This is a genomic window from Ureibacillus sp. FSL W8-0352 (assembly GCF_038004345.1).
Taxonomy (GTDB): domain Bacteria; phylum Bacillota; class Bacilli; order Bacillales_A; family Planococcaceae; genus Ureibacillus; species Ureibacillus thermosphaericus.
The window spans coordinates 2,376,712-2,434,382 of sequence record NZ_JBBOQT010000001.1 but is presented as its reverse complement, the minus strand read 5'-3'; the positions used below and the strand labels follow the sequence as shown (position 1 = coordinate 2,434,382).

Annotated in this window: 47 protein-coding genes, 9 tRNA genes, 6 rRNA genes and 2 pseudogenes (2 of these 64 only partly in view); 54 read left to right on the top strand and 10 right to left on the bottom strand. The window is 39.5% G+C overall.

The window, feature by feature from the left end; genetic code table 11:
* The 19 genes from mazG to dusB all read left to right on the top strand — a co-directional run.
* Nucleotides 1-872: the 3' portion of a nucleoside triphosphate pyrophosphohydrolase gene (gene mazG / locus NST98_RS12310; protein WP_340715235.1), read on the top strand. Its footprint begins 586 nt before the window's first position; the window shows 872 of its 1,458 coding nt (coding positions 587-1,458); its start codon lies beyond the left edge, outside the window; its stop codon occupies nt 870-872.
* A 3-nt stretch (nt 873-875) separates the two neighbouring features.
* Nucleotides 876-1,166, top strand: coding sequence for an RNA-binding S4 domain-containing protein (locus tag NST98_RS12305; protein WP_016838840.1), 291 nt, complete (start codon nt 876-878; stop codon nt 1,164-1,166).
* 112 nt (nt 1,167-1,278) lie between these two features.
* Nucleotides 1,279-1,578: a sporulation protein YabP gene (gene yabP, locus NST98_RS12300; RefSeq protein WP_016838839.1), complete on the top strand. Its 300-nt coding sequence runs from the start codon at nt 1,279-1,281 to the stop codon at nt 1,576-1,578.
* Nucleotides 1,575-2,069, top strand: coding sequence for a spore cortex biosynthesis protein YabQ (gene yabQ, locus NST98_RS12295; protein WP_340715234.1), 495 nt, complete (start codon nt 1,575-1,577; stop codon nt 2,067-2,069). Before yabP ends, yabQ begins: the two co-directional genes overlap by 4 nt.
* 47 nt (nt 2,070-2,116) lie before the next feature.
* Nucleotides 2,117-2,539: an FtsB family cell division protein gene (locus NST98_RS12290; RefSeq protein WP_340715233.1), complete on the top strand. Its 423-nt coding sequence runs from the start codon at nt 2,117-2,119 to the stop codon at nt 2,537-2,539.
* 227 nt (nt 2,540-2,766) lie between these two features.
* A complete protein-coding gene (locus tag NST98_RS12285; protein ID WP_016838836.1) occupies nt 2,767-3,192 on the top strand; it encodes a S1 domain-containing RNA-binding protein in 426 nt (141 codons plus the stop codon).
* Between the two features lie 527 nt (nt 3,193-3,719).
* Nucleotides 3,720-6,101 carry a SpoIIE family protein phosphatase gene (locus tag NST98_RS12280; protein ID WP_340715232.1) on the top strand — a complete coding sequence of 794 codons (2,382 nt, stop codon included), beginning with the start codon at nt 3,720-3,722 and terminating at the stop codon, nt 6,099-6,101.
* Nucleotides 6,102-6,123: 22 nt separating this feature from the next.
* The gene (gene tilS / locus NST98_RS12275) at nt 6,124-7,533 is read left to right on the top strand and encodes a tRNA lysidine(34) synthetase TilS (protein ID WP_340715231.1); all 1,410 of its coding nucleotides are present in this window, start codon (nt 6,124-6,126) and stop codon (nt 7,531-7,533) included.
* Nucleotides 7,534-7,654: 121 nt separating this feature from the next.
* The gene (gene hpt, locus NST98_RS12270) at nt 7,655-8,197 is read left to right on the top strand and encodes a hypoxanthine phosphoribosyltransferase (protein ID WP_016838833.1); all 543 of its coding nucleotides are present in this window, start codon (nt 7,655-7,657) and stop codon (nt 8,195-8,197) included.
* A gap of 134 nt (nt 8,198-8,331) precedes the next feature.
* Nucleotides 8,332-10,383, top strand: a complete 2,052-nt coding sequence (gene ftsH / locus NST98_RS12265; RefSeq protein ID WP_340715230.1) for an ATP-dependent zinc metalloprotease FtsH — start codon at nt 8,332-8,334, stop codon at nt 10,381-10,383.
* Between the two features lie 472 nt (nt 10,384-10,855).
* Entirely contained in the window at nt 10,856-11,005 is a 150-nt protein-coding gene (locus NST98_RS12260) for a hypothetical protein (protein ID WP_340714173.1), read from the top strand.
* 146 nt (nt 11,006-11,151) lie between these two features.
* Nucleotides 11,152-11,919, top strand: a complete 768-nt coding sequence (locus tag NST98_RS12255; RefSeq protein ID WP_016838831.1) for a type III pantothenate kinase — start codon at nt 11,152-11,154, stop codon at nt 11,917-11,919.
* A 16-nt stretch (nt 11,920-11,935) separates the two neighbouring features.
* Nucleotides 11,936-12,823: an Hsp33 family molecular chaperone HslO gene (gene hslO / locus NST98_RS12250; protein WP_339289480.1), complete on the top strand. Its 888-nt coding sequence runs from the start codon at nt 11,936-11,938 to the stop codon at nt 12,821-12,823.
* A complete protein-coding gene (locus tag NST98_RS12245) occupies nt 12,801-13,748 on the top strand; it encodes a peptidyl-prolyl cis-trans isomerase (RefSeq protein ID WP_340715229.1) in 948 nt (315 codons plus the stop codon). The genes hslO and NST98_RS12245 overlap by 23 nt, the downstream gene beginning before the upstream one ends.
* Before the next feature lie 119 nt (nt 13,749-13,867).
* On the top strand, nt 13,868-14,797 hold the full coding sequence (gene cysK, locus NST98_RS12240) for a cysteine synthase A (protein WP_340715228.1): 930 nt from the start codon (nt 13,868-13,870) through the stop codon (nt 14,795-14,797).
* Nucleotides 14,798-14,978: 181 nt separating this feature from the next.
* Nucleotides 14,979-15,842, top strand: a complete 864-nt coding sequence (gene folP, locus NST98_RS12235) for a dihydropteroate synthase (protein WP_340715227.1) — start codon at nt 14,979-14,981, stop codon at nt 15,840-15,842.
* Between the two features lie 19 nt (nt 15,843-15,861).
* On the top strand, nt 15,862-16,233 hold the full coding sequence (folB, locus tag NST98_RS12230) for a dihydroneopterin aldolase (RefSeq protein WP_016838826.1): 372 nt from the start codon (nt 15,862-15,864) through the stop codon (nt 16,231-16,233).
* Nucleotides 16,223-16,726 carry a 2-amino-4-hydroxy-6-hydroxymethyldihydropteridine diphosphokinase gene (gene folK / locus NST98_RS12225; protein WP_340715226.1) on the top strand — a complete coding sequence of 168 codons (504 nt, stop codon included), beginning with the start codon at nt 16,223-16,225 and terminating at the stop codon, nt 16,724-16,726. Before folB ends, folK begins: the two co-directional genes overlap by 11 nt.
* A 78-nt stretch (nt 16,727-16,804) precedes the next feature.
* Nucleotides 16,805-17,821: a tRNA dihydrouridine synthase DusB gene (dusB, locus tag NST98_RS12220; protein ID WP_340715225.1), complete on the top strand. Its 1,017-nt coding sequence runs from the start codon at nt 16,805-16,807 to the stop codon at nt 17,819-17,821.
* 91 nt (nt 17,822-17,912) lie between these two features.
* Here the strand turns inward: dusB and NST98_RS12215 are convergent, their stop codons facing one another.
* Nucleotides 17,913-18,389 carry a DinB family protein gene (locus NST98_RS12215; protein ID WP_340704767.1) on the bottom strand — a complete coding sequence of 159 codons (477 nt, stop codon included), beginning with the start codon at nt 18,387-18,389 and terminating at the stop codon, nt 17,913-17,915.
* Between the two features lie 192 nt (nt 18,390-18,581).
* On the opposite strand from NST98_RS12215, the gene lysS reads away from it, so the two are divergent.
* The 19 genes from lysS to tnpC all read left to right on the top strand — a co-directional run bounded on the left by lysS (nt 18,582) and on the right by tnpC (nt 33,892).
* Complete coding sequence (gene lysS, locus NST98_RS12210; RefSeq protein ID WP_340715224.1) at nt 18,582-20,081, top strand: lysine--tRNA ligase; 1,500 nt, start codon at nt 18,582-18,584, stop codon at nt 20,079-20,081.
* A gap of 607 nt (nt 20,082-20,688) precedes the next feature.
* Nucleotides 20,689-22,241 (top strand): 16S ribosomal RNA (locus tag NST98_RS12205).
* Between the two features lie 303 nt (nt 22,242-22,544).
* Nucleotides 22,545-25,471: ribosomal RNA gene (locus tag NST98_RS12200) — 23S ribosomal RNA — on the top strand.
* A 108-nt stretch (nt 25,472-25,579) separates the two neighbouring features.
* Nucleotides 25,580-25,695: ribosomal RNA gene (gene rrf / locus NST98_RS12195) — 5S ribosomal RNA — on the top strand.
* Nucleotides 25,696-25,703: 8 nt separating this feature from the next.
* Nucleotides 25,704-25,779 (top strand) — tRNA-Val (locus NST98_RS12190).
* Between the two features lie 6 nt (nt 25,780-25,785).
* A tRNA-Thr gene (locus tag NST98_RS12185) sits at nt 25,786-25,861 on the top strand.
* Nucleotides 25,862-25,865: 4 nt separating this feature from the next.
* Nucleotides 25,866-25,940, top strand: a tRNA-Lys gene (locus NST98_RS12180).
* Nucleotides 25,941-25,944: 4 nt separating this feature from the next.
* A tRNA-Leu gene (locus tag NST98_RS12175) sits at nt 25,945-26,029 on the top strand.
* Nucleotides 26,030-26,046: 17 nt separating this feature from the next.
* Nucleotides 26,047-26,121: transfer RNA gene (locus NST98_RS12170), tRNA-Gly, on the top strand.
* Between the two features lie 5 nt (nt 26,122-26,126).
* Nucleotides 26,127-26,215: transfer RNA gene (locus tag NST98_RS12165), tRNA-Leu, on the top strand.
* A gap of 16 nt (nt 26,216-26,231) precedes the next feature.
* A tRNA-Arg gene (locus NST98_RS12160) sits at nt 26,232-26,308 on the top strand.
* Nucleotides 26,309-26,314: 6 nt separating this feature from the next.
* A tRNA-Pro gene (locus NST98_RS12155) sits at nt 26,315-26,391 on the top strand.
* An 11-nt stretch (nt 26,392-26,402) separates the two neighbouring features.
* Nucleotides 26,403-26,478: transfer RNA gene (locus tag NST98_RS12150), tRNA-Ala, on the top strand.
* A gap of 111 nt (nt 26,479-26,589) precedes the next feature.
* Nucleotides 26,590-28,142 (top strand): 16S ribosomal RNA (locus NST98_RS12145).
* A gap of 303 nt (nt 28,143-28,445) precedes the next feature.
* Nucleotides 28,446-31,372: ribosomal RNA gene (locus NST98_RS12140) — 23S ribosomal RNA — on the top strand.
* Between the two features lie 49 nt (nt 31,373-31,421).
* Nucleotides 31,422-31,537, top strand: a 5S ribosomal RNA gene (gene rrf, locus NST98_RS12135).
* Together the 16S, 23S and 5S rRNA genes with 9 tRNA genes alongside form the textbook arrangement of a ribosomal RNA operon.
* A 191-nt stretch (nt 31,538-31,728) precedes the next feature.
* Nucleotides 31,729-31,926 carry a hypothetical protein gene (locus NST98_RS12130; protein ID WP_096550383.1) on the top strand — a complete coding sequence of 66 codons (198 nt, stop codon included), beginning with the start codon at nt 31,729-31,731 and terminating at the stop codon, nt 31,924-31,926.
* Nucleotides 31,916-32,269 (top strand): IS66 family insertion sequence element accessory protein TnpB, encoded by a 354-nt coding sequence (gene tnpB / locus NST98_RS12125; protein ID WP_222837117.1) that lies wholly within the window; start codon nt 31,916-31,918, stop codon nt 32,267-32,269. The genes NST98_RS12130 and tnpB overlap by 11 nt, the downstream gene beginning before the upstream one ends.
* A 48-nt stretch (nt 32,270-32,317) precedes the next feature.
* On the top strand, nt 32,318-33,892 hold the full coding sequence (gene tnpC, locus NST98_RS12120; protein WP_445684030.1) for an IS66 family transposase: 1,575 nt from the start codon (nt 32,318-32,320) through the stop codon (nt 33,890-33,892).
* 443 nt (nt 33,893-34,335) lie between these two features.
* Here the strand turns inward: tnpC and NST98_RS12115 are convergent, their stop codons facing one another.
* Together NST98_RS12115 and NST98_RS12110 are read right to left on the bottom strand one after the other, a co-directional pair.
* Nucleotides 34,336-34,716 carry a hypothetical protein gene (locus NST98_RS12115; protein ID WP_340715223.1) on the bottom strand — a complete coding sequence of 127 codons (381 nt, stop codon included), beginning with the start codon at nt 34,714-34,716 and terminating at the stop codon, nt 34,336-34,338.
* A gap of 87 nt (nt 34,717-34,803) precedes the next feature.
* Nucleotides 34,804-35,841: pseudogene (locus tag NST98_RS12110) on the bottom strand (IS1595 family transposase).
* 128 nt (nt 35,842-35,969) lie between these two features.
* On the opposite strand from NST98_RS12110, the pseudogene NST98_RS12105 reads away from it, so the two are divergent.
* A pseudogene (locus tag NST98_RS12105) lies at nt 35,970-36,194 on the top strand (transposase domain-containing protein); the annotation flags it as partial.
* 127 nt (nt 36,195-36,321) lie between these two features.
* Here the strand turns inward: NST98_RS12105 and NST98_RS12100 are convergent.
* On the bottom strand, nt 36,322-36,987 hold the full coding sequence (locus NST98_RS12100; RefSeq protein WP_340715221.1) for a LytR/AlgR family response regulator transcription factor: 666 nt from the start codon (nt 36,985-36,987) through the stop codon (nt 36,322-36,324).
* A 219-nt stretch (nt 36,988-37,206) separates the two neighbouring features.
* Here NST98_RS12100 and aceA point away from each other — a divergent pair, with 219 nt between their 5' ends.
* The 4 genes from aceA (at nt 37,207) to NST98_RS12080 (ending at nt 42,695) form a co-directional block, all read left to right on the top strand.
* Nucleotides 37,207-38,499 (top strand): isocitrate lyase, encoded by a 1,293-nt coding sequence (aceA, locus tag NST98_RS12095; protein ID WP_340704769.1) that lies wholly within the window; start codon nt 37,207-37,209, stop codon nt 38,497-38,499.
* 472 nt (nt 38,500-38,971) lie between these two features.
* Nucleotides 38,972-40,144, top strand: coding sequence for a pyridoxal-phosphate-dependent aminotransferase family protein (locus NST98_RS12090; protein WP_340704770.1), 1,173 nt, complete (start codon nt 38,972-38,974; stop codon nt 40,142-40,144).
* Nucleotides 40,145-40,559: 415 nt separating this feature from the next.
* Nucleotides 40,560-41,276, top strand: a complete 717-nt coding sequence (locus tag NST98_RS12085; protein WP_016837575.1) for a glycosyltransferase family 2 protein — start codon at nt 40,560-40,562, stop codon at nt 41,274-41,276.
* A 153-nt stretch (nt 41,277-41,429) separates the two neighbouring features.
* Nucleotides 41,430-42,695 carry a transglutaminase domain-containing protein gene (locus tag NST98_RS12080; RefSeq protein WP_340715220.1) on the top strand — a complete coding sequence of 422 codons (1,266 nt, stop codon included), beginning with the start codon at nt 41,430-41,432 and terminating at the stop codon, nt 42,693-42,695.
* 84 nt (nt 42,696-42,779) lie between these two features.
* Here NST98_RS12080 and NST98_RS12075 read toward each other — a convergent pair whose 3' ends face one another.
* The 3 genes from NST98_RS12075 to NST98_RS12065 all read right to left on the bottom strand — a co-directional run bounded on the left by NST98_RS12075 (nt 42,780) and on the right by NST98_RS12065 (nt 46,223).
* Entirely contained in the window at nt 42,780-43,733 is a 954-nt protein-coding gene (locus tag NST98_RS12075; RefSeq protein WP_083839505.1) for a BadF/BadG/BcrA/BcrD ATPase family protein, read from the bottom strand.
* A complete protein-coding gene (argH, locus tag NST98_RS12070; RefSeq protein ID WP_026019009.1) occupies nt 43,712-45,235 on the bottom strand; it encodes an argininosuccinate lyase in 1,524 nt (507 codons plus the stop codon). The genes NST98_RS12075 and argH overlap by 22 nt, the downstream gene beginning before the upstream one ends.
* A gap of 67 nt (nt 45,236-45,302) precedes the next feature.
* Entirely contained in the window at nt 45,303-46,223 is a 921-nt protein-coding gene (locus NST98_RS12065; protein WP_340715219.1) for an EamA family transporter, read from the bottom strand.
* A gap of 265 nt (nt 46,224-46,488) precedes the next feature.
* On the opposite strand from NST98_RS12065, the gene NST98_RS12060 reads away from it, so the two are divergent.
* The gene (locus NST98_RS12060) at nt 46,489-47,163 is read left to right on the top strand and encodes a CBS domain-containing protein (RefSeq protein ID WP_340715218.1); all 675 of its coding nucleotides are present in this window, start codon (nt 46,489-46,491) and stop codon (nt 47,161-47,163) included.
* A gap of 45 nt (nt 47,164-47,208) precedes the next feature.
* Here NST98_RS12060 and NST98_RS12055 read toward each other — a convergent pair whose 3' ends face one another.
* The 3 genes from NST98_RS12055 to NST98_RS12045 form a co-directional block, all read right to left on the bottom strand.
* Nucleotides 47,209-47,937 (bottom strand): DUF421 domain-containing protein, encoded by a 729-nt coding sequence (locus NST98_RS12055; protein WP_340715217.1) that lies wholly within the window; start codon nt 47,935-47,937, stop codon nt 47,209-47,211.
* A 133-nt stretch (nt 47,938-48,070) separates the two neighbouring features.
* Nucleotides 48,071-48,214, bottom strand: coding sequence for a hypothetical protein (locus NST98_RS12050; RefSeq protein WP_340715216.1), 144 nt, complete (start codon nt 48,212-48,214; stop codon nt 48,071-48,073).
* Nucleotides 48,215-48,682: 468 nt separating this feature from the next.
* Nucleotides 48,683-49,366, bottom strand: a complete 684-nt coding sequence (locus NST98_RS12045; RefSeq protein WP_026019010.1) for a histidine kinase — start codon at nt 49,364-49,366, stop codon at nt 48,683-48,685.
* A gap of 229 nt (nt 49,367-49,595) precedes the next feature.
* Between NST98_RS12045 and NST98_RS12040 the strand changes: the two genes are divergently transcribed.
* The 10 genes from NST98_RS12040 to NST98_RS11995 all read left to right on the top strand — a co-directional run.
* A complete protein-coding gene (locus NST98_RS12040) occupies nt 49,596-52,001 on the top strand; it encodes a Na+/H+ antiporter subunit A (protein WP_340715215.1) in 2,406 nt (801 codons plus the stop codon).
* The gene (locus NST98_RS12035) at nt 51,991-52,413 is read left to right on the top strand and encodes a Na(+)/H(+) antiporter subunit B (RefSeq protein ID WP_016837585.1); all 423 of its coding nucleotides are present in this window, start codon (nt 51,991-51,993) and stop codon (nt 52,411-52,413) included. The genes NST98_RS12040 and NST98_RS12035 overlap by 11 nt, the downstream gene beginning before the upstream one ends.
* 3 nt (nt 52,414-52,416) lie before the next feature.
* Nucleotides 52,417-52,755, top strand: coding sequence for a Na(+)/H(+) antiporter subunit C (locus NST98_RS12030; RefSeq protein ID WP_016837586.1), 339 nt, complete (start codon nt 52,417-52,419; stop codon nt 52,753-52,755).
* A complete protein-coding gene (locus tag NST98_RS12025) occupies nt 52,748-54,229 on the top strand; it encodes a Na+/H+ antiporter subunit D (RefSeq protein WP_340715214.1) in 1,482 nt (493 codons plus the stop codon). The genes NST98_RS12030 and NST98_RS12025 overlap by 8 nt, the downstream gene beginning before the upstream one ends.
* Nucleotides 54,230-54,240: 11 nt before the next feature.
* Nucleotides 54,241-54,723, top strand: coding sequence for a Na+/H+ antiporter subunit E (locus tag NST98_RS12020; protein ID WP_096549902.1), 483 nt, complete (start codon nt 54,241-54,243; stop codon nt 54,721-54,723).
* Entirely contained in the window at nt 54,723-55,007 is a 285-nt protein-coding gene (locus NST98_RS12015; protein WP_096549901.1) for a Na(+)/H(+) antiporter subunit F1, read from the top strand. Before NST98_RS12020 ends, NST98_RS12015 begins: the two co-directional genes overlap by 1 nt.
* On the top strand, nt 54,985-55,368 hold the full coding sequence (locus tag NST98_RS12010; RefSeq protein WP_096549900.1) for a Na+/H+ antiporter subunit G: 384 nt from the start codon (nt 54,985-54,987) through the stop codon (nt 55,366-55,368). The genes NST98_RS12015 and NST98_RS12010 overlap by 23 nt, the downstream gene beginning before the upstream one ends.
* A gap of 42 nt (nt 55,369-55,410) precedes the next feature.
* A complete protein-coding gene (locus NST98_RS12005; RefSeq protein ID WP_016837591.1) occupies nt 55,411-56,268 on the top strand; it encodes a metallophosphoesterase in 858 nt (285 codons plus the stop codon).
* A 150-nt stretch (nt 56,269-56,418) separates the two neighbouring features.
* Nucleotides 56,419-56,712 carry a DUF6509 family protein gene (locus NST98_RS12000; RefSeq protein WP_016837592.1) on the top strand — a complete coding sequence of 98 codons (294 nt, stop codon included), beginning with the start codon at nt 56,419-56,421 and terminating at the stop codon, nt 56,710-56,712.
* A 407-nt stretch (nt 56,713-57,119) separates the two neighbouring features.
* Nucleotides 57,120-57,671, top strand: partial view of a CaiB/BaiF CoA transferase family protein gene (locus tag NST98_RS11995; protein ID WP_340715213.1) — the 5' portion only. It continues 633 nt past the right edge of the window; only the first 552 of its 1,185 coding nucleotides appear in the window; the start codon lies at nt 57,120-57,122; the stop codon falls past the right edge of the window.

Sequence of the window (57,671 nt, the reverse complement as noted above, 5' to 3'; positions counted from 1 at the left end):
TTAAAACGATTCCGCTTTATGAATTGGATCAAGCGATGGAATTGAATAATTTAACGACTATTTATGTTCCGCCAGTAAAAAGTCATCTAGACGCTTTAAAAGACTGGACTACTTTTAGAAACATTATTGCTACATTGCGCGGACCGAATGGCTGTCCATGGGACCGAAAACAAACTCATGAAAGTTTAAAAAAATATTTGATTGAGGAGACTCATGAATTCCTAGCAGCGGTTGATGAAAAAGATGATTTTGGCATGGTAGAAGAACTTGGGGATATTTTATTGCAAGTTTTCTTGCATGCTCAAATTGGAGAAGATGAAGGCTATTTTAATTTAGAAGAAGTGTTGGAAAGCATTTCTGAAAAAATGATTCGTCGTCATCCGCACGTATTCGGCGATCTTTCAGTGAAAGATGCAGATGAAGTTGTATTGAATTGGGAAGAAATTAAAAAGCAAGAGAAAGGTGAACAAAAAGAATCTTTATTAAAAGGGGAGTACCGACCAAATTCATCATTGCAAACTTCTTATAATTACCAGAAGAAAGCCGCTACAGTAGGCTTTGATTGGCCAGATGCAAGCGGTGCTTTATCGAAATTCGATGAGGAATGGAAGGAATTCCGTGAAGAACTGGAGAAAGGTAACAATGAATCGATAATGGACGAATTTGGAGATGTTCTGTTCACCCTTGTCAATATTGCTCGTTTTTATAATATATCCCCTGAAGAAGCAATGGTTCACGCCAATGAAAAATTTGCTAGAAGATTTCGATTTGTTGAAGAACAAGTGAGAAAGAGCGGAAAAACTTTTCAAGATTTTACGTTAGAACAACTAGATGAATTTTGGAATGAAGCAAAACATTTAGAAAAGGAGTAAGTTATGCGATTAGATAAATTTTTAAAAGTATCTCGATTAATTAAACGCCGCACCTTGGCAAAAGAAGTTGCCGAACAAGGGCGAATTACAATTAACGGAAAAGTTGCAAAAGCCTCTTCCAACGTAAGTGCAGGTGACGAGCTAATGATCCGCTTTGGACAAAAAATCGTCACTGTTCGCATAGAAGAAATTAAAGAGAATGTTCGAAAAGAAGATGCAAGTAAAATGTTTACCATAATCAAGGAAGAAAAGTTAGAAAAAATCGAACCAGAATTTATCGATGATGAAGAATAAAAAAAAGAGAAGAAAAAATATTTTTTTATAGCATGACATCTATTTTGTTGTCATGCTTTTTTTATTTCCCGCATAAAGTGAACAGAACAAACCATTAAAGGAGGAACGATAAATGACACAAATACATCAAGAAAGCAATTACACTATTACTTCTGGAGATCATCTCGTGACAGTGAGAAATAGAAAAAGAATGGACATGACATCAGTAAAGGAAATTGAAAGATTCGACCAGGAGGAATTTTACGTAAGAACATCACAAGGACACTTGCTTATTCGTGGAGAGGAATTGCGCATTGTTCATTTAGATGTGGACAAAGGATTATTAACACTAGAAGGAAATGTAAAAGCCCTTCAATATGATGATGATGAAAATGGGTTAACTAAAGGCTTCCTCCATAAATTATTTGGATGACAGTTAACGAACAGTTTTTCAGTATCGTAATAATGACGATAAGTGGCGTTATAATTGGCGCGGTTATTGATGCAACAAGAATTTACATCAGCGCCTTGTCACCTAAGTCATTATTACGAAAGTTTTCATTAATCGTTGAGGTTTTCGTCTGGGCACTGCTAGGTGTTGCAAGTTTTTATATTATCTATTTAATAAAGGGTGGAGAGTGGCGTTTAGTAGACCCATTATCACAAATTTTAGGTATTTTTCTATATGAATCATTTTTTCAGCCATTTTTCCGGTTTCTCGGCAGGGTATTTATCATTATTTTTATTAATCCAATAATAGCGATTGTAAAAATTACTCTGAAAACAATAAAAGGGATTATTAGACTAGTAATTCGAATTTTAATTGTACTATTTAACCCTTTTTACAAACTATTTGTGGTTGCGAAAAGACCATTTCACAGAAAATTTATAAACTTAAAAAGAGCAATCTTTAAAAAACGTTAAATACTAAGTATAATGACAATACAATGACTATTTAGGAGGTGACGGATGTGGCCAAGCATTATAATAACAGACATGGGAATATGAATATTCGTAAAATAGATAATGACTATGTCCGTTCTGCAAATCGTCAAATGGAAAAGTTGACGAAGCAAAAAATCCGATTAAGAAGAAGGCTGTCTCTATTCTTTGTCATCGCATCCGTCGTCATAATTAGTTTAATCAGTATGATCTTTAACCAAAATGAAAGATTAGCGCAAAAAGAAGCAGAAAAAGAAAAGGTATTATCAGAACTTCAAGAAATAAAAAAAGAACAAGAATTATTACAGTTGCAAATAAAAAAACTTGAAGATGATGAATATATTGCAAAATTAGCCCGTAAAGAATACTTCTTATCGGAGGAAGGAGAAATCATTTTCTCCATCCCTAAAGAAGAAAAAGAAAATGAAGAAGATAAAAAGAATAAAAAATGACATTTTTCCAGGCTGTATTAAAATTGTTATTTAAAAATAAGAAATTACTATTGAAGAAATGAAGAGAATAAAAAATACAGGCTGAAAAAGAGTTGTCTTGTTGACACTCTTTTTTTGTTGGCTATAATAAAAGAGAGCATTAGCAAATTTTTTGCTCATTTTATATAATTATGATTACTGGCGATATTTTATTAGCCGTTTAAATTTTAAGGAGGAGCATTTTTTTTATGTCAATTGAAGTAGGCAGCAAATTACAGGGGAAGGTCACAGGAATTACAAATTTTGGAGCGTTTATTGAGCTGCCAGATGGTAAGACGGGCCTTGTCCATATTAGTGAAGTAGCTGATAACTACGTGAAAGACATTAACGATCATCTAAAAGTTGGAGATATCGTTGAAGTGAAAGTGTTAAATGTTGAAGAGGATGGAAAAATTGGCCTATCGATAAGAAAGGCTAAAGCTCAATCAGAAAGACCTGAACGTCCTCAAAGACCACGTCGTGATAACCGTTCAAATGAACGAAACGAACGCCAATCAAAAGAAAGTTTTGAACAGAAAATGGCGAAATTCTTAAGAGATAGTGATGAACGTCTTGCTTCATTAAGACGTGCAACTGAGTCAAAACGAGGTGGACGTGGCGCAAGAAGAGGGTAGTTTGCTGTCTGTTTTAATTGAGTAATTTTTAAATAATCTTTTTTACAATGAAAATGTCAAAATACAGATAACAAAATCGGTTATTCGTTAAAATGGGTCGACTATATTCCGTCAATAGTCGACTTTTTTTTATTTAATTGGTAATGATTTTACTTGTAGTTGCGAGACAAAATTATTCTAGAAAGTTAGATTGTGAAAATTTTATGGAATTGAATTAGTTTATAAAAATACTTAATTGTAGTTTTCAATATTATTTGAGTAAGAGCTTATACCTTCCAAGAACCTTTAGAATTCCGATTAACCAAAAATATCTTCATTTTATCAGCATAAAATTCCAAAATAAATTCCTTATAGTTATCAAATGTTAAGAAAAAAAACGACAAAAACTAGCCTAAATTAACAATTTGTTATGTTATTAAGTAATTCGTCGAACAATTTTTTTAAACTAGAACAGTACTAGACAAATTTTACATCCCTTCTTTTATATAATAGACCGAAACAAATGATATAGATGAGGGGGATGGAATATGTCAAATATCCAAATGCTGAATGAAAAGTCGTCATGGCAAGAGCATTTCAGTCGTTTTACTATTAAAAAGGTAAGCCTAATTCTTCATTTATTCTTCATGTTGTTAGCATTTTTTCTATCAAGAGCGGTAATGTTTGAAGCGGCTGTTCCTTTTTTATTACCATTATGGGCGATCGTGCGAAATAGATATGAAAATGAGAAATGGGCAGTGTTCATCGGCGGGTTAATTGGTGCATTGAGTTTGAGTTTAGGGCAAGGTTTGATTTTGTTACTGCAACTTGGTTTTTACGAATTATTGATTCGGTTCCGATATTGGAAGCCCCCTATGGCTATTGCTGTGGCCCTTGCCATCTTTTTTGGACAATTGTTATGGCAAAGCATTTTGCATATGGGCATCCCTCCTTTCATAGTACAGTTGTATGTTTATTATGAAATGATATTAGCTTTTTTCATGACAATCTTTGTGAAGCTATTTTTCGTTGAACCTTATCGTTTTTGGTCTGCTTCCTGGAGTTATGAGCGGGTAGGAGCGGGGTTAGTAATTTTAGCGGTCGTTTTAACTGGGATGCATTCATTAACGATATCGTATTTTTCACTTTTTACATTTGTTCTGCATTTATCGATTTGCATTGCTGCCATTACTGGTGGAATAACGGTTGCCTCAAGCGTTTCAACTATTATTGGAGCATTAGTAGGAATATCAGAGCTTTCTTTCACGGGAATGATTGCTGTTTATGCTTTAACGGGCGTATCGAGCGGGTTGTGTAAAGGGATTGGAAGAGTAGGCGCTGTAATAGGTAGTTTAATACCCAGCATCTTTTTCTTTTTTTATGATTCAACGTTGCCACTAGATAGCGTTTATTTTGTATCGGTCTTGATAGCGGGTGTAGTCTTTTTATTATTGCCAGAAAAAATGCTAAACTTTTTGGAAAATATCATTCGTCCAAAACGAGATGAAGTATTGCTTAAAAGGCAGGAATGGCTAACGGAACATACAACGGAAAAGTTAGAGACGTTTCAACGTTTTGTTTTGTTTATGAAAGAATTAGTTTTTGAGCGCTTTACGTCAACTGAGAATGTGAGTGAAATTCGAAAGATTGAGCCTTGTGCCACTTGTATGAGTTGTTTTCGATATGATAGATGCTGGGGAGAAAAAAATATTGGAATGGATGAAAATATTCGAAGATGGTTCCTAGCGAAATCGGGATTAAGTGAAAAAGAACAAATGCTTGCGGAAGAACAAATTCGAACAAAATGCGTAAAATCGTCAAAATTGTTGGAAGAACTTGATTATCAGCTGTATAACGATAAAATGAATGGGCAATTCTATCATGGGAAAAAGATGATTGCTTTGCAATTGAGGGACTTGAGTAATCATTTGAATAAATTGATGGAAGATATGAAAAACGAGACGCTTTCATTTAAGACGATTGAGGAAGAATTAAGCCATGAATTTAAACGCGCAAACATTGATTGTTTTCAAATTGATGTTTTAAATAATACGTTGGGGGAACGTGTGATTGTTTGTTCCTTTATTAACAACGATACTCGAGACGATTTATATTTATTATGTGAACGAATCATTTTACCAGTTCTATATGAAGTCTTTGCTGAACCGTTCCAAGTGGATCGAATATCGAATCATAAGACACCATTTGCTCATTTTCAAGTGAGATTTCGCTCTGCAGTTCGCTATAAAATTCAGTATGATATATATAGTAGAGCGAAAAACTCTAATGTTGTGTCAGGGGATTCTCATGCCATTTTCCACATTCATCCGGGATTAGTAGCCATAATGTTGTCGGATGGCATGGGTCAAAGTCGAGAAGCAAAGCGGGAAAGTAGAAGATTGGTAAGATTAATGAGGGAATGTTTAAGCTATAATATGAATCCAGAGACTGCTATGCATACATTGCATTATGTCCTTAGTCTAAACCGTGAAGTTGATATGTATGCGACGATAGATTTTGCATTAGTTGATTTACAAAAGGGTGAATTATGGTCTTGGAAAGCAGGTAGCATGTCTACTTATATTTTGCGCGGAGAGCAGCTAATGAAAGTGGAAGGATCATCAGCACCTGTAGGGTTCATGCCTGTATTCTCCATTGAAACGGAAAAAGTCAATTTGCTAGCGGATGATTATGTCGTAATGGTTTCCGATGGTTTGTTCTCTAGCAAATATGATTGGGACGAACAGGAACGTAATTTTGTTAAATTGTTAAAGTCAAAAATCAGGGTTGGAATGCCGATTGAAGCGCTTCTATATGATGTGATGGACAGTTATCAAAGCCAGTATGAAGTGGAAGATGACTGCACGGTAATTATTTTTAATGTTTCACATGTGGTGCCAAAATGGGCTGTTTTTAGACCGGTTAGTTAATTAGAGGAAATGAGGTGAGAAGATGGTAACTTTTGAGAAAAAAGTGCAAAATTTTATAGCAGAACAACAATTAGTTGAAGCGGGAGACCGTCTTCTCATCGCTTGTTCTGGTGGCGTTGATTCTATGGCATTGCTTCATTTTTTTATTCAATTACAAGAACAATGTAAAGTTGATTTATATGTTGCTCATGTGGACCATATGTTGAGAGGGAAAGCTTCTTATGAAGATCGGCTATTTGTGGAACAGTTTTGCAGAGAACATGGGATTCCGATTTTTAGCACAAGCATCCCCATTCCAGATTTGTTGGAAAAAGAGGGTGGGAATTCTCAAGCAATTTGTCGCAGAGAGCGGTATGCATTTTTTGCAAACATCATGAAACAATACAACATCAATAAGCTAGTGACAGCTCATCATGCGGATGATCAGTTGGAAACTATGCTGATGTCTCTTGCAAGATCCGGAAACGTCAATGGGTTCAAAGGCATTTCCGCAAAACGAGCGTTTTCGGTTGGCGCTATAATCCGTCCTTTTTTAGTGGTTACAAAAGAAGAAATAACAAATTATTTACAGGAAAAAGGCGGTTCCTTCCGAGAAGACGCGAGCAATATGAAAGATGATTATACTCGAAATCGATTCCGACATCATATTATTCCATTGTTAAAAAACGAAAATAAACAGGTGGCAATTCATGCGGTTCAATTAGCGGAAAATTTGCAACAAGATGACGAATTTTTACTTGAACTCGCAAAAAAACGCTTTTCCTCAGTTGTAGAAAAAATGGAGGATCGTTTTGTACTACATATTCGTCCATTTCAAAAAGAGCCACTTGCTTTACAAAGAAGAATCATTTTAATACTATTAAACTATCTTTATCAACCTTCAGACAACCAAAGTTACGCTATTTATAGTAATATTTTGGAATTATGTAAGTCCCAAGAAGGGAACGCAACAATTCATTTACCAAACCAAATTATTGCAAATAGAAGTTATGGCGACATTGCATTCTTTAAATATCAAACATCCAATAATGAAGAAGACTATATTCAACAAATCAAAATTGGGGAATGGAACGTTTTAAATGGTTTTCGTTTATACATAGGAAAACTCTCTGATGAAACGGGTTGCCAACAAAATGATATAGCCGCATATTATTTCAATTCCAACGCAATTGCTTTTCCTCTTAAGGTTCGGAAGCGAAAAGAAGGTGATCGAATTCAGTTAAACGGAATGCAAGCGCCGAAACGATTATCCCGCCTTTTTATTGATGAAAAAATCCCTTTAATTGAAAGAGACGATTGGCCAATACTTGTAGATTCAAATGAAGAAATTTTATCGGTATTAGGTGTTCGGGCTAATCATCAATTTTCAAGAACAAAAAGAATTGATGATAATATGGTAATGATAGTTGAAAAAGTTCCTTACAACAAATAAGGTAAATTTTATAAAATATTTTTTAAAAATGGCTATAATTCATGTAAAGAGAATTTTGCCATCAATTAAATAATTTTTTAACAAATAATTTTTCAACGCTGTTTAGGAGGAACATTACATTATGATCGAAAAGGATATCGAAAAAATACTAATTACTGAAGAACAAATTCAAGAAAGAATCGCAGAAATTGGCGCCCAGTTAACGGAAGAATATAAAGATAAGTTTCCATTAGCAATCGGTGTATTAAAAGGTGCAGTACCTTTTATGGCAGATTTAATAAAACGTTTTGAATCATATATTGAAATAGACTTTATGGATGTTTCAAGCTATGGAAATGCAACCGTTTCTTCAGGAGAGGTAAAAATCTTAAAAGATTTAAATACGAGTGTAGAAGGTCGGGATGTCATTATCATCGAAGATATCATAGATAGCGGCTTAACACTAAGTTATTTAGTAGACTTATTTAAATATCGAAAAGCAAATTCCATTAAAATTGTTACATTATTAGATAAACCGTCTGGCCGTAAAGTGGACTTAAAAGCTGATATTGTTGGTTTTGAAGTTCCAGATGGATTTGTCGTAGGTTATGGTTTAGACTATGCAGAAAAATACCGAAACCTACCATATATTGGTATATTAAAAAGTGAAGTTTATTCCTTTTAATGTAAGTATTTTTGTATAAATAACGACAAAAATGTAAAAAGGCTACATTATCAGTGCTTTTCATTGTATGATGAAATAATGGTATGTTAAGATTTTACTTATAGTTTTTGTGTTAAGTTGTGAGGAGGCTGGGGATGAATCGAATATTTCGATACACCATACTTTATTTGTTAATTTTTCTTGTGGTGATAGGTATTTTCGGTACCTTTAATGGAGGTGCAACGCCTTCAAAGGAATTAACGTATGATGAGTTTATTAATGCTTTAGAGACAGGGAAAATAAAATCGTTAAATATTCAGCCAGATGCGGGTGTTCTAGTTGGTGAAGGTGAGTTAACAGGAAATGAAGAACAAACTTTCACTGTAAACCTTCCTCAAAACAACCCGGCGCTGATGGAGAAGATAGACAATGCAATTAAAAATTCGAAAATAAGTTTTATACCAGCCCCTGAATCGAGCGCATGGGTTCAATTCTTCACGGGAATCATTCCATTCATTATCATTATCATTTTATTCTTCTTCCTCTTGAGTCAAACTCAAGGCGGAGGCAATAAAGTGATGAACTTCGGTAAAAGTAAAGCGAAACTTTATGATTCTGAAAAGAAAAAAGTTCGCTTTGATGACGTTGCAGGGGCAGATGAAGAGAAGGCCGAATTGGTAGAAGTAGTGGAATTCTTAAAAGACCATCGCAAGTTTACAGAAATGGGGGCACGTATTCCGAAAGGTATTTTATTAGTAGGTCCTCCAGGTACTGGTAAAACATTGCTTGCTAGGGCTGTTGCTGGAGAAGCTGGTGTTCCTTTCTTCTCTATTTCCGGTTCCGACTTCGTAGAAATGTTTGTCGGTGTCGGTGCGTCCCGCGTTCGTGACTTATTTGAAAATGCGAAGAAAAACGCGCCATGTATCATCTTTATTGATGAGATTGATGCGGTTGGACGACAACGTGGTGCGGGTCTTGGTGGAGGTCACGATGAGCGTGAACAAACATTGAACCAATTGCTAGTTGAAATGGACGGTTTTGGTGTAAATGAAGGAATTATCATTATCGCTGCTACAAACCGACCAGATATTTTAGATAAAGCTTTATTACGTCCTGGTCGCTTTGACCGACAAATTACTGTGGGATACCCAGATGTAAAAGGTCGAGAAGCGATTCTGAAAGTTCATGCACGCAATAAACGATTGGCGGAAGAAGTAGATTTAAAAGCTGTTGCCCAAAGAACTCCAGGTTTTGCTGGTGCAGATTTAGAAAACTTATTAAACGAAGCAGCCTTAGTTGCTACACGTAAAGGGAAACGAAAAATTTATATGGATGATATCGACGAAGCAAGTGACCGAGTGATTGCCGGTCCAGCGAAAACGAGCCGTACTTATACACCAAAAGAGAAAAAACTCGTTGCATATCACGAAGCAGGTCACGTTGTCATCGGTTTAACGCTTGATTCTGCTGAAAAAGTTCATAAAGTAACCATTGTTCCGCGAGGCCAAGCGGGCGGTTATGCTATCATGCTTCCGAAAGAAGAACGTTTCTTCCAAACGAAAGAAGAATTGCTGGATCGCATTACTGGTTTGCTTGGTGGTCGTGCGGCAGAGGAAATTGTATTAGGAGAAGTATCCACTGGTGCTCATAACGACTTCCAAAAAGTAACGAATATTGCTCGCCGAATGGTTACAGAGTTTGGTATGAGCGAAAAGCTTGGCCAACTTCAATTTGGATCATCACAAGGTGGAAATGTATTTTTAGGTCGAGATTTTAATACAGACCAAAATTACTCTGAAGCCATCGCTTTTGAAATCGATAAAGAAATGCAAAAAATTGTGAATGAGCAATATGAACGAGCGAAACGCATATTGACAGAGAAGCGTGATTTGCTAGATTTAATCGCTCAAGCTTTATTGGAGCATGAAACATTAAATGCTGAGCAAATCGAACACTTACGTGATTACGGATGCCTTCCAGAAAAAACAGAAGAAGAAGAAGCTGAGACAATCAAAATCACAACAGTAGAGCCGAAGCAATTCGACGACGAGAACAAAGAGAGTGAAGAGCCTAAAGAAGTTACTGTAGAAAAATCTGGCTCTGTTCAAATTCATCAAGAGGCAGCTGGTGAAGAAAAAGCTCCGACAACAGATGATTTACCTAAAGAAAATTCTACGGATAGTTTGAATGAAGGTAAAAAGGAATAATGAATACTTGATAAAAGTAGTGTCAGAAATTTTCTGACGCTACTTTTTTCGTGCGCCCGGCATGTACATGAACTATAGGGTGTAAGTCCCGAACCCCGAAGACAGAAGTAGAGGTTAGCCAAGAGCAAGGGTGTCCGTGGTGACGCGGAATCTGAAGGAAGCTGGAGGCAAAACACCGGTCCGAGGAACACGAACCTCATATAAGGCTAGGTATGATTGAGTGAGTTTGCGAAACAAAACAAAGCTCTTTCTGTCGAAGGTCATATCGAGTAAATGAGGCGGATAGATGGTGTGAAAGTGCATGTACTTACCCGGGGAGGTCTGGCGGATAGGTGAAGTACGCTTCATAACCTACTTAGTGATAAGTAGCTGAACCGTCAGAAGTCAGCAGAGGTCATAGTATTAGTTGGTCTAGAACAACTGAGAAGGACCGAACAATTAAGAGAGAATAGCCCTTGGCATTCAGTGAGTCATGATGAACACAGAAAACGTAGTACCTCACTTGAGGAAGGAAGCGGTGAATCCCGTGGAAGACCTCTTGGAGGGTGGAGTGACCACTGGCATAAAGAGAACAGCTATTCACGGAAGTTATATAAAGACTTGCGTCAATCATCTTAATTGAACCGCCGTATACGGAACCGTACGTACGGTGGTGTGAGAGGACGGGAGTTAATCGCTCCCTCCTACTCGATGTTACAGGTTAATCTTTTTGAGGTAACTACATGCAATATGGTATGATTTCATCAAACGAAAATGGAAGTGGTTTTAGTGATATTAGTCATTGACGTAGGAAACTCAAAAATTTCTGTAGGAGTTTATCAAGATGAGCAATTGATTCATCATTGGAAAATGGAGACGGAGAAAAATAAAACTTCCGATGAATATGCAATGCATTTATATGCCTTTTTTAACTATGCTGGAATCGCCTTTAGCGATATTCGTGGCATTATTATTTCTTCCGTTGTTCCTCCTATTATGTATGTATTAGAAGAAATGTGCCGAAATTATTTTCACATTAAACCCCTTGTCGTAGGGCCTGGCATCAAAACAGGATTAAACATCGCTTGTGATAATCCGCGGGAAGTGGGTACAGACCGAATTGTCAATGCAGTTGCTGCCGTACATGAATATGGCACAAGGCCGCTTATTGTAGTAGACTTTGGGACGGCTATTACTTTTAGTTACATAAATGAGAAAGGGCATTATATGGGAGGGGCCATAACTCCTGGCGTAAGGATTTCTTTGGATGCACTATTTACAAAGGCATCCAAATTGCCACGAGTAGAAATTACAAAGCCGTTTGACATTATCGGAAAAAATACAATCACCTCCATTCAATCGGGAGTTTTTTATGGCTTTATTGGCATGGTTGAGGGAATTGTAAGCCGTATGAAAGAGCAAAGTAAGATTGAACCTTTAGTTATTGCAACTGGAGGTCTTGCAGAATTTTTTTCAAATGAGACAAAACTTATTGATGTAGTAGACAAGTTTTTAACTTTAAAAGGTTTATATATCATTTATAAAAGAAATCATTAAAGAGAGGAAATTTGTTATGGAAGATTATTTAGTAAAAGCTTTAGGATTTGATGGAAAAGTTCGTGCATATGCGGTGCGTTCAACGAATACTGTTGGGGAAGCACAAAAAAGACATAATACATGGCCTACCGCTACTGCTGCCCTAGGTCGCGCATTGACTGCTGGAGCTATGATGGGATCAATGATGAATGCCGATGATAAGATTACAATTAAAATCGAAGGTGGAGGTCCAATTGGTATTATATTGATAGATGCAAACGGAAAAGGAGAAGTAAGGGGATATGTCACGAACCCACAAACTCATTTCCCGTTAAATGAAGTTGGAAAACTAGATGTACGTCGTGCAGTTGGAACGAATGGAAACATTACGATTGTAAAAGACTTAGGTTTGAGAGAAATGTTTACAGGTCAAACCCCAATCGTTTCAGGAGAAATTGCTGAAGACTTCACTTATTATTATGCAGTATCAGAACAAGTTCCTTCATCAGTAGGATTAGGTGTACTGGTGAACACGGATAATTCCGTGCTTGCAGCTGGAGGATTTATTATTCAATTATTACCAGGATGCGATGATGAAACAATTGAAACAATTGAAAACCACTTAAAATCCGTTGAACCGATTTCGAAAATGATTGAAAAAGGTTATACCCCTGAACAAATATTAGATGCAGTATTAGGAGAAGGAAATGTAAAAGTGTTAGAAACTATGCCTGTTCAATTTAACTGTGGATGTTCAAAAGAGCGTTTTGGAGTGGCTATTAAGTCACTAGGTGTACAAGAAATTCAAGAAATGATTGATGAAGATGGAGGAGCAGAAGCGGAGTGCCACTTCTGTTTAGAAAAATATCATTATAGCCAAGAGGAGCTAGAAGGTTTTATCCGTGAGATCGAGGCAAAAAATTAACCAACCTACGACTCAACATACGCCACTATCAAAACGCCGATTAAAAACAAAACCTGTACTCACATTACTTGCGATTTTATTTGTTGGGAATATTTTTTGGTTTGTTCTTTGGTTATTTGCATTAGGTGGAGATGAAGAAGCTGGCGACGATGAAACTATCGTCGCTAGCGTTGATGGTGAAAATATTACTCGCCTGCAATGGATGGCTGAAATGGAACGTTATTATGGAAAAGATACATTGCAGCGCATGGTGAATCAAAAAGTAATGGAAAAGGCTGCGAAAGAATATAGCATTGACGTGACTGAGGATGAAATTGATTTAGAGCTATCCCTTATGGTTTCTTCCAGCGAAATGGATTCAACGTTGCAACAATTAGGAGAGAAGGAACTTAAAGAGCAAATTAAGTCCCAGCTGATTTTAGAGAAAGTATTAACAAAAGATATTATTATTGATGAAAAAGAGCTTGAATCTTATTATGAAGAAAATGAATCGTTATATAATATTCCAACGACGTACCGAGCAAAATTAATTGTTGTGAATACGAAAGATGAAGCAGAAAGTGTTTTAAAAGAACTGAATGAAGGTTCTGATTTTTCGCTATTAGCTCGGGAACGTTCTGTTGAACAAGTTTCGGCAAGTCTCGGGGGAGATATTGGCTATATTACGAATCAATCCAATGTAGATCCAGCTATACTGAAAGCGCTTCAAAAACTAAATAAAAATGAAATTAGCAAGCCTGTTTTATTAAGAGACGGCCGATATGGAATTGTTCAATTACATGAAAAAATGGAAGGAAGATCTTTCCCTTATGGAGAGGTAAAAGATCATATTAAAAGGGGGTTAGCGATGGAGCAACTGTCATCATCCATTACCCCGGAAATGTTTTGGAAAGAATTTGATGTGACATGGTTCTATGGTGAATAATGATTAAAAATTTTACAAATTTTCACTCTCATTTTCATTGACAACAAACGATTAGTAGGGTTAATATTAAAACAAGAAAAACCTATAAAAATAGTCGGTATTATGAAAGGGGAACCGTGATGAGTAAATTATATAATTCTATTACAGAATTAGTTGGTCGCACACCAATCGTGAAGTTAAACCGTGCTACAACTGAAGATGAAGGAACTGTTTGGGTAAAATTAGAATATTTTAACCCAGGAAGCTCTGTTAAAGATCGTATTGCTTTAGCGATGATTGAAGCGGCAGAAAGAGATGGACGACTAAAACCAGGTGGAACAATTATTGAACCAACTTCAGGAAACACTGGAATTGGACTTGCGATGATTGCAGCAGCAAAAGGTTATCGCGCTATTTTAGTAATGCCTGAAACTATGAGTATTGAACGTCGTAAATTACTTCGTGCATATGGTGCTGAATTAGTATTAACACCTGGTCCTGAAGGAATGAAAGGCGCAATTGCTAAAGCAACAGCACTTGCAGAAGAAAATGGTTATTTCATGCCGCAACAATTTGAAAACCCTGCAAATGCAGAAATCCACCGCTTAACAACAGGTCCGGAAATAGTGGAAGCATTTGAAGGTGTGCAATTAGACGCATTTGTTGCTGGGGTAGGTACAGGTGGTACAATCACAGGTGCAGGTGCTGTATTAAAAGAAAAATATCCAAACATTGAAATTATTGCAGTTGAACCGAAAGACTCTCCGGTTTTATCTGGCGGAAATCCAGGTTCCCATAAAATTCAGGGTATTGGAGCAGGTTTCGTACCAAAAGTGTTAAATACAGAAATTTACGATTCTGTATTCCAAGTTGATAACGAAACAGCATTCGAAACAGCTCGTAAAGTAGGTCGTGAAGAAGGTATTTTATGCGGTATTTCATCAGGTGCTGCTATTCACGCTGCAATTCAAACTGCAAAACGTTTAGGCAAAGGTTCTAACGTATTAGCGATTGTTCCATCTAATGGTGAACGCTATTTATCGACAGCTTTATACAATTTCGAAGACTAATAAGAAACGGCATTGTCCTTTTGGATGATGCCGATTTTGTTTGACGAAAAACATGTTAAATGATTACAACGAATTTTAGATTTAAAAGTATTGAGTGCTTTGACTTTGAAAATGATATACTTGTTTAGAATGTAATGAAGGTGAATGAGTAGTCCTCTTATCGATAAAGGAGTGTACGAAGATGTTATCGAAATACAGTAAACCGTTAACAATTAATAATATAGAGCTCGATTATACAAAAGAAACTTTTGTGATGGGGATTTTAAATGTGACACCCGATTCTTTTTCTGACGGGGGAAAGTATAATTCAATCGATGCCGCAATTGCACATGCGAAACAGATGGTTCAGGAAGGTGCGAAGATTATTGATGTGGGTGGAGAATCGACACGACCTGGTTATACTCGTATTCCTGATGAAGAAGAGATTGCTCGTGTCGTGCCAGTGATTAAAGCTTTGAGAGAAGAAGTACCTGCCATTATATCAATTGATACTTACAAATCAGCGGTTGCTCGTGCGGCATTGGAAGCTGGTGCCCATATCATTAATGATATTTGGGGCGCGAAGGCAGATCCGGAAATGGCCAAAGTGGCTTTTGAATATAATGCACCTATCATTCTAATGCATAATCGAGAGAACACGAATTACAAAAATTACTTCGAAGATTTTTTAAATGATTTAAAAGAAAGTATTGATATTGTGAAAACGGCTGGTGTTCCAGACGAGCATATCATACTTGATCCGGGAATAGGGTTTGTGAAAAACTTGCAGCAAAGTATTGAAACGATGCAACGATTAGATGAACTTGCAGAATGGGGATACCCCGTTTTGTTGGGGACTTCGAGAAAACGAATGATTGGCACTATTTTAGATGTTCCATTACATGAAAGAGTAGAAGGTACTGCGGCGACATGTGCATATGGTGTCATGAAAGGTTGTCATATTGTTCGAGTGCATGATGTAAAAGAAATAGCAAGAACCGTGAAAATGATTGATGCATTAATGGGGAAATTTGAAGTGAAGAATGAACTTCCTGAGAGACACTAATTTCGATAGGAGGTCTATTATGGACTATATACATTTGCGAGATATGCAATTTTATGGATATCACGGTGTATTACCTGAAGAAACAATGTTAGGGCAGCGTTTTCGAGTTACAGTATCTCTTGCGGTCAATACGAAAAAGGCAGGGGAAACAGACGACCTGCAATATACAGTGAATTATGTAGAAGTGTATGAATTATGCAAATCAATCATGGAAGGAGAGCCCTTCCAATTAATTGAAGCAGCTGCAGAAACCATTGCTTCATCAATCTTACAAAAATATGAAGGACAAGTGTTTGGATGCAAAGTGGAACTAATCAAACCAGATCCACCTATTCCAGGCCATTATAAAGAAGTAGCTGTTGAAATAGTAAGGGGTCATTATGGTGAATGATGTTTATTTATCTTTAGGTACAAACTTGGGAGAGCGGGAAAACAATTTAAAATCTGCCATTGATTTGCTTCAAAGTAAGGAGGGGATAAGGATAAAAAAAATATCCCCAATTTACGAAACGGTTCCAGTGGGGTATGTTGAACAGCCCTCTTTTTTAAACATTGCGATTTATGCACAAACAATACTCTCACCTATTGAATTGTTACAGACCTGTCAATTAATTGAAAATGATCTTGGTCGGGTTCGCAATATCCGCTGGGGGCCAAGAATTATTGACCTTGACATTTTATTATTTAATAACGACAATATTGAGTCAGAGAATTTAATCATTCCACATCCTCGAATGTTTGAAAGAGCTTTCGTATTGGTTCCGCTATTAGATATTGCATCTAAGCCATACTCGGAAAAGTTGATTCAAGCGGAAGCAGCATTAAAGAATATCAATCTTGAAAAAGAGGGCATTAAAAAGTGGAAGGATTATTTTTCTTTGTAACAATACGTATTACGCCACTCAACACTATGAAGTAGTGACGGATATAAAAAGACTTTTATGGGAAAGGAGGTATAGGCCATGGAAGAGAAAAAGCCGTTCCAAATAGGAGATATCGTGATGGCAAACCGTGTAGTACTAGCCCCAATGGCAGGAGTAAGTAACGTTGCTTTCCGGCTAACGGTTAAAGAATTCGGTGCGGGTCTTGTTTATGCTGAAATGATCAGTGATAAAGGACTTATTTTACGCAATAAAAAAACGTTAGATATGCTTTATATAGATGAAAGGGAAAAACCAATCGCCTTGCAAATCTTTGGGGGTGAAAAAGAAACCCTCGTTGAAGCGGCCAAATTTGTAGATCAACATACGAACGCGGATATTATTGACATCAATATGGGATGCCCTGTAAATAAAATTATTAAATGTGAAGCAGGAGCGAAGTGGTTACTGAATCCGGATAAAGTGTATGAAATGGTAGCGGCAGTTGTTGATTCGGTGGAGAAACCGGTGACGGTAAAAATGCGGATTGGTTGGGATGATGAACACATTTTTGCTGTTGAAAATGCCCAAGCGATTGAAAGAGCTGGCGGCAGTGCTGTAGCCGTTCATGGTCGTACAAGGGTTCAAATGTACGAAGGGAAAGCAAATTGGGAAATCATTCGCCAAGTGAAGGAAAATGTAAACATTCCTGTAATCGGTAATGGCGATGCAGAAACTCCACAAGATGCAAAACGAATGTTGGATGAGACGGGTGTAGACGCGGTGATGATTGGTCGAGCTGCGTTAGGAAATCCATGGATGATCTATCAAACCGTACAGTACCTCGAAACAGGTGAGTTAAAACCAGAGCCATCTGTTCAGGAAAAAATAAACGTTTGTTTATTACACTTTGATCGTTTGATAAAATTAAAAGGTGAATTTGTTGCCGTACGTGAAATGCGTAAACATGCAGCTTGGTATTTAAAAGGGATTCGTGGCAATGGCATTATCCGTAATGCGATTAATCAAGTTGAAACAGCCGAAGAACTGCGTGCAATTTTAAATAACGTGGTTGAACAAAGTGGAGAGCAACAAGAACGAGAGATGCATGTTGTGTGAAAACTAATGGTTACGATTATTGTGAAGGATTAATTAAGCAATATAAAAAGCCGTCTCAACAACTGAGGCGGCTTATCCTGAATTGGTAAGATTATGCGTTTGATTGTTCCTTTGTTGGTCCCATGACACCCGGTACAGGTAGGCCAGCTTGTCTTAATAATACTTGCATCTGTGCTCTGTGATGAGTTTGATGATCAATAAGCATGCGTAGTACTGCTCCAATCGCAGTAGGTTGTCCAATCATATCCACTTCTTTTTCTAATGAACTATCATCTAGTTTCTTAACCGCATTTACAACTTTTTCGTTTACTTTTTTATATTCGTCAATGATTTCTTTCATTGTAGATGGCGGTGTAGATGGATTGATTTGGACATTTAGTGATTGCCCTATCAATCCGCAAAAGAATAAAGGGGCATTTGTTAAGTGCCAGCTTAAAAATTCAAGAGAATTATGACCTTCAACAATAGCAACATGCTTTTTATCTTCCGTAATGGATTCCATAATTGCTATAGTACCCGCACTATTGTGTTGCCAATCTTTTATAAAATCGTCTATTTTACGATACATGGAAACACCTCTCTCAAAAAGTTGAATCTTTTATCTGAATATAAGAACATTATATACAAAAGTAGAAAAATTACCCTAATCAAAAATATAAGGGAACTAAAAAAATCTTTCAAAAATGATGAAGAGAAGATAGAAATTGTGTACAATAGATACATTGTGGACTATGAACAGAACGTTTTAAAATTATGAGGAGTGAAAGACGTGTCAAACATTGAAGAATTAAATGATCAACTTTTGGTGAGACGCCAAAAGTTAAGTGATATTCGTGAAAAAGGTATCGATCCATTTGGCCAACGTTTCGAGCGCACACACTTGTCTTCAGATGTTTTCAAACAATTTGATGTATTTACGAAAGAAGAACTAGAAGAAAAAAATGATGAAGTAGTCATCGCAGGTCGTATTATGACAAAACGTGGAAAAGGGAAAGCTGGTTTTGCCCACATTCAAGATTTGGCTGGCCAGATTCAAATTTATGTTCGTCAAGACCGAGTAGGCGATGAAGCATACGATTTATTTAAACATGCAGATTTAGGGGATATCGTGGGCATCCGCGGAGTTGTTTTCAGAACAAATGCAGGGGAGCTTTCCGTAAAAGCAAACGAATTTACTTTCCTAACGAAATCACTGCGCCCAATGCCTGAAAAATTCCATGGATTGCAAGATGTTGAACAACGTTATCGTCAACGCTACTTAGACTTGATGACGAATGCTGATAGCAAAGAGACGTTTATTACTCGTTCAAAAATTATTCGTTCTATTCGAAACTATTTAGATGGACAAGGTTATTTGGAAGTAGAGACGCCAATTTTACACACTGTTGCTGGAGGGGCAGCTGCTCGACCATTCATTACGCATCATAACGCATTAGATATGGATCTATATTTACGTATTGCATTAGAATTGCATTTAAAACGTTTAATTGTTGGCGGACTCGAAAAAGTATATGAAATAGGACGAGTGTTCCGAAATGAAGGTATTTCAACACGTCACAATCCAGAATTTACATTATTAGAGCTATACGGTGCTTATTTAGATTACCGAGATATTATGGAATTGACGGAAAATTTAATTTCTCATGTAGCACAAGAGGTGCTTGGTACAACGAAAATCCAATACGGTGAAGAAGAAATAGACCTTTCACCAGGATGGAAACGAGTGCATATGGTTGATGCAATTAAGGAAGTAACAGGGGTAGACTTCTGGCAACCTATGACATTAGAAGAAGCGAGAAGTTTAGCGAAAGAACACGGTGTGGAAATTCAAGAAATGCATGAAGTAGGACACATCATTAATGAGTTCTTCGAGCAAAAAGTAGAGGAAACATTAGTACAGCCAACATTCGTTTACGGACATCCTGTTGAAATTTCGCCATTAGCAAAGAAAAACCTAGAAGATGAACGCTTCACAGACCGTTTTGAATTATTTATCGTTCGTCGTGAACATGCAAATGCGTTTACAGAATTGAACGATCCAATCGATCAACGCGAACGTTTTGAAGCGCAACTAGCTGAAAAAGAAGCAGGAAATGACGAAGCACATGATATGGATGAAGATTTCATCGAGGCTTTAGAATATGGAATGCCTCCTACAGGTGGATTAGGTATCGGTATTGACCGATTAGTTATGTTACTAACCAATTCTCAATCCATTCGTGACGTATTATTATTCCCAACAATGCGTCCAAGAGATTAATTAGCTGGTTATAGAAAATTATTAGTTCAATCTATGGCTGTCTAGAAAATCTCTAGACAGCCAACTTTTTATAGACATGAAAGATGAAATCCTTAATCGCTTTCATTCAACGTAATTTTTTGTATTCCTAAATCTGTGGTTATTGTTGATTCATTAGTCTAATTCTTTTCTTACATCAGAATAGTGTGGGAGTTTTACATTATTTGATTTTATTTAGAGACCTTATATCATTTTTAGTTCAATGATATAAGGGGATATTGTTTTCAAACAATAAAAAAATTAAATGTAAAATAATTTATAACGCTAGATAAAAAATGTTGAAAAATATGTTGACATTTGATTAGGTAAGGTGATAATATATAAAAGCTGTCGCTAAGAGAAAGTAATTCTAATAAAGATCTTAACGAAAGTGATAAAAAATGAAAAAATCCAAAAAAGTTGTTGACGAAAAAAATAACAAACGATATAATAAAAGAGTTGTTTCAAAAAAGAAAAATGAACCTTGAAAACTGAACAACAAAACGTTAATGCAATAAATTATCTAGTTGTTAACCCTCGTTAACAAACTAGATTCGGATATTCAATTTTTGAGCAAATCAAATTTTCTTTTATGGAGAGTTTGATCCTGGCTCAGGACGAACGCTGGCGGCGTGCCTAATACATGCAAGTCGAGCGAACCAATTGAAAGCCTAGCTTTCATGAGGTTAGCGGCGGACGGGTGAGTAACACGTGGGTAACCTGCCCTATAGACTGGGATAACTCGCGGAAACGCGTGCTAATACCGGATAACACATCAAAGTGCATGCTTTGATGTTGAAAGATGGTTCTGCTATCACTATAGGATGGGCCCGCGGCGCATTAGCTTGTTGGTGGGGTAACGGCCTACCAAGGCGACGATGCGTAGCCGACCTGAGAGGGTGATCGGCCACACTGGGACTGAGACACGGCCCAGACTCCTACGGGAGGCAGCAGTAGGGAATCTTCCACAATGGGCGAAAGCCTGATGGAGCAACGCCGCGTGAGCGAAGAAGGTCTTCGGATCGTAAAGCTCTGTTGTAAGGGAAGAACAAGTGCAGTAGTAACTGGCTGCACCTTGACGGTACCTTACTAGAAAGCCACGGCTAACTACGTGCCAGCAGCCGCGGTAATACGTAGGTGGCAAGCGTTGTCCGGAATTATTGGGCGTAAAGCGCGCGCAGGCGGTTTCTTAAGTCTGATGTGAAAGCCCCCGGCTTAACCGGGGAGGGTCATTGGAAACTGGGAGACTTGAGTGCAGGAGAGGGAAGCGGAATTCCATGTGTAGCGGTGAAATGCGTAGAGATATGGAGGAACACCAGTGGCGAAGGCGGCTTCCTGGCCTGTAACTGACGCTGAGGCGCGAAAGCGTGGGGAGCAAACAGGATTAGATACCCTGGTAGTCCACGCCGTAAACGATGAGTGCTAAGTGTTAGGGGGTTTCCACCCCTTAGTGCTGCAGCTAACGCATTAAGCACTCCGCCTGGGGAGTACGGTCGCAAGACTGAAACTCAAAGGAATTGACGGGGGCCCGCACAAGCGGTGGAGCATGTGGTTTAATTCGAAGCAACGCGAAGAACCTTACCAGGTCTTGACATCCCGCTGACCGCTATGGAGACATAGCCTTCCCTTCGGGGACAGCGGTGACAGGTGGTGCATGGTTGTCGTCAGCTCGTGTCGTGAGATGTTGGGTTAAGTCCCGCAACGAGCGCAACCCTTGTCCTTAGTTGCCATCATTCAGTTGGGCACTCTAAGGAGACTGCCGTACAAATACGGAGGAAGGTGGGGATGACGTCAAATCATCATGCCCCTTATGACCTGGGCTACACACGTGCTACAATGGACGGTACAAACGGTCGCGAAGTCGCGAGACGGAGCCAATCCGAAAAAACCGTTCTCAGTTCGGATTGCAGGCTGCAACTCGCCTGCATGAAGCCGGAATCGCTAGTAATCGCGGATCAGCATGCCGCGGTGAATACGTTCCCGGGCCTTGTACACACCGCCCGTCACACCACGAGAGTCTGTAACACCCGAAGTCGGTGAGGTAACCCTTTCGGGAGCCAGCCGCCGAAGGTGGGACAGATGATTGGGGTGAAGTCGTAACAAGGTAGCCGTATCGGAAGGTGCGGCTGGATCACCTCCTTTCTAAGGATATTTACGGAAGCATTAGCGTTTTGTGTTCAGTTTTGAAGGTTTATGACCTTCAAAGTTATAGTGTTGTTCTTTGAAAACTGGATAAACGACATTGAAAGCAAGCAATTTACTGTAAAGCGCAAACAACTAGGCTAACACGACGTAAATGCGACGTGGATTAAAGCCGTAAGGGTTGCGAGACGCAAGCAAGACAAGGAAATGAGCGAGTGAGAACCGGAGTGTACTACATGTGTACATGAGGATTCGAACGAGCGAAATTGACGAAGTATTGCGCAGCGTATCGAAAACCGTAAAGGTTAAGTTGTTAAGGGCGCACGGTGGATGCCTTGGCACTAGGAGCCGATGAAGGACGGGACTAACACCGATATGCTTCGGGGAGCTGTAAGTAAGCTTTGATCCGGAGATTTCCGAATGGGGGAACCCACTGTTCGTAATGGAACAGTATCTTAACGTGAATCCATAGCGTTAAGAAGGCACACCCAGGGAACTGAAACATCTAAGTACCTGGAGGAGAAGAAAGAAAAATCGATTCCCTGAGTAGCGGCGAGCGAAACGGGAACAGCCCAAACCAAGAGGCTTGCCTCTTGGGGTTGTAGGACACTCTATACGGAGTTACAAAAGGATGGGTTAGATGAACCGTTCTGGAAAGGACGGCCAGAGAAGGTAAAAGCCCTGTAGTCGAAAATCCATCCTCTCCTGAGTGGATCCTGAGTACGGCGGAACACGTGAAATTCCGTCGGAATCCGGGAGGACCATCTCCCAAGGCTAAATACTCCCTAGTGACCGATAGTGAACCAGTACCGTGAGGGAAAGGTGAAAAGCACCCCGGGAGGGGAGTGAAAGAGAACCTGAAACCGTGTGCCTACAAGTAGTCAGAGCCCGTTAACGGGTGATGGCGTGCCTTTTGTAGAATGAACCGGCGAGTTACGATTACGTGCAAGGTTAAGCAGAAAATGCGGAGCCGCAGCGAAAGCGAGTCTGAATAGGGCGTTTTGAGTACGTGGTCGTAGACCCGAAACCAGGTGATCTACCCATGTCCAGGGTGAAGGTGAGGTAACACTCACTGGAGGCCCGAACCCACGCACGTTGAAAAGTGCGGGGATGAGGTGTGGGTAGCGGAGAAATTCCAATCGAACTTGGAGATAGCTGGTTCTCTCCGAAATAGCTTTAGGGCTAGCCTCGTGTGAAGAATACTGGAGGTAGAGCACTGTTTGGACTAGGGGCCCACCTCGGGTTACCGAATTCAGACAAACTCCGAATGCCAGCTATTTATACACGGGAGTCAGACTACGAGTGATAAGATCCGTGGTCAAAAGGGAAACAGCCCAGACCACCAGCTAAGGTCCCAAAGTAATCGTTAAGTGGAAAAGGATGTGGCGTTGCTTAGACAACCAGGATGTTGGCTTAGAAGCAGCCATCATTTAAAGAGTGCGTAATAGCTCACTGGTCGAGTGACGCTGCGCCGAAAATGTAACGGGGCTAAACGATTCACCGAAGCTGTGGATTCGTGCGTTGCACGAGTGGTAGGAGAGCGTTCTAAGTGCGTCGAAGTCAGACCGGAAGGACTGGTGGAGCGCTTAGAAGTGAGAATGCCGGTATGAGTAGCGAAAGATGGGTGAGAATCCCATCCACCGAATGACTAAGGTTTCCTGAGGAAGGCTCGTCCGCTCAGGGTTAGTCGGGACCTAAGTCGAGGCCGAAAGGCGTAGACGATGGACAACAGGTTGATATTCCTGTACCACCTCCCCGCCGTTTGAGTGATGGGGGGACGCAGGAGGATAGGGAATGCACGCCGTTGGTCGAGCGTGTCCAAGCAGCAAGGCGTGGAAGTAGGCAAATCCGCTTCCTAATACGCCGAGCTGTGATGGGGAGCGCGTTATGCGCGAAGTTCCTGATTTCACACTGCCAAGAAAAGCCTCTAGCGAGGCGGGAGGTGCCCGTACCGCAAACCGACACAGGTAGTCGAGGAGAGAATCCTAAGGTGAGCGAGAGAACTCTCGTTAAGGAACTCGGCAAAATGACCCCGTAACTTCGGGAGAAGGGGTGCTCATTGGGGTGCAAGCCCTGATGAGCCGCAGTGAATAGGCCCAGGCGACTGTTTAGCAAAAACACAGGTCTCTGCAAAACCGTAAGGTGAAGTATAGGGGCTGACGCCTGCCCGGTGCTGGAAGGTTAAGAGGAGGAGTTAGCGCAAGCGAAGCTCCGAATTGAAGCCCCAGTAAACGGCGGCCGTAACTATAACGGTCCTAAGGTAGCGAAATTCCTTGTCGGGTAAGTTCCGACCCGCACGAAAGGCGTAACGATCTGGGCACTGTCTCAACGAGAGACTCGGTGAAATTATAGTACCTGTGAAGATGCAGGTTACCCGCGACAGGACGGAAAGACCCCGTGGAGCTTTACTGTAACCTGATATTGAATTTCGGTGCAACTTGTACAGGATAGGTAGGAGCCGTAGAAGGGGGAGCGCCAGCTTCCCTGGAGGCGCCCTTGGGATACTACCCTGGTTGTACTGAAATTCTAACCCGCAAGCCTGATCGGCTTGGGAGACAGTGTCAGGTGGACAGTTTGACTGGGGCGGTCGCCTCCTAAAAGGTAACGGAGGCGCCCAAAGGTTCCCTCAGAATGGTTGGAAATCATTCGCAGAGTGTAAAGGCATAAGGGAGCTTGACTGCGAGACCTACAAGTCGAGCAGGGTCGAAAGACGGGCTTAGTGATCCGGTGGTTCCGCATGGAAGGGCCATCGCTCAACGGATAAAAGCTACCCCGGGGATAACAGGCTTATCTCCCCCAAGAGTCCACATCGACGGGGAGGTTTGGCACCTCGATGTCGGCTCATCGCATCCTGGGGCTGTAGTCGGTCCCAAGGGTTGGGCTGTTCGCCCATTAAAGCGGTACGCGAGCTGGGTTCAGAACGTCGTGAGACAGTTCGGTCCCTATCCGTCGTGGGCGTAGGAAATTTGAGAGGAGCTGTCCTTAGTACGAGAGGACCGGGATGGACACACCGCTGGTGTACCAGTTGTCTTGCCAAAGGCACCGCTGGGTAGCTATGTGTGGACGGGATAAGTGCTGAAAGCATCTAAGCATGAAGCCCCCCTCAAGATGAGATTTCCCATTGCATAAGCAAGTAAGATCCCTCAAAGACGATGAGGTAGATAGGTCCGAGGTGGAAGCACGGTGACGTGTGGAGCTGACGGATACTAATCGATCGAGGACTTAACCAATCATTTTCAATGTCGTTATCCAGTTTTGAGAGAACAAAAATTATTTTAAAAAAACACTTGCAATTCTTTGATTAAGTGATATAATAGTTTTTGTCTCAAAACAAATAGTCTAGTGACGATGGCAAAGAGGATACACCCGTTCCCATACCGAACACGGAAGTTAAGCTCTTTAGCGCCGATGGTAGTAAGGGGCTTCCCCTTGTGAGAGTAGGACGTTGCTAGGCTAATATATGGAGGATTAGCTCAGCTGGGAGAGCACCTGCCTTACAAGCAGGGGGTCGGCGGTTCGATCCCGTCATCCTCCACCATATCATGCCGGTGTAGCTCAATTGGCAGAGCAACTGACTTGTAATCAGTAGGTTGAGGGTTCGATTCCTTTCGCCGGCACCATCATGAGCCATTAGCTCAGTGGTAGAGCATCTGACTTTTAATCAGAGGGTCGAAGGTTCAAGTCCTTCATGGCTCACCATTTTGCGGGTGTGGCGGAATTGGCAGACGCACTAGACTTAGGATCTAGCGCCTCACGGCGTGGGGGTTCGACTCCCTCCACCCGCACCATTTAAAATATAATTATTGCGGAAGTAGTTCAGTGGTAGAACACCACCTTGCCAAGGTGGGGGTCGCGGGTTCGAACCCCGTCTTCCGCTCCAATAATGCCGGGGTGGCGGAATTGGCAGACGCACAGGACTTAAAATCCTGCGGTAGGTGACTACCGTACCGGTTCGACTCCGGTCCTCGGCACCATGTAAAATAGAAGTTAGCGCCAGTAGCTCAATTGGATAGAGCGTCTGACTACGGATCAGAAGGTTGTGGGTTCGACTCCTGCCTGGCGCGCCATAAAATCGGGAAGTAGCTCAGCTTGGTAGAGCACTTGGTTTGGGACCAAGGGGTCGCAGGTTCGAATCCTGTCTTCCCGACCATACATTATATTGGGGCATTAGCTCAGCTGGGAGAGCGCCTGCCTTGCACGCAGGAGGTCAGCGGTTCGATCCCGCTATGCTCCACCATGAACCTTGAAAACTGAACAACAAAACGTTAATGCAATAAATTATCTAGTTGTTAACCCTCGTTAACAAACTAGATTCGGACATTCAATTTTTGAGCAAATCAAATTTTCTTTTATGGAGAGTTTGATCCTGGCTCAGGACGAACGCTGGCGGCGTGCCTAATACATGCAAGTCGAGCGAACCAATTGAAAGCCTAGCTTTCATGAGGTTAGCGGCGGACGGGTGAGTAACACGTGGGTAACCTGCCCTATAGACTGGGATAACTCGCGGAAACGCGTGCTAATACCGGATAACACATCAAAGTGCATGCTTTGGTGTTGAAAGATGGTTCTGCTATCACTATAGGATGGGCCCGCGGCGCATTAGCTTGTTGGTGGGGTAACGGCCTACCAAGGCGACGATGCGTAGCCGACCTGAGAGGGTGATCGGCCACACTGGGACTGAGACACGGCCCAGACTCCTACGGGAGGCAGCAGTAGGGAATCTTCCACAATGGGCGAAAGCCTGATGGAGCAACGCCGCGTGAGCGAAGAAGGTCTTCGGATCGTAAAGCTCTGTTGTAAGGGAAGAACAAGTGCAGTAGTAACTGGCTGCACCTTGACGGTACCTTACTAGAAAGCCACGGCTAACTACGTGCCAGCAGCCGCGGTAATACGTAGGTGGCAAGCGTTGTCCGGAATTATTGGGCGTAAAGCGCGCGCAGGCGGTTTCTTAAGTCTGATGTGAAAGCCCCCGGCTTAACCGGGGAGGGTCATTGGAAACTGGGAGACTTGAGTGCAGGAGAGGGAAGCGGAATTCCATGTGTAGCGGTGAAATGCGTAGAGATATGGAGGAACACCAGTGGCGAAGGCGGCTTCCTGGCCTGTAACTGACGCTGAGGCGCGAAAGCGTGGGGAGCAAACAGGATTAGATACCCTGGTAGTCCACGCCGTAAACGATGAGTGCTAAGTGTTAGGGGGTTTCCACCCCTTAGTGCTGCAGCTAACGCATTAAGCACTCCGCCTGGGGAGTACGGTCGCAAGACTGAAACTCAAAGGAATTGACGGGGGCCCGCACAAGCGGTGGAGCATGTGGTTTAATTCGAAGCAACGCGAAGAACCTTACCAGGTCTTGACATCCCGCTGACCGCTATGGAGACATAGCCTTCCCTTCGGGGACAGCGGTGACAGGTGGTGCATGGTTGTCGTCAGCTCGTGTCGTGAGATGTTGGGTTAAGTCCCGCAACGAGCGCAACCCTTGTCCTTAGTTGCCATCATTCAGTTGGGCACTCTAAGGAGACTGCCGTACAAATACGGAGGAAGGTGGGGATGACGTCAAATCATCATGCCCCTTATGACCTGGGCTACACACGTGCTACAATGGACGGTACAAACGGTCGCGAAGTCGCGAGACGGAGCCAATCCGAAAAAACCGTTCTCAGTTCGGATTGCAGGCTGCAACTCGCCTGCATGAAGCCGGAATCGCTAGTAATCGCGGATCAGCATGCCGCGGTGAATACGTTCCCGGGCCTTGTACACACCGCCCGTCACACCACGAGAGTCTGTAACACCCGAAGTCGGTGAGGTAACCCTTTCGGGAGCCAGCCGCCGAAGGTGGGACAGATGATTGGGGTGAAGTCGTAACAAGGTAGCCGTATCGGAAGGTGCGGCTGGATCACCTCCTTTCTAAGGATATTTACGGAAGCATTAGCGTTTTGTGTTCAGTTTTGAAGGTTTATGACCTTCAAAGTTATAGTGTTGTTCTTTGAAAACTGGATAAACGACATTGAAAGCAAGCAATTTACTGTAAAGCGCAAACAACTAGGCTAACACGACGTAAATGCGACGTGGATTAAAGCCGTAAGGGTTGCGAGACGCAAGCAAGACAAGGAAATGAGCGAGTGAGAACCGGAGTGTACTACATGTGTACATGAGGATTCGAACGAGCGAAATTGACGAAGTATTGCGCAGCGTATCGAAAACCGTAAAGGTTAAGTTGTTAAGGGCGCACGGTGGATGCCTTGGCACTAGGAGCCGATGAAGGACGGGACTAACACCGATATGCTTCGGGGAGCTGTAAGTAAGCTTTGATCCGGAGATTTCCGAATGGGGGAACCCACTGTTCGTAATGGAACAGTATCTTAACGTGAATCCATAGCGTTAAGAAGGCACACCCAGGGAACTGAAACATCTAAGTACCTGGAGGAGAAGAAAGAAAAATCGATTCCCTGAGTAGCGGCGAGCGAAACGGGAACAGCCCAAACCAAGAGGCTTGCCTCTTGGGGTTGTAGGACACTCTATACGGAGTTACAAAAGGATGGGTTAGATGAACCGTTCTGGAAAGGACGGCCAGAGAAGGTAAAAGCCCTGTAGTCGAAAATCCATCCTCTCCTGAGTGGATCCTGAGTACGGCGGAACACGTGAAATTCCGTCGGAATCCGGGAGGACCATCTCCCAAGGCTAAATACTCCCTAGTGACCGATAGTGAACCAGTACCGTGAGGGAAAGGTGAAAAGCACCCCGGGAGGGGAGTGAAAGAGAACCTGAAACCGTGTGCCTACAAGTAGTCAGAGCCCGTTAACGGGTGATGGCGTGCCTTTTGTAGAATGAACCGGCGAGTTACGATTACGTGCAAGGTTAAGCAGAAAATGCGGAGCCGCAGCGAAAGCGAGTCTGAATAGGGCGTTTTGAGTACGTGGTCGTAGACCCGAAACCAGGTGATCTACCCATGTCCAGGGTGAAGGTGAGGTAACACTCACTGGAGGCCCGAACCCACGCACGTTGAAAAGTGCGGGGATGAGGTGTGGGTAGCGGAGAAATTCCAATCGAACTTGGAGATAGCTGGTTCTCTCCGAAATAGCTTTAGGGCTAGCCTCGTGTGAAGAATACTGGAGGTAGAGCACTGTTTGGACTAGGGGCCCACCTCGGGTTACCGAATTCAGACAAACTCCGAATGCCAGCTATTTATACACGGGAGTCAGACTACGAGTGATAAGATCCGTGGTCAAAAGGGAAACAGCCCAGACCACCAGCTAAGGTCCCAAAGTAATCGTTAAGTGGAAAAGGATGTGGCGTTGCTTAGACAACCAGGATGTTGGCTTAGAAGCAGCCATCATTTAAAGAGTGCGTAATAGCTCACTGGTCGAGTGACGCTGCGCCGAAAATGTATCGGGGCTAAACGATTCACCGAAGCTGTGGATTCGTGCGTTGCACGAGTGGTAGGAGAGCGTTCTAAGTGCGTCGAAGTCAGACCGGAAGGACTGGTGGAGCGCTTAGAAGTGAGAATGCCGGTATGAGTAGCGAAAGATGGGTGAGAATCCCATCCACCGAATGACTAAGGTTTCCTGAGGAAGGCTCGTCCGCTCAGGGTTAGTCGGGACCTAAGTCGAGGCCGAAAGGCGTAGACGATGGACAACAGGTTGATATTCCTGTACCACCTCCCCGCCGTTTGAGTGATGGGGGGACGCAGGAGGATAGGGAATGCACGCCGTTGGTCGAGCGTGTCCAAGCAGCAAGGCGTGGAAGTAGGCAAATCCGCTTCCTAATACGCCGAGCTGTGATGGGGAGCGCGTTATGCGCGAAGTTCCTGATTTCACACTGCCAAGAAAAGCCTCTAGCGAGGCGGGAGGTGCCCGTACCGCAAACCGACACAGGTAGTCGAGGAGAGAATCCTAAGGTGAGCGAGAGAACTCTCGTTAAGGAACTCGGCAAAATGACCCCGTAACTTCGGGAGAAGGGGTGCTCATTGGGGTGCAAGCCCTGATGAGCCGCAGTGAATAGGCCCAGGCGACTGTTTAGCAAAAACACAGGTCTCTGCAAAACCGTAAGGTGAAGTATAGGGGCTGACGCCTGCCCGGTGCTGGAAGGTTAAGAGGAGGAGTTAGCGCAAGCGAAGCTCCGAATTGAAGCCCCAGTAAACGGCGGCCGTAACTATAACGGTCCTAAGGTAGCGAAATTCCTTGTCGGGTAAGTTCCGACCCGCACGAAAGGCGTAACGATCTGGGCACTGTCTCAACGAGAGACTCGGTGAAATTATAGTACCTGTGAAGATGCAGGTTACCCGCGACAGGACGGAAAGACCCCGTGGAGCTTTACTGTAACCTGATATTGAATTTCGGTGCAACTTGTACAGGATAGGTAGGAGCCGTAGAAGGGGGAGCGCCAGCTTCCCTGGAGGCGCCCTTGGGATACTACCCTGGTTGTACTGAAATTCTAACCCGCAAGCCTGATCGGCTTGGGAGACAGTGTCAGGTGGACAGTTTGACTGGGGCGGTCGCCTCCTAAAAGGTAACGGAGGCGCCCAAAGGTTCCCTCAGAATGGTTGGAAATCATTCGCAGAGTGTAAAGGCATAAGGGAGCTTGACTGCGAGACCTACAAGTCGAGCAGGGTCGAAAGACGGGCTTAGTGATCCGGTGGTTCCGCATGGAAGGGCCATCGCTCAACGGATAAAAGCTACCCCGGGGATAACAGGCTTATCTCCCCCAAGAGTCCACATCGACGGGGAGGTTTGGCACCTCGATGTCGGCTCATCGCATCCTGGGGCTGTAGTCGGTCCCAAGGGTTGGGCTGTTCGCCCATTAAAGCGGTACGCGAGCTGGGTTCAGAACGTCGTGAGACAGTTCGGTCCCTATCCGTCGTGGGCGTAGGAAATTTGAGAGGAGCTGTCCTTAGTACGAGAGGACCGGGATGGACACACCGCTGGTGTACCAGTTGTCTTGCCAAAGGCACCGCTGGGTAGCTATGTGTGGACGGGATAAGTGCTGAAAGCATCTAAGCATGAAGCCCCCCTCAAGATGAGATTTCCCATTGCATAAGCAAGTAAGATCCCTCAAAGACGATGAGGTAGATAGGTCCGAGGTGGAAGCACGGTGACGTGTGGAGCTGACGGATACTAATCGATCGAGGACTTAACCAATCATTTTCAATGTCGTTATCCAGTTTTGAGAGAACAACCTCTCATATAGTGAAGTGACGATGGCGAAGAGGTCACACCCGTTCCCATACCGAACACGGAAGTTAAGCTCTTCAGCGCCGATGGTAGTAAGGGGCTTCCCCTTGTGAGAGTAGGACGTCGCTTCGCAAAAAGGCACCACAACAGTGGTGCTTTTTTTATTGCAAAAATTGAAGCCCCTTACTACCAAGGACTGAAAGTCCGATCGGCGCGATAGAGAAGTGGCATTTAAAACGTAAGCCCGAATTCAAACGACGCATATCAATCGATCGTACCTCCCTGTAAGATAGAGTTATCGATTACAGAGGAGGTGTTTTTGTTTGGCAGTTGAAAAATTAAATATCGTCCCTGTCAATTTGGAATCCGATTCTGATTCAACTTCACCCTCAACGAGTCGTGGTCCTCTCAAACCTGTATGCGTTATTCAAGCAACAAATTTTAAAATCTCCTTTTACCCCGGTGTAAAACCTCACATCATTCAAACGGTCATCAAGGAGTTGAATAGCAGTGATTCATGATTTTACTAAGTGTAAAAATATCTATATCATTTGTGGTCGTACGGATATGAGAAAAGGAATTGATGGTCTTGCCACCTTAATTCAGGATTCTTTCGAACTGGATCCATATAGCAACGCCATTTTCTTATTTTGTGGACGGAAGAAAGACCGCTATAAATGTTTGTATTTTGATGGAGATGGCTTCGCCATGTTATACAAACGAATCGATAACGGCAAACTCCAATGGCCCAGAAATGAAAATGAGGTTCGAAATTTGACTCAACAGGAGCTTCGATGGTTACTCGAAGGGCTCTCGATTCAACAACCTAAAGCCATCCAAAAATCGAAAAAAGGTGTCTTCTAAATACCGATTCATGATATAATCAACTCTATATAGAATCAGTACGGAAAAGTGGTGGATGTTGTGAACAATGATTCATACGAAAAGTTAATTCAGTCATTAGAAGAGCAACTAGCTCATGCCAATCAAAAAAATGATGAATTGTTGAAACAAATTGAATTATTGTCACAACAAGTTCGTTATTTAACTAAACGGCTTTATGGCTCAAAATCTGAAAAATCAAAGTATCAAGCTCCAGACGGACAGTATTCTTTGTTTGATGACGACTCTTTTTTTAATGAACCTGAGCACACAGGAGAAAAAAGCACGGACACTGTGACATACACAGTTGTTCGTAAACGACATAACAAGAAAAAACGAAATGATTCTTTTATGGATGGTTTAGAAATTGAAGAAATTCATCATCATCCAGAAAACTTACAATGCGAGTGTTGTCAATCACCTATGACAGAGATTGGCAGCACGATTGTACGAGAAGAAGCAAAATTCATACCAGCTACTATGAAGCGTGTTCAGCATATTGAACACGCTTATGAGTGCAGGTCTTGTAAAAAAGATTCGAATAAAGACTCACAAATCAAACGTGGAAAAGCACCGCAACCTGCCATTCTGCGAAGTATCGCAGGACCAACGGTCTTAGCAAAACTCATCTATGATAAATTTATTCTTTATTTACCCTTATATAGGCAGGTAAAGGAATGGCATCGTTATGGTTTACTAACCAATGATAAGAACCTATCCAACTGGGTGATTCGCACGGCAGAAGATTGGCTTCTTCCATTATATAATCGAATGAAAGAAACCCTCATGAAAAAATCAATTCTTCATGTCGATGAAACCTATGCCCAAGTATTGAACCGCTCAGATGGAAAGCCAGCTCAATCTAAAGCTTACAACTGGGTGTTCCGTAGCGTAGGATCTCAAGGTCCAGCAATTGTTCTGTTCCATAGTGCTTTATCCCGAAGTCGGGAAATTTTGACTGACTTTATGAAAGGCTTTAAAGGGACGATTATCTGCGATGGATATTCTGCATACCATGATGTGCCAAATATTCATTTTGCCAACTGCTGGGCTCATGTTCGTCGATACTGGTTAAAAGCCGAAAGTAAAAATGGACGGATTGGTGTCGATTATTGTGATCGACTTTACCGCCTAGAACGGAAATTTAAGAAACTTCGGCCGAGCGAACGGAGAAAAGCTAGACAAAAAGAGTCCAAACCTATCGTTGAGGCATTTTTCAAATGGATTGACGAATCTCCTTTCTATGGGAAGAATGCCCTTGCCAAAGCTGCGGAATATACATTGAAGCACGCCGAAGGTTTAAAAGCTTTTCTGTATGATGGACGCATTGAAATGGACAACAACCCAGCTGAAAATGCGATTCGGCCGAATGTCATTGGACGAAAAAACTGGCTGTTTTCCGTGAGTGAATCGGGAGCCGATGCAAACGCCATCTGTTTAAGCTTGGCTGAAACGGCAAAAGCTAATGGAATTGATTTTTATCAATACTTAGTGAAAGTATTGTCGGAACTCCCAAGTTTACCAATCCATCAACAGCCAGAAATATTAGATCGCTATTTGCCATGGTCGAAAACAATTTGTGAATCATGTGCAATGGCAAAATAGCCCTTAATCCGAAAAAATATTGGATTGAAGGGCTATTCGTCGTGCGTACCAGAGGGTGCGCATTTTTTTATTTATCTCACATATTTCGGGCTTACTTTAAAACGTAAGCAAAACAATTATTTGGAGGAGACGAGAAGCACGGGGACCAAGAAGTTCAAGGAAGCGAGGCGGCCCGGAGCGGAGCGTACTATGTACGTGAGCACCGGACCGCCGAAGCAGACGCAGAAATTCGCCGGTCAACGTGCTTCGGAGTTAGCGCCGATGGTAGTTAAGGGGTCCCCTTGTGAGAGTAGGACGTCGCTTCGCAAAAAAGGGCTCTATAATATTTGGTGTTGGTGGATACAACCAGCACCATTTTTTACACAAAGGCTCTGTTAAACTTTATTGTTGAATTTATGATTATATAAAATAGGCTTGTCTCATTTTAGAGAACAAGCCTATTTTTACTCTTTTAGAGTGGGTGGAATTTTAACTAACACATAGTCACCAGTCCACATTTGTATCGATATAATCAAATTTTCACCTTGCTTTTCAAAGAAGAGTCCATTTCCATCTTTTTGTTTGAAAACCCAACCATATTGACTAACCATTTCCTTGATAATTTCATCAGCTATGGATATATTTCGTTCGCTTATAATATACCATTGCTGACCGTTTTCGTTTAATAATTTAACGATTTTTTCATCAGAATTATTTAATTTTTCTATGACCTCTTTTTTGCTCATGTTTTCTATCGGAAGTGAAGGATAGTAGAGTTTGTTGTAGAATACAAAAGCCCCAACAAATACAATCATCAATCCGATTGTTAATAACAGCTTTTTCATAAAATACCTCCTATTTACAATCTTTCAAGACAATCCAATCATATATAGAATATTCGACAATTATTCCCAATTACCTTCATACTTCTCTCACACAGCAAATTTCTTTAAGCGAAGTGATGTGTTAGTTTCCGTCATTCTATGAATACAACTTTGAACAAGAAACTCCTTAATAAATACATCATCTGTTTTAAATTGGATGCTATCGAGATACGTAAACCAAGCAAGGTAATTTTGGAGATATTTTGTTGCTACTCCATTAAATTTACGCACCCATCCCTTTAAACGACTATGAAAATTATTCACATTTTGGATATGAAAAATGCCTTTTACGTGTTCTTTCTTTGATGCAGTAAATGTGTAATGTTCCATAATACCTTTTGTTTTTGCAAATGGTTTGAAAGCTCTCCAAAAATCTGTGCATAGCGTATTAGTAGAGGATTATTTATCTCCTACCGCTTTACCTAATTGTGTTGTTTCAATACGAGCACGACCTAAAACCGAAGACACAGTTGCTTTCGTTCTATCTCTTGCAACTAATACACAGACTTGTTGCTTACTAATGCCACGTTTTTTAGCTTTACCGCCACGCTTACGTGGTTTCCGACCCTGGATTTTACGTTGCCCTTTTTCAGAGTATAAGAAATACGTTTCATCCATCTCTACAATGCCATTAAATGCTTCAAAATCAAGTTGTGCAAGTGCAGTTAGCAGTTTATGCCGATAATAAAATAGGCTTACGTGAGAAATGCCACCAATGATTTTGGCAGATTTTCGTAACGAATACCCTTGTAACATACATTGTACAAATTGCACTATTAAATGACCTTTTCGTACACGATATAAAGGAGTATTAGTTGTATCCGTAAATGTTTTTTTACAACGATAGCGTTGACGTTCTACATCTTTTGAATTGACTTTTACCATGTATTTTCCGAAACGAACTACTTCTTTGGATGAACAATGAGGACAAGTATAGCCATCAGCATTTTTACGTTCAAGAATATCATTAAAAATCGGTTCTGATGTAAGAAACGGTTTTAAGTTAGTTGTGAAAAAATCCAATAAACGTTGTTGGTCGGTAGTATTCAAACTTTGAACAGCTTTAATAATATCAACTAATTTCATTGTCATCCCTCCGAACGTATATTCTTAATAATATCATAGAATATATGTTCGTATAAATCGAATATTAACAATGAGTTTTAACATAGCCTACACAAAAAGTAAGCCCGAATTCAAACGACGCATATCAACGAAAAAACTGGCTGTTTTCCGTGAGTGAATCGGGAGCCGATACAAATGCCATCTGTTTAAGCTTGGCTGAAACGGCAAAAGCTAATGGAATTGATTGCTATCAATACTTGGTCAAAGTATTGACAGAACTCCCGAACCTCCCAATCCATCAACAGCCAGAAATATTAGATCGCTATTTGCCATGGTCGAAAACAATTTGTGAATCATGTGCAATGGCAAAATAGCCCTCAATCCGAAAAAACTTGGGATTGAAGGGCTATTCGTCGTGTGTACCAGAAGGGTGCGCATTTTTTTATTTATCTCACATATTTCGGGATTACTTTGGAACATAATTAACAAACATTTAAATCATTAAAATTCAAGTAATCTTCTTAAGTCATTAATATACGATTGACTAACAGGTAATTCGGTGCCATTTTTTAATTGAATGATAAAGTTTGTCGTAATATCCTTCGTGATATTTTTAATAAAATAAATGTTTAATATATATGAACGATGTACTCGAACAAAAAATTCCGGTAACTTTGTTTGAAGCTCTTTTAACGTATAATTTGTTTTAAAATGTTCATCATTTGCATAAAACCAAGTTCGTTTTTGCAAGCTTTCGATATGAGAAATTTCCTCTACAGGTACGGGTGTCCACAAATCTTCCTGCTTACCAGTTAAAAATTTATAGGCTTCCTTTTTTTCTGGAGTATAGGAAGATGGGAAAATAATAATAAGTGCGGCATTTTTTTGACTTAAGTAAATAGGGTAGCCTATTACGAAATAGGGTTTTCCAAATATTGTTGAATCCAATACAATTCCAGTTTTCATTCGAGTTTGTAATACATGAGATGCAACGCTTTCTGGGTGGATTTTGTCCTCGGTAGTAAGATGTAAATGTTCGATACTTGGTGAATAATAAATATAAGAATCTTCGGAAGCTACAGCAATGGATGCATTTTTAGGAATCCAATCTTCTAATATAATTTTTAATTGTTCTAATCCCTCATTTGAAATATCCACACATAACATCTCTACACTACTTCCCCCTTATTAAAAATTCAGAATCATGCTAAATTATCTTTGGAAATAATTGTTTTATCCCGAATTTTTAGTATTTCGTCACAAAATAATACATTTTTTTATTATCTGTTATATATTAGGTTTAACATTAATATACCTGTTATGAAACAGAATGTAAATTACTTTTCTAACAGAGTGTATTGAAATAAAGGGGAAGGTGTGAATGAAATGTTGACGCAACAGGAAAGAAATGAAAGAGTTGAGGCATTAAAAAAAGATTGGGCTGAAAATCCACGTTGGAAAGGAATTGAACGACCATATACTGCTGAAGAAGTAGTGAAATTACAGGGGTCTGTAGTCGTAGAGCATACATTGGCAAAACGTGGTGCTGCTCGACTTTGGAAATCTTTACATGAAGAAGATTTTATTAATGCGTTAGGTGCATTAACAGGTAATCAGGCAGTACAACAAGTAAAAGCAGGTTTAAAAGCTATTTATCTATCAGGATGGCAAGTAGCGGCTGATGCTAACTTAGCAGGACATATGTATCCAGACCAATCATTATATCCAGCTAACTCAGTTCCAGCTGTCGTAAAACGTATTAATCAAGCCTTACAACGTGCTGATCAAATAGAACATGCTGAAGGTCGCGATGATGGTTTTGATTGGTTTGCACCAATCGTAGCAGATGCTGAAGCAGGATTCGGTGGACCACTTAACGTGTTTGAATTAGTAAAAGCCATGATCGAAGCGGGTGCTGCTGGAGTTCACTTAGAAGACCAACTTGCTTCTGAGAAAAAATGCGGTCACTTAGGTGGTAAAGTATTACTTCCAACACAAAATGCGATTCGTAACTTAATTGCTGCTCGTTTAGCTGCGGATGTTATGGGTGTAGACACAATCTTAATTGCTAGAACTGACGCTGATGCAGCAGATATGGTAACGAGCGATATTGACCCACGAGATAAAGAATTTATTACAGGTGAACGTACTCCTGAAGGTTTCTTTAAAACAAGAGCAGGAATTAAACAAGCAATTGCTCGCGGTTTAGCTTATGCGCCATATGCTGATTTAATTTGGTGCGAAACATCAAAACCTTCATTAGAAGAAGCTAGAGAATTTGCGGAAGCAATTCATGAAAAATTCCCTGGCAAAATGTTAGCATACAACTGTTCACCATCTTTCAACTGGAAAGCAAATCTCACAGAAAAAGAGATTGCGGAATTCCAACGTGAAATTGCAAAAATGGGTTATAAATTCCAATTCGTAACATTAGCAGGATTCCACTCACTTAACAAATCAATGTTTGAATTGGCTGTTGATTACAAAGACAACGGTATGGCAGCTTATTCTAAACTACAACAAGCTGAGTTCGATCTAGAGAAAAAAGGTTATACAGCTACAAGACACCAACGTGAAGTTGGTACAGGTTACTTCGATGAAGTATCAATGGTTATTTCTGGAGGTACTTCTTCTACAACTGCAATGGCAGGTTCAACAGAAGCTGAACAATTCGTATAATAGAATTTCTTAGTCTAAGACGGGGGATATTTTTATAGAACAGGCAACAGTACAAACAGTAAAGGTTATTGGCGAAATGACGAATGAAGTTGAAAGTTTTTAGTCTGAGCCTTATAAACTTTGAACAAAGTTGTTGAAAAATTGTACACTTTCGGCCGTTTTGATGCAGCTTACTTGTGTTTTAAGTTTGTTAAATTTTTAACATAATGAACGAGTTATTTGAACCTATTAAATCGCTTACTTACAAAGGGGATCGTTAAATTAATATAGGTTGCCTCCTATATTGATCGTTTAATTGCTAAAGGGGTTTATGTTAAGGGATTAAATATTAAGTTAAATTGGGGATGGTTATGCCTTACTTGTCTCGAGAACAGAGCGAGTAAGGTCTTTTTTTAATATTGATAAACGAGAAGAAAAAAGTTATTGTTCAAAGAATTCGTTTGTTTAATAAGTTTTTAAAGGGGGAAAGAAAATGAGAAATAGAGATCTACTATTGATTCCTGGACCAACTCCGGTAGTGGATGAAATTTACGATGCTTTAGCGTTAGAAACAAGGGGGCATACAGACCCACGCTTTGTAGAAGTTTATAAAAATGCGTTACAGCAAACAAAAGAGCTGTTTCAAACGGATGGAGAAGTATTTGTCATTGCTGGTACTGGAACTTTAGCAATGGAAATGGCTATCGTCAACACGGTTGGAAAAGGGGAAAATCTACTTGTTTTAAGTCACGGATATTTTGGCGACCGTTTTATTCCATTAGCGCAGGCATACGATATACATGTAGATGTTTTACAATCAGAATGGGGAAAACAAATTGATCCATCAATAGTGGAAGAAACGTTGAAACGTAAACAATATAAAGCCGTGACGATTACACATGCAGATACATCTACAGGTGTTGTTTCAGATTTAGAGACATTGGTGCCAATTATCAAAAAAACAGGTGCCCTTGTCATTGTTGATGGTGTTGTGGCTAGTGCTGCAATCGATGAAAATATGAGTAAAACTTATGGCCATCCAGACTATAAACTGGATGTCGTCCTTACTGGTTCACAAAAAGCTATTGGTATGCCACCAGGGCTTGCTATTGTTGCGTTTAATAAAACCGCTCTAGCGGCTCGGGAGCATTTAGGACAAGTTCAAGCTTACTATTGCGACATAAAAAATTGGTTACCAATAATGAGAGACCCTTCAAAATATTTTGCGACTCCTCCTGTTAACTTGATTTATGCCTATAATGAGTCGTTAAAAATCGTTTTAAATGAGGGGATGAAAAAGAGAGAAAAACGCCATATTGCCTATGGACGAGGGGTTCGAGCGGCGATGCGTTCCTACGGCATGAGACCGTTAGCAAATGAAGAAGTTGCTGCTCCGACATTGAGTTGCATTTTATATCCTGAGGGAGTAGATGATGTCGCGTTTCGTAGTGGTTTAGCTTCTCGTGGAGTTATCGTTGCTGGTGCATTAGCTCATTTAGCAGGGAAGGCATTCCGCATCGGTCATATGGGGAATACAACTCCTGAAATGTTAGAAAAGGCAATCCAAGCAATCGGTGAAGTACTTCAAGAGCTCGGTTATACGGCCAATATTGAAAAAGCAATTAAAGCATTCAAAGAAGAAATAGAACAAGCAGTACGAAATTAGTTTTCATATACTGATGCAATACAATGCAAAAGGATTCATAGAAAAAGGGGGCGTCTGAAAAGTCATTTTGAGACGCCCCCTTTGCGGCTGTCGCACATGCTTTCGCCGCAGATAAATTGCGGCTGTCGCACATGCTTTCGCCGCAGATAAATTGCGGCTGTCGCACATGCTTAGCCGCAGATAAATTGCGACGAGGAGGCGCGTTTGATGTGACCACCAGAGGAGCACAGTTTTTAAGAGAATATTACTAGTAAGAAGTAAGGCTGTTCAGAAAGTGTTCGACTTTCTGGACAGCCACCATATTTATCATTTTAAGAAATGTTACAGCCATTTTAATATCAATCTCTTAAATATAAATAAAAGTAGTATACTATAGATTAATAGGTTCTAATAAACTTTTTAAGGAGAATAAGCTGTGGAACGACCAATTGTTATTATACCAGCACTAAACCCACTACCAACACTTATTAACTATACAAAGGCTTTATTAGAATTAAATATTTACAAAGTGATCATTGTGAATGACGGCAGCGATCCAAAATATCAATATATTTTTCAAGAACTATCGATGATTGATCATTGTATTGTATTAAAGCATGAGGATAATAAAGGGAAAGGGAGAGCATTAAAAACCGGGTTTGGTTACGTGTTAAAATATTTTCCTAAGACAAATTTCGTATTAACGGTAGGTGCTCATGGCCAACATACATTAGATGATGTAAAGCTCATATTACAAAATTTAAGAGTATTTTCTAATGGTATTATATTAGGTGTTCGTAACTTTCGTTCAAAAGACTTGCCTTTATCCAACGCGATTGGTCACCGAGCAGCCTCACTATTGTTTAAATTATTATTCCATCGGCGAATATTAGATACTCAAACAGGATTGCGTTCCATTCCGACAAAAGAATTATCGTGGTTATTGAAGGTACACGGGGATTCTTATGATTATGATATTAATATGCTGGTGGAAGCAATCAAAAGAAAAATCCCAATTTACGAAATTCCTATTGGACGAGTTAAAATAAGGAAGAATTCGATTATTCACTATGATGAGATCACTAATTCTCAAAAAATCATACAGCAAATTATTGCAAACTTCACAAAGTATCATAAAAAAAATCAGGAATGAAACTTTTTGTTCGAAAAATCGTACATTTTTATAGTACTACCAAAGGGGCTACCAACTTTTTCATTTTTGGTAGTACTTCTTTTTTTATAAATGGCAATACTTGTAGGAAAGAGAAGGAACTTAGAAATTTATTGTGTTAGGTGGTGAAGGTAATTGTTAAAGCGATTGATAATTCTTGTTATTCTCCTTGTCATGATTAAACCAGCATATGATTTGTCCAAACAAATTTGGGATGAAATAGTTAACTGGCTTGATATCAATTCTGCTATAACAACCATGGAGAACATAAATATTTCAGAGATAGGAAAAACGGCGAAGGAAACAATTTACGAAACAGCTTCAACCATATCCGCTTTACAAGCTACCGTTCACTTACCGGAAAAAGTGCAATCTGTTGAAGAGTTAGCAGATGCATTTTTTTATCATTTTAGTCATTGGGAAACAAACTTTGAAATACATTATGTTGGAAGCACAAGCGATATTGAACATATCATTCAACAAGCAGTAGAAGAAGCTTCTAATCGAGATCATTATATTTTAGGGCATTTGAGTGATCGAAAAATTGAATATGAATATGGAAAATATAAAGCGAAAATTAAAGTGCAGCAACAATATTTAACAAATGCTGTGCATGAGCAATATGTGGATGAACGAATAGCAGCCATTTTAGCAAGCGTCGATGTAAACTCCATGTCGGACTTTGAAAAGGTCAAATTTGTTAATGATTATATAGTAAAAAATACAGTTTATAGTACGGACACATCGTTAAGTCCTCATAGTGCATGTGCAGTGTTAAAAGAAAATAAAGGAGTTTGCCAAGGATACGCGCTTCTTGCATTAAAAATGCTAAGAGATTTAGGGATTGAAACGTTATATGTAGTTGGAGAAGTGCATACAGGTCCTCATGCATGGAACTTAGTGAAAGTAGATGGGGAATGGTATCATCTTGATACTACATGGAATGATCCAGTACCTGATCGTGGTAATGCAGTGAGATATCAATATTTTCTCCTTGATGATGCGACAATGAAACTTGATCATCGTTGGAATGAAGCGGATTATCCTAAGGCGATAAGTAAAAAATACACTGTGATGTCGAAAATTGACCATGCTTATGAAAAGGATGGTTATATTTACTACAGCAATATTGCGGATGATCATCGTTTATATCGATTAAATTTATCGACCGGGGAAAATAAACGATTAACAAAGAGTAGAGCACAATATATCGTGGGGTTAGGTGAATGGATTTTTTTCAGCAACTATTCAAAGGGTGCATACCTTGCAAGAATACGCACTGATGGTTCAGATGAATCCATTATCTATCGGGAAAAGGTTAGTGACTTATTGGTTGAAGATGGTTATTTAATATTCGCAACGGACGAAGGGTTGAAAAAAATGGAGATACGAAATTCTTGATGATTTACCGAAACAAAAAAGGGGCTTCCAGTTAGCCCCAGTCATAACGTACCGACCGACTTGATCGAAATTGAAAAACCACTATTATTTTAATGAACTAAGTGCCCTGTTGGCAATATAGTCTATCGGATTTTGAGTGCATAAATGGAAAGAAATATATGGATATATTTTTTTCACATAATCTTTAAAGACATTTAAGATGATCGGATTATGTTTCAATATGCCACCGTTTAAGTAAACGATAAAATCTTCACCAATCGGTTCAATTTTCCGTAATACCGCGTTTGTCATGATCGATAATTCTTTCGCCGCGTTGCAAGCGATTTGAATGGCTTGCTCGTCTCCAAGGGAAATAGCTTTCGTTAGGATTTTCGAAATGTTAGCGACTTGAGCATTTGTATAATCTGGTTGATAGATCCAATCATTAAGTTGTTCAATATTGTCTATTTGTAACATGTCGTAAACTAGGTCAGTGAGGACGGTAGGTTTCTCAAGACGGCCATCTTCAGAGCGAAAAATCGTATTTAAAATCTCTCTTCCAATCCAATAACCGCTTCCTTCATCTCCAACCCGATGTCCCCATCCACCAGAGCGTTCAATCCTTCCTTGACCATCTGTAGCATAAGCAGCAGAACCAGTACCTGAAATGAGGAGGGCACCTGCTTTTCCGCCAGTTAATCCTATTAATGTGGACTGTACATCATTTTCAACAATTGTACGACGAATAGAGAAGGGTGAGTTTCCACAACTTCGATGGATAATTTGTTGAACTATTGCAAGCCCGTTTTGTGTATCAACACCTGCAATGGCAAAGGTAGCAACTGCAATGTCCAGTATGCCTGTAGCTTTATAAGCCTCATTTAATAGATTAGTTAATACTTTTTCTACCTTTTCTGCGCCAATGGCTTGGTAATTTGTACTTGTTGATGTTTTTTCGAAATATACCTTTCCACTAGCATCTCTCAATGACAAAGTGGTTTTTGTCGCTCCACCATCAATGGCTAAAATATACTGATTCATGTTTCCTGTTTGCTCCATTCATCTAAATATTGTTGTAAACGTTTTTCACTTTGTAAAATTGCATCCTTTTTAATCTGAATCCATCTATTCAGTAAAGGGGTTTCCCTTTTTGCTTTTAAGAGCGATTTTCTCATTGTCATGGGAGCAGGGCCACCTGGTAATTTTCGAATATTGACGAAATGTGTAGGTTTTAAAGATTGATAGAATTCTTCTTTAGAAATGTTTAATGGCTTATCAGTCAGTTCAATGCATTTTTCGTTGACTAGCTCCCATGTTAAATCTTCAATGGAATCTTTATTATTTTTTAGCAAAGCACGAACACAGTTTGAAACGATTGCATGTGATTGTCGGAAGGAAATGTTTTCAGTAATGACGAGGGTATCAGCTAGTTGGGTAACGTTGGCAAAACTTCTTTCAGCTCGCTCTAATAATTTTTCTTTGTTGACATCCATTGTCACTACTAAACTGCCAAATAGTTTATAGATTCCACGCAGCTTCTCCATTGCACGCCAAATGTAAGGCTGCATATCATCTTCCGTATCAACAATATCCCCGAATGGAGTGTTATGAATCATTTGTAAGACTGTGGAAGCATCCCCTACAACCGATGAGAGTAGTGAACGGGTGTGTTCTATTGAAACGGGATTTCGCTTTTGTGGCATAATGGAGCTGACTTGAACATATGGACTGGCAAGACTGATTGCATTAAATTCTTGTGTTGCCCATTGTAAGAAGTCTTGTGCGGTACGTCCAAGATTTAATGCGGCAAGTTGCACAACACTAGCTGTTTCAGCAATATAATCAGCTCCGGCCACAGCATCCCATGCATTTTCCACTAAATCATCAAAAGCGAGCAGTTCTTGCATTCGTTGGCGATTAATGTTGAAACCTGTTGTCGTTAATGCGGCGGCTCCCATGCTGCTTCGATTTACCGTTGCATAAGCATGTTGCATGCGTTTAAAATCTCTTGTAAGTTGGTCAATAACAGCCTTTAAGTAGTGAGCGAAAGTTGTTGGTTGGGCTTGTTGTGTATGAGTATAGCCGATCATGATGGTATCTACGTGTTCTAATGCAAAGGCGATGAGTGAAGTTCGCAAAGTTACTAATTCTTCCATAAGGGCAAGAAGTTTTTCTCGTATTGTCATACGATAAATGGCAATCCCCATATCGTTTCGACTTCTTCCAATATGCAAATTTCCCGCTACATCTCCAGCAATCTCCATCAGTTTATTTTCAATTCGGAAAAACAAATCTTCAAATTGAGGTTTGTAATCTTGCTTTTCATAATATTCCAAGTCGAGTTGACTAATGGCAAAACCGATTTTTTTTACATCATCTTTTGATACAAGTTGTTGTTCTTCCAGCATTTTTAAATGGGCAATATGTATTTGCACCATTGATTTTAGGAAATGTTTTTTTGCTTCTTCATAGGCAGGTTGAAGCACGATTTTTCGATAACTATTTGAAGGAAATTGAGTGCCTTCGTATTCATGGATGCGGCTTTTATACTCATGGAACATCACAATAATCGCCCCCAGTATTATTGCTAAAAAGGTAATTTGAAGAGAGGTATTGGCTTCTAAATAATTAACTGGCTTCTGACTTCTCTTCAATATATTTCATTGACTGCCTTTGAGAGATGACGGTTGGCAGCGCGATTCCCGTTAAAATAAGAATAATGCCGATAATTTGTAACCGAGTAATAGGTTCGTGCAATACAATGACAGAAGCGATGACAGCAACTGGTAATTCCATGGCGCTTAAGATGGAAGCAAGACCTCCTCCTATTTTTGGCACCGCAGTTGCAAGTAGGAAAATTGGCAAAATCGTTCCAAAGAAACCGAGTACTAAGCCAAATTTCCAAAGCCCCTCTCTTATTAATATACCGTTCCATACTATTTCTGGTGACAAGAAGATGCTAATCAAGATAAGGGCGAAAAAGGATGTAAATAGTGTTCTTTCGGTTGTTGTAATACCTTGTATTGTTTTTGAATTGATTTGTAAGAAAATCGCAAAGCTAATAGCTGAACAAAAACCAAAAAACCAACCTAGCCAGTGAATGTTTGATAAATCGGCATCAAACACTCCAGCGGCAAGCAGCGTTCCGATAAAAAGAATGACTAGGGAAATGATTTCCGGGCGGTTCGGCCATCTTTTTCGCAAGATACAGTCTATCAGGATGCCAATCCATGTGAATTGGAAGAGCAATACAACGGCGAGAGATGCCGGTAAGTAATTTAAAGACTTACCGTAAACAATGCCGGTTGTACCTGTAAAAATTCCAGCAAATATTAAGGTAATGAATTCCTCTTTTTTAAGCTTAGGAACTTTTCTTTTAGTAAAGACAAATAATAACAACGCTAAACAAAATCCAATCAGATATTGGCTTGTGACAGCTTCATCGGGTGTAAATCCATAACCCATTGCTACTTTAATAATGGTTGAAAGTATTCCGTAACTACTAGCTCCAATAATGATAAGTAAAGGGTAAATAAAATTCATTTTCATGATGTCTTAACCTACTTAACAATTTTTTTGTCGTCTAGAATTCCTTCATAATCGATACAAATTTCATTTATGAAGCATTCTTTAATGATTGTTGAAAGCTTGCTTTATCATAATTAAAAGTATAGCAAATTTTGATATTTTCGGAAAATAAGGGTGCTAGTATAATAACAGATTTCTAATTAATTAAAATTTTAGAATATAATAGAAACTAGTAATCTATTAGGGAAGTGGTGTATCAAAATTGAAAAATTCCGAGCGATTTCTGTTGGCGTTTAATCGAATTACATTCACTTTGCGAAAAATCGTAAAGGCAAGAGAGCACTTGCCCTTTTATCGCCTAATTGAATTGGCAAAAAAGAAAAGTCCGTTAGTAAAAAAATATGAAGATGATTTACGTACTTTTGCAGATTTACGAAATGTGATTGTGCATCATCGAGTATCTGAAGAGTTTGTCATTGCTGAGCCTCATATACAAGTTGTTGAACGCATCGAGTATATAGAACAACTATTAGATCGACCAAGTTTAGTAGGACAAGTTTTTCGAAAAAAAGTAGTTACTTTTCAGACGACAGATTCATTAAAAGATGCACTCGACATCGTTCAACAACGGAAATATACTCAATTCCCGATATATGAAGGAAAAGAATTCCAAGGTCTCGTTACAACAGTAGGTATTACCAACTGGTTAGCGGATGTAGCAAATCATAAAATCTTAGTTTACGAAATGCCAACTATGAAAGATATATTGCATTACGAAAAAAAGCGAGTAAACTATAAGTTTATTAGTCGGTATTTGACTGTGTATCATGCTAAAGAGTTTTTTAAAGAAGGGGTTGAGAGGGGTAAACGTTATGATGCTTTGCTCATTACGGAACATGGTAAACCACATCAGAAGTTAATAGGTATCATTACCCCCCTTGATTTGATGAAAGTGCCATAATTATACATATCTCCAATCTAGACAATATGAATAAAAGGTTTGTCCTTAATTAGCTTTTTTGGACAAACCTTTCTTATCATTATAAAGTGAAACATATAAAGAGCCGTTTTCTAAAACTTGTGCGAAAAAAACATCTTTTATATTTTTGATGTTCTTCTTTTTCAGCTTATTTAACAGCCATTCTTCTGTTAAGTTTAATTCGATGAGATTTTTCTTCACAATCTTCCCATCGGAAATGACTTCGGTTGGGAAGTAAGGGGGAATTGAGCAATCCGCTTTGACGTCTTGTTTCGTAGCGGGACTTCTAGCAGGTTTTTTTAATACGCTTAATTCTCCATTGGTTTCAAACACTGCGTAATGAACTTCATCAAAAGAAAAAACGCCTTCCTCACGCAATAACATTGCTAATTCATCGATGTGAAGTCTTGCTTTTTTTAAACCATGTTGATTGATGACGCCATTTTGAATTAAAATCGTTGGACGGTCATCAACAAGAACACGTATTTTGGTTGACTTCATTGCAATAAAACTCACAGTGAGAGTAAGAACAGTCCAGCATAATAGGGCAACGATACCGTCAAAAAAAGGAGTGTCAATTTGCGTTGTAATTTCACCAGCAATTGATCCGATAGTAATACCAGTGATGTAATGGAAGAAAGTTAGTTGACTTAATTGTTTTTTTCCAATAATTCTTGCTAACACTAAGATGACATTAAAGGCAACAATACTTCGGATAACAATTTGCCAAAAATTAACTTCCCAAAAATTTTCCATTGTGAATCCACTCCTTTCATTTCTCAATTTAGAATGAGCTGAATAAGCAAGATTATGCAATCGAGTAGGAGGGAGTGATTAGCTCCCGTCCTCTCACACCACCGTACGTACGGTTCCGTATACGGCGGTTCAATTAAGATAATTGACGCAAGTTTTCATAACTTCCGTGAATAGCTGCTCTCTTTATGCCAGTGGTCACTCCACCCTCCAAGAGGTCCCCCACGGGATTCACCGCTTCCTTCCTCAAGTGAGGTACTACGTTTTCTGTGTTCATCATGACTCACTGAATGCCAAGGGCTATTCTCTCTTAATTGTTCGGTCCTTCTTAGTAGTTCTAAACCAACTAATACTATGACCTCTGCTGACTTCTGACGGTTCAGCTACTTATCACTAAGTAGGTTATGAAGCGTACTTCACATATCCGCCAGACCTCCCCGGGTAAGTACATGCACTTTCACACCATCTATCCGCCTCATTTACTCGATATGACCTTCGACAGAAAGAGCTTTGTTTTGTTTTGCAAACTCACTCAATCATACCTAGCCTTATATGAGGTTCGTGTTCCTCGGACCGGTGTTTTGCCTCCAGCTTCCTTCAGATTCCGCGTCACCACGGACACCCTTGCTCTTGGCTAACCTCTACTTCTGTCTTCGGGGTTCGGGACTTACACCCTATAGTTCATGTACATGCCGGGCGCACAAAAAATAACAGAAGCGCTATTACGCTTCTGTTTTAATGGAGAAATTTACACTAAGTAATGTTTATATTCATCTGGAATTTTTTCAGGATTTAATACGAAGTCTTCTTCAATTTTCAACTCATGCATTTTATTGTTGTAAGAAAAACGGAAAATCCCATTATCAAAGTCTGTGCCAATTTCTTTAAAGAAGATTCCTTCTATAAAGCGGGATTTTGGGCAAGTAAATACAATTTTATATTGTTCACCCTCCGACACGATGAAAGCGCGGACACCTTTTTCATACATGTCGATGCCCTCATCTTCAGTAGGTCGGCTTACTGCAACGATATGGAAGTCTGCAAAAGGAATTTCTTTTAATAATACATTGAGAAAGGAACCTTTTGTGATCTCTTCCCATCGACTTTGAGCGCTTTGACCAACAATAATTTGGGAAATATTATATTCTCTAGCTACTTCAGCTATTACTTTTTGAATCGGTCTTTTTTCGTTGTCCCGAATGATAAATTCTTCAACCCCTAGTTCATTTGCTAACTCGGTCCAACGTTCAATATAACCAGATTTTTCAGCATCAAAATTGTCTAGAGGTTTTGAATCAACCGTTAATATATATAATGGACAATTAAGCAAACTAGCAAGCTTATGACCTCTACGAATGAGTCGCTCACCGTTTAATCCATAATAAACGCAAACTAAAATACTTTCATCCGCTTGCTTTTTGACACCATTCATCATTTTATATTAGCACCTCTTAAATTAATATCATAACAAACTTCTATATTTTTCAGTCAAAATCAATGAAATACAAATTGCTTTATTATATACTTAAAATTGTAGCTAGGATTAAATTTTTCTAAGTTATTAGCATTTTAATTCAATAGTATATATTGTTATTGACACATTATTATGCTACGTAGATTTGTTTTCGTCAAGTAAATATAGTAATGGGAGGAGAGAACTTGTGACAGTTGATGTTGCCATCATCCTTACTCCGTTTATTTTTGCTGCATTGACTCCTGTATTATACAGGTTTATTAGCAAAAAATATATAGGCTGGCTCGTATTGAGTGTCTCCTTTATATTATTCCTTTTTTTAACTACATACATCCCTCGTATATCTGACGGTGAAGTTGTTGCTTTCACTCATGAGTGGATCCCCTCGTTAGGTATTCATTTCACAACTTATTTAGATGGACTCAGCTTAATTTTTAGTTTACTCATTACCGGAGTAGGAAGTTTAGTTATTTTGTACTCGATTTTTTATTTATCCAGAAGCGAACAGCTATACCATTTTTATTGTTACCTGTTGCTGTTTGTGGGGGCAATGTTAGGGGTTGTTCTTTCTGATAATTTAATGGTTTTATATGGATTTTGGGAGCTAACAAGTGTTTCATCGTTTTTACTAATTGCATATTGGCATCACCGAAAAGCTTCACGAGCTGGGGCAAGAAAATCAATGATCATTACGGTTGCCGGCGGTATTTCTATGCTAGCAGGTTTTTTGATGCTCTATGAGATGTCAAAAACATTAAGCATCCGTGAGATTATTGGAAATGTGGAAGCGATACAAGAACACGCATTGTTTGTACCAGCACTTGTATTGATTTTATTAGGTGCATTTACAAAGTCTGCACAATTTCCATTTTATATTTGGTTGCCGGATGCGATGGAAGCTCCGACACCAGTAAGTGCGTATTTGCATTCTGCGACAATGGTAAAAGCAGGAATTTATTTAGTGGCAAGACTCACACCTGTTTTTGGTGGAGAGCCGTTATGGTTCTGGTTAGTAACGGGCGTTGGGTTGTTTACGTTGTTTTGGGGTTCCTTCAATGCTGTAAAGCAGGTGGACTTAAAATCGTTGCTCGCCTTTTCGACAGTCAGTCAGCTCGGGCTTATCATGAGTTTATTAGGTATGGGTTCTGTGGCAATCTACTTAGGTTATTCTTCGGAAACGATTATTTATACGCAAGCGGCATTTGCAGCCATTTTCCATTTAATAAATCATTCCACTTTTAAAGGTGCACTGTTTATGATGGTCGGAATCATCGACCACGAATTAGGGACGCGCGACATTCGGAGGCTCGGTGGACTTATGTCGTTTATGCCATTAACCTTCACAATTGCACTGATCGGTAGTTTTTCAATGGCAGGGCTTCCTCCGTTTAACGGATTTTTAAGTAAGGAAATGTTCTTTGCTGCAACCCTTCATATACAAGAATTAAATATTTTTTCTTTAGATAGTATAGGATTTCTAATTCCAATTGTTGCATGGATTGCGAGCGTATTTACTTTTGTTTACTGTTTAATCATTGTGGGTAAAACATTCTTTGGTAAAGTTCAGCTGCATCTATTAGCAAAACATCCTCATGAAGCACCGATTGGAATGTTAATTTCTCCTTATACGCTCATCGTTTTTGTGGTTGGAATTTTCTTTTTCCCAAATCTACTAGGCCATTATATTTTAAGACCTGCGATGGCAAGTATTTATCCTACATTTCCAACACAAGAATTAACTCCGCATATACATGCTTGGCATGGAATATTTAGTCCTGAACTATGGATGACGATTTTTGTAATCGTTGTCGGAACTTTACTTTACAGATTATTGAAACGTTGGAAGCCAATTTATCGAGCACTTCCTCAAAATTTATCATTAAATTCACTATTTAATAATGGCATTTCATTTAGTGAATCTTTTTCGAATCGCGTTACACGTCGATATATGACAGGTAATTTGACAGATTATTTTGTCTACATTTTTCTAGCGTTTTTAATGATTGTCGGTGGATATTTCCTCCAAGCTGATATATTTTCTTGGAGCCCTGTCGATAGGGAGTCATTAGAAGTATTTGAAATCATTTTAGTGTTGATTATGATTGCTTCGTCCGTTGGTATATTGTTTGCGAAATCTCGTATAACAACCGTATTTCTTAGTAGTGTATTAGGATATTCAGTTGCCTTTTTCTTTATTGTTTTCCGAGCTCCTGATTTAGCCTTAACACAGCTTGTCGTTGAATCCGTTTCAACCGTACTCTATTTAATTTGTTTTAGACATTTGCCAGAAATAAGAAATGAGATTCAACCGAAATGGATAAAAATGAGAAATATTTTCATATCGTTAGCTGTAGGGGCAACGGTAACTTTAGTAGGTTTTGCTGCTCTCAATTATGAAAAATTTATCACCATTTCTTATTTCTTTAACGATTCGTATGAGTTAGCTGGTGGGAAAAATATTGTAAACACAATTTTAGGAGACTTCCGTGCATTCGATACGATGCTCGAAGTGGTTGTATTATTTATCGCAGGTTTAGGCGTATATACCCTCATCAAGCTAAAAGCAAAAGGAGGGGGAACGAATGAGAATTAATGATGTGATATTGCGGACGGTTGTAAAAGTAGTAATTTTCATCATCCTGACTCTTGGTGTATATCTTTTTTTCTCGGGTCATAATGCACCGGGAGGAGGGTTTATAGGGGGGCTTGTTCTCGCTTCCGGGATCATTTTGCTCTATGTAACGTATGATATCGACACTATCCAAAAAAAAATGCCCTTTGATTTTAAGAAAGTAGCTGCTCTTGGTGTGTTGATTGCAACGGGAACAGGTCTTGGAGCAATTTATTTAGACGTACCTTTTTTATCTCAAACAGACGGGCATTTTCAATTTCCGTTTATAGGTGATAAACACTTAACAACCGTAACGTTGTTTGAGGCGGGGGTTGCATTAACCGTAATTGGTACGCTAGTTACGATGATTTTAAGTATAAGTGAGGATGAGTAGTGAATGGAGCAAGTAATGATTATACTTATTGGAATTCTCGTTTCTGTGGCAACCTATTTAATCCTCTCTCGAAATATGATTCGTATCATTATCGGCACTGCGGTGCTATCCCATGCAGTTAATTTGCTCATTATGACGTCAGGGGGATTAAAAACAGGCAACGTGCCACTGCTTGGACATGGAGATGGTCCATTTACTGATGCATTGCCTCAAGCGTTGATTTTAACTGCCATTGTTATTAGCTTTGCTACGACTGCATTTTTACTTGTTTTAGCTTATCGAACATATAAAACGAATGGCTCAGATGATTTTAACGAATTGAGAGGAATGTCAGATGAATAACATCATAGTATTGCCACTGATTATTCCAATATTTACTGCAGTTATTTTGGTATTTTTGAGAAATTATATAGTAGTACAAAGAATGATCACGATTACCACGATGATTGCAGTTAGTATCATATCATTCTTTTTGTTAGAGCTTGTACAAAGAGAAGGAATTATAAAATTGGACTTTAGTGGCTGGAAACCACCTTTTGGAATTTTGTTTGTCGCCGATACTTTTTCAGTGTTAATGGTATTAACCTCAAGCATTGTCACGGTGTTCTGTTTACTTTACGCTTTTTCAACGATAGGCGAACGGCATGAAAATATGTTCATCTATTCGTTTGTTTTATTGTTAGTTGGCGGAGTAAATGGATCCTTCTTAACAGGGGATATCTTTAATCTATTCGTTTGTTTTGAAGTCATGTTAATGGCGTCGTACGTGCTGGTGGCATTGGGAGGGGAAAAGGTACAACTTCGAGAGTCATTAAAATATGTATTAATAAACGTTATTGGATCTTCTATTTTCCTAATTGCTCTCGCTTATTTATACAGTACAGTGAAAACGCTGAATATGGCGCATATAGCCGAGCGAGTTGCTGAAGCCGGCCAAGATCCAATGCTAACAACTGTGGCGCTTGTATTGTTTATTGTTTTCAGTTTAAAGGCTGGTTTAGTGCTATTTTTCTGGTTGCCAGGTTCTTATGTTGTGCCGCCTACTGCTGTACAAGCATTATTTGCAGCGCTGCTAACAAAAGTTGGCGTGTATGCATTGATTCGAACTTTTACATTAATGTTTCCGCATCAACCAGAAGTGACTCATACAATTATCGGAATTTTTGCAGGAGCAACTATTATTTTAGGATGTATGGGTGCGCTTGCTTCACGAAATGTATTAACAATTGCAGCCTACAATATTGTAATTGCTGTAGGTTTCATTTTAATTGGTTTAGCAGTTGGCACGGAATCAGCAATTGCAGGTTCTGTATATTACTTAATACATGACATGGTAGCAAAAGCGTTATTGTTTTTATTGGTAGGGATGATGGTTTACTTAACGGGTGAAAAGTTAATAGATCATATGAGTGGACTCATTCGAAATTATCCATTATTTGGCTGGATTTATTTTTTAACGATGTTAGCTTTAGTAGGAATTCCACCGCTTAGCGGGTTTGTAGGAAAAGTGTTGATTGGTAAAGGGGCGATTGAAGCTGGATCCTATGTATTATTATTTCTTGGATTTGCATCAAGTCTTGTCGTGTTATTTTCATTGTTAAAAATCTTCCTAAGTTCGTTCTTTGGAGAAACGATTATAACAAATGAAGATAAAAAACCGCTACCGATCTCTTCAATGGCTTCCTTTGTTGCATTAGCCCTTTGCATGATTGCAATTGGTCTAGGTGCAGAACAGCTATTAGTTTATGTACAAGATGCGACAAATATCCTTGTTAATCCATCTATCTATATTGATGCTATTTTAAGTGAAAGTTAGGGGGTGGGAAGGTGTTTTTTGCCCAATTTATTTTAAATTTGTTTATAGCGCTTCTTTGGCTATTGTTCAAAGACGAGCCTACACCGACACTTTCGACTTTTAATACCGGTTTTATCGTTGGGATAGGAATTCTTTATGTAATGCATCGATTTTTTGGCACACAATTTTATTTAGTTCGAGCTATGAAAATTATGAAACTTGTGGTGATATTCTTTAGAGAACTTATTGTTTCAGGTTTTGTTGTAATGAAGCAAATTTTAACTCCCAATTTAAAAATTACACCGGGTATTTTTAAGTACAAGACAATATTGAAAAATGATTGGGAAGTAACGGCTCTTTCGTTGTTGTTAACATTAACTCCTGGTTCTGTAGTGATGGAGATATCAGAATCTGGGGATGAATTGTATATTCATGCGATGGATATTGGACAGAAGGAAGACTTAATTCGCTCATTAGGAAGATTTGAGACCGTGATATTGGAGGTGTCTCGTTAATGATCGATACGATATTGCTAATTTCTCTAGTCTTGTTCATGGTTGCTATTGCACTGCATTTAATTCGAATTATTAAAGGCCCAACAATGCCCGACCGAGCAATTGCTCTTGATACAATTGGTGTTAATTTGATTTCATCAATGGCTATACTTTCAATCTTATTAAAAACGACTGCCTTTTTAGAAGCGATTTTAATATTAGGGATTTTAGCGTTTATTGGGACAATTGCTTTTTCTAAATATATAGAGAGAGGTGTCATTATTGAGCGTAAGTCAGATCATTGAGTGGTTCAGTGTCATCATTATTTTCATTGGCTCAATCATTAGTGTGATTAGCGCATTTGGAATGCTTCGTTTTCCTGATGTATATACTCGTGCTCACGCTGTAGCAAAAAGCGCTACACTAGCTGTTCTATCGTGTTTAGTGGGTTCATTCTTTTACATTTGGGTTCAAGATGGATATATAAGTGTTCGATTGTTGTTAGGAATTCTATTTGTATTTATCACTTCACCGGTATCCACACATCTTGTGATACGAGCAGCCTATCGCTCTGGTGTGCCACTAGCTGAGGGTTCAGGTGAAGACGAATTAAAGCCAGTATTATTTGGAGAGAAAGAACCTTTACCAACTAAACAATCAGAGTAAGTTCGTACTTGATTGTCTAATTGTAAAGAAATAATATAATGAATGGACATTTGGAAAACTAAGAATAGAATTGAGCGAATGGTTTTGAAAAAGTTACTAACACTGATATTGTTAATTGTCGGTTTATATTTATTTTTGTACGTAAATAATCATTGGATTGTCATAACGGAACAAATATATGAATCTGATGAAATTCCTGATTCATTTAACGGTTTTCGAATTACTCAAGTATCTGACTTGCATGATGCTTTATTTGGTGAAAATCAAGAAAAATTAGTTGAAAAAGTACGGGAAACAAATCCAGATGTCATTTTTATTACGGGAGATCTTATTGACAGCAATCGTTATAATTTACAACAGAGTTTATTAGCTGTCCGTGAATTTGTAAAAATCGCGGATGTGTACTATGTAATTGGTAATCATGAAGTAGCAATTAATCAAGTAACGGAAATTTATAATGCCCTTGAGGAAATAGGAGTACATATTTTACCGAACGCTGCGACATGGGTTGAACGGGGAGGAGAAAGAATTGCTATAGCGGGCATTGAAGATCCTCTCAATGGGACTGATACGCAAACTATGTTAAATACTGCATTATCAACTGTTCCAAAAGATATGTTTACAATGCTACTTGCCCATCGTCCGGAAAAGTTTGATATTTATGTAAAAAATGAATTAGACTTGATATTTACAGGACATGCCCATGGAGGTCAAATTAGAATTCCTTTTGTTGGAGGCTTAGTAGCGCCTGGACAAGGGTTTTTCCCTGTATACACTGCGGGATTTTATGAAGAGAATGGGACGACGATGAATGTGAATAGAGGATTAGGCAATAGTGGAGTACCTTATCGAATTTTTAATTTGCCTGAGATTGTCGTTGTAGAGTTAAAGACGAAATAAGCTGTTATGCTCAAAATATAACCGTCTCAAATTGAGGCGGTTTTTTGTTGTAAATTGTTTTATGAATATGAGAAGATATTTGACCATTATTCATTTTTGATTATGATTGTAATTAGAATTTTTAGGACTAATTTAAAGGAGAAAATGTATATGAATATCATTGATTTTACAATGGAAGAATTAATTGATCCGACTGGTATAATTGAGGGAAGACGCTACGAATTTTTGTTGGACATAGAAGTGGATGAGGAAGACGAACTATATTCTAGTGCAGGAACACAAATCCGCCTTCTTGTAGGCGATAATGGGGAAGGGCCATTTATTATCAATTATTTTATTATGGATAAGCAAGATGAAAAATATATTGAATTAGCATTAGAGGAAGACGAAGAGCAGTACCTATTAGATTTCTGTAAAGAGCGATTAGCACAACAAGGTGAATAGTATATCATAAGAGAAAAAGACCCTATCATTCATCGAGATGACGGGGTCTTTTATGTATAAATAGGAGTTCGCTTAATATAGATGGTTATGTTGACGAACAAACTAGCATACTAGGAAAATATTTTATAAAAATACATTTTTTTATAGAATCAAATTCCCTATCATTCAAGAGGAATCTAATAATTACTATTAATGGATTTTACTATTTCCATTCCGTTTTCATAGATTTAATAATATCTATGAATGAATTATCATATATTGAATAAGAGGTTCACAAAATTTTCAGATTATTTTAAAATATTACTATAATTATTGAGATATAACTGTTATAAAGCTCGTAATGATAGCAGTTTGTTTCTTCAAAAATTATATGAATAGTTGGCTTGTTCATAGAGGGGATGGGAAAAGTGACTATATTAAAAGATTTAAAAATTCTCGATTTTTCATCAATGCTTCCTGGGGTTTTTACGACGATGATGTTTGCAGATTTTGGGGCAGACGTCATTCACGTTGAGTCCACACGTAGAGTGGATTTAATGCGCATTATGCCGCCATATGATGATAATAAAGAGTCGTACATTCATCAGCATTTAAATCGCTCCAAAAAATCACTCAAACTAAATTTAAAAACACAAGAAGCAGTGGAAATCGTAAAAAAATTAATCCAAGAATATGACATTGTCATTGAAGGATTTCGGCCTGGTGTAATGGAACGTTTAGGCTTAGATTATAAGTCATTAAAACAAGTAAATCCAAAGCTGATTTATTGTTCTGTCACGGGTTATGGCCAAACAGGACCATATCGCAATCGTCCAGGTCATGATAATAATTATTTATCGATTGCAGGTATACTTGATTATTCACGACACAAAGGGAAAAAACCTGTTTCGATGGGGATACAAATTGCAGATATAGCTGGGGGAACATTACATGCAGCGATAGGTGTGCTTGCATGTGCA

Coding starts and splice junctions, on each gene's coding strand:
- NST98_RS12305 (WP_016838840.1), top strand. CDS start 876: ATGCGATTAGATAAATTTTTAAAAGTATCTCGATTAATTAAACGCCGC.
- yabP (WP_016838839.1), top strand. CDS start 1,279: ATGACACAAATACATCAAGAAAGCAATTACACTATTACTTCTGGAGAT.
- yabQ (WP_340715234.1), top strand. CDS start 1,575: ATGACAGTTAACGAACAGTTTTTCAGTATCGTAATAATGACGATAAGT.
- NST98_RS12285 (WP_016838836.1), top strand. CDS start 2,767: ATGTCAATTGAAGTAGGCAGCAAATTACAGGGGAAGGTCACAGGAATT.
- NST98_RS12280 (WP_340715232.1), top strand. CDS start 3,720: ATGTCAAATATCCAAATGCTGAATGAAAAGTCGTCATGGCAAGAGCAT.
- tilS (WP_340715231.1), top strand. CDS start 6,124: ATGGTAACTTTTGAGAAAAAAGTGCAAAATTTTATAGCAGAACAACAA.
- hpt (WP_016838833.1), top strand. CDS start 7,655: ATGATCGAAAAGGATATCGAAAAAATACTAATTACTGAAGAACAAATT.
- ftsH (WP_340715230.1), top strand. CDS start 8,332: ATGAATCGAATATTTCGATACACCATACTTTATTTGTTAATTTTTCTT.
- NST98_RS12260 (WP_340714173.1), top strand. CDS start 10,856: ATGATGAACACAGAAAACGTAGTACCTCACTTGAGGAAGGAAGCGGTG.
- hslO (WP_339289480.1), top strand. CDS start 11,936: ATGGAAGATTATTTAGTAAAAGCTTTAGGATTTGATGGAAAAGTTCGT.
- cysK (WP_340715228.1), top strand. CDS start 13,868: ATGAGTAAATTATATAATTCTATTACAGAATTAGTTGGTCGCACACCA.
- folP (WP_340715227.1), top strand. CDS start 14,979: ATGTTATCGAAATACAGTAAACCGTTAACAATTAATAATATAGAGCTC.
- folB (WP_016838826.1), top strand. CDS start 15,862: ATGGACTATATACATTTGCGAGATATGCAATTTTATGGATATCACGGT.
- folK (WP_340715226.1), top strand. CDS start 16,223: ATGGTGAATGATGTTTATTTATCTTTAGGTACAAACTTGGGAGAGCGG.
- dusB (WP_340715225.1), top strand. CDS start 16,805: ATGGAAGAGAAAAAGCCGTTCCAAATAGGAGATATCGTGATGGCAAAC.
- NST98_RS12215 (WP_340704767.1), bottom strand. CDS start 18,389: ATGTATCGTAAAATAGACGATTTTATAAAAGATTGGCAACACAATAGT.
- NST98_RS12115 (WP_340715223.1), bottom strand. CDS start 34,716: ATGAAAAAGCTGTTATTAACAATCGGATTGATGATTGTATTTGTTGGG.
- NST98_RS12100 (WP_340715221.1), bottom strand. CDS start 36,987: ATGTTATGTGTGGATATTTCAAATGAGGGATTAGAACAATTAAAAATT.
- aceA (WP_340704769.1), top strand. CDS start 37,207: ATGTTGACGCAACAGGAAAGAAATGAAAGAGTTGAGGCATTAAAAAAA.
- NST98_RS12090 (WP_340704770.1), top strand. CDS start 38,972: ATGAGAAATAGAGATCTACTATTGATTCCTGGACCAACTCCGGTAGTG.
- NST98_RS12075 (WP_083839505.1), bottom strand. CDS start 43,733: ATGGAGCAAACAGGAAACATGAATCAGTATATTTTAGCCATTGATGGT.
- argH (WP_026019009.1), bottom strand. CDS start 45,235: ATGTTCCATGAGTATAAAAGCCGCATCCATGAATACGAAGGCACTCAA.
- NST98_RS12065 (WP_340715219.1), bottom strand. CDS start 46,223: ATGAAAATGAATTTTATTTACCCTTTACTTATCATTATTGGAGCTAGT.
- NST98_RS12055 (WP_340715217.1), bottom strand. CDS start 47,937: ATGGAAAATTTTTGGGAAGTTAATTTTTGGCAAATTGTTATCCGAAGT.
- NST98_RS12050 (WP_340715216.1), bottom strand. CDS start 48,214: ATGATGAACACAGAAAACGTAGTACCTCACTTGAGGAAGGAAGCGGTG.
- NST98_RS12045 (WP_026019010.1), bottom strand. CDS start 49,366: ATGAATGGTGTCAAAAAGCAAGCGGATGAAAGTATTTTAGTTTGCGTT.
- NST98_RS12035 (WP_016837585.1), top strand. CDS start 51,991: ATGAGAATTAATGATGTGATATTGCGGACGGTTGTAAAAGTAGTAATT.
- NST98_RS12030 (WP_016837586.1), top strand. CDS start 52,417: ATGGAGCAAGTAATGATTATACTTATTGGAATTCTCGTTTCTGTGGCA.
- NST98_RS12025 (WP_340715214.1), top strand. CDS start 52,748: ATGAATAACATCATAGTATTGCCACTGATTATTCCAATATTTACTGCA.
- NST98_RS12015 (WP_096549901.1), top strand. CDS start 54,723: ATGATCGATACGATATTGCTAATTTCTCTAGTCTTGTTCATGGTTGCT.
- NST98_RS12005 (WP_016837591.1), top strand. CDS start 55,411: ATGGACATTTGGAAAACTAAGAATAGAATTGAGCGAATGGTTTTGAAA.
- NST98_RS12000 (WP_016837592.1), top strand. CDS start 56,419: ATGAATATCATTGATTTTACAATGGAAGAATTAATTGATCCGACTGGT.